The sequence below is a fragment of the Verrucomicrobiota bacterium genome, assembly GCA_019247695.1.
Taxonomy (GTDB): Bacteria; Verrucomicrobiota; Verrucomicrobiia; order Chthoniobacterales; family JAFAMB01; genus JAFBAP01.
In genome coordinates this window covers 1-50,005 of the sequence record JAFBAP010000134.1, presented here as the reverse complement: position 1 = coordinate 50,005, position 50,005 = coordinate 1, and the positions used below count along the sequence as shown (strand labels likewise).

Below are 50,005 nucleotides of genomic sequence, written 5' to 3'. Positions count from 1 at the left end.
TTTCCGCCGGGTGAGCGCGACCTTCGGGGAAGATCGGACCCGGTTCTACGACGCCTCCGAACTCCGAGCCCCGAACGCCGAACTCTTTCCCCCTCTTCCCGCCGTGGTCGCCGTGGCTCGCCGTGTTCGCCGTGTGAACTCTGTCGTTGTGCCGTCCGTGTGACAGAAATAGCTCCCCCAAACGCCGAAGGTTTGCTAGACGAATCGAATCCGATTATACTCGAGGAGCGGAGTGACTAAGAAGTACGACATGAATGACGACAGCGCGCTAGGCTTTGGTGGGTTTGGTTCCGATCCCGCATCACCGCTTAACATGATCGAAAGGCTCATTGCGAGCCTTCCTCCGGGTAACCCCATCCGAAGTGAACTGATCGACCTCCGGTCCGGCGTGGCTGAGCAGGAAGAGATGATCGCTGAGGCCCGGCAGACGATCGAAAAGCTCGATGAGGTGATCAAAAAGGTGACCTCACCCGCGAATCGTATTGGTACGTACCTCGGCAGCCCTAATAAGGAGACTGCCCAGATTGTCGTGGGCGGCTCCGATTATTATTGCAACGCTGATCCGCGGATCAATCTTGCCAAATTGAAAAAGGGCACCCGGGTACTCGTGAACGAGGCGTACGTGATCGTCGGGGATCTGGGCTATGATCTCAGCGGGCCCGTAACAAAAATTACCGAGATCCTGAGCGGCGACCGCCTTCGGGTGGGCACCGAGCACGGCGTTCAGTCGGTTGTGCTGCAGCGTGCCCAGGACCTGCTCAAGGCCAATCTCAAAGTTGGCGACGAGGTGCGCGTAGACACGAATTACCGCGTGGCCATCGAGGTCTTGAGCCAGTCGCAAACGCAGGATTATTACCTCGAATCGGTACCCGAGATCCCCTGGACGAAAGTGGGCGGCCAGGAACCGGCGCTCACGGCCATCAAGGATGCGATCGAACTTCCCCTGTTGCATGCTGACCTGTTTGCCCGGTTCCACCATCAGACCCCGAAAGGCTTCCTGCTTTATGGGCCGCCGGGGTGCGGCAAGACCCTGATTGGTAAGGCGACGGCGTACAACCTGACGCGCCAACTCACCGAAAAAACCGGCGAGAACATGCAGCAGTTCTTCATGCACATTAAGGGGCCCGAAATCCTGAACATGTGGGTCGGCGAGTCGGAGCGGATGGTTCGCGAGATCTTTGCGACGGCGCGTGAGAAGCGCAAACAGGGTTATCTGCCCTTTATCTTCATTGATGAGGCCGAGAGCATCCTGGGCACGCGCCGCGCCGGACGCCATTCCAACATTCTTTCCACGCTGGTGCCGATGTTCTGCACCGAGATGGACGGCATCGAGTCGCTCAATGAAATCGTGATTATCCTGGCCTCGAACCGGGCCGACCTGATCGACCCGGCTATCCTGCGACCGGGACGCATCGACCGTAAGATCAAGGTGAACCGGCCGGATCGGGAATCGGCCCGCGAAATCTACAAGATCTACCTCACGGAAGATCTTCCGTACGACCCTGCGCTCGTCGCCAAGAGCGGCGATGTGTCGGCGGCGATTCAGCAGTTGGTCGATAAAACCGTTGACACGCAATTCAACCGCCGTGAGGACAACAAATTCCTCGAAGTAACGCTTCGGAGCGGTAAAAAGGACGTTCTCTACCGGGGCGACCTGGTCAGCGGTGCCATCATCGCCTCGATCGTCGAACGAGCGAAAGAACTAACCATCAAACGCGCCATCGGCTCCTCGCAAGAGGAAGGCATCAGTGAGTCCGACATGCTCGTGGCGCTCGCGACCGAGTACGCAAACAATGATATTTTTCCGCCAACCGACATCGTCGAAGACTGGCTGAAGTTAATCGACTATGATTCCGAGAACGTTGTGCGCGTCCTGCCAGTTCGTGCCGGCGCCAAATCCGCGTCCATTTCAGACGTTATCTGAGACCTGCTAAGTTATCCAGCCAGCTACGCCCCCTGCATGAAGCGCGTTTTTGGGATCGAGACGGAATACGGCATTACGGTTAACGGGGTTGAAACCGTCGACGTGGTAGCTGAATCGATTGAGTTGGTGCGCTGCTACACGGAACACGGTGCATTGATGAAATGGGACTACAACCTTGAGGATCCCCATCAGGATGCACGGGGGTTTCGGGCCGAAACCCTCATGCAGGATACGGACGAGTCGGCCTATTACGAACTGGATAAAAACCGGCCGCTCAGCTTCGAGGAGATCAAGAGTGACCTGGTGTTGAGCAACGGGGCGCGCTTCTACAACGATCACGCCCATCCGGAGTACTCGACCCCCGAATGCACCACCTTGCGAGAGATCATCGCCCAGGATAAGGCCGGCGAGCGAATCCTCGCCGAGTGCGTCCGGCGTCGGAACAAAAAGATCGCCCCCGAGCGCGAAGTTCGTCTTTACAAAAACAATACCGATTTTATCGGGCACAGCTACGGCTGCCACGATAACTACCTCATGAGCCGCGCCGTACCCTGGGACCGGCTCGTTTCTGAGGTGGTGCCTTTTCTTATCACCCGCCAGATCTACGCCGGTGCCGGCAAGCTCGGCATTGAAGGCGAAGGCGCGACCGGCCAGCCCGGAATTTATCAGATTTCGCAGCGGGCCGACTTCTTCAGCGTCCTGGTGAGCATCGACACGATGAACCGCCGGCCCATCGTCAATACGCGCGATGAACCGCACGCTGATCCGGGCAAATACCGGCGTTTTCACGTGATCATCGGTGACTCGAACATGAGTGAATTCGCGATTGCCCTCAAGATCGGTATCATGTCGCTCGTGCTCGACTTGATTGAAAAACGGGAAGCGCCTCAGCTGGAAGTAGCCCAGCCGATTGATGCCACCAAGTCGATCAGCCGTGATCAGAGCCATTCCTGGATCATCGAGCTTAAAGACGGGCGCAAGATTTCGGCCATCGAGATCCAACGCATGTACCTGGAAAAGGCCCTGCGGTACTGCGACCGGACTGACCGTGAGGTCGATTGGCTGTTGACCGAATGGGAAAAAATTCTGAACGACCTCGAGGTCGATGTCATGCGCTGCGCCGATCGCATCGATTGGGCGGCCAAGTTGTACTTGCTCACCACGTTTCAGGAAGAAGAAAAACTGGATTGGACGGATCCCTGGTTGCAGTCCATTGACCTCGAGTACCACAACATCGCCTGGGAACAGGGGCTCCACTACGAGCTGGTGCGAGAGGAACGGATGCGCCGGGTTCTCCGGGAGGAAGAAATCAAGACCGCAATTTTCAACCCGCCGGAATCAACCCGGGCCTTCTTCCGTGGACGCGCGGTCGCACGTTTCAATCCCCACATTCAAACCATTCATTGGGATGAAGTCGTGTTTGCCCAGGACGGCCAGCAGCACCGGGTCTCGTTCAATCACGCTTCAGACGATCCACGGCTTACGCGCTTGAATGCGACGATCCGCGATGCGGCTAACTATAGCGACCTGATCCGGCGGCTCCAGAAGATCGAGCAGCCGTAACGGCGTAACACGCCGGTTGTCCCAACGCAGACCTTGACCTTATGAAATCAGCTTACGAACTCGCCATGGAGCGCCTGCAAAAGCAATCTCCTTCGGTTCCCCTGACCGAGGAGCAAAAAGCGCAGCTTGCAGAGATCGATTCGCTTTACCGGTCAAAGATGGCTGAAAAAGAACTGTTGCTGAAAGAGCAGATCCGGCGCGAGGAACAGGCCGGGTCCGCTGATGACGTCGCACAGCTGAAGCACCAGCTGGCCTCGGAGCTTCGCCGCCTGCAGGAAGAGTGCGATCAAAAGAAAGAAAAAGTTCGCACTCGCAAGCCCTAGGGCAGGGTGCACGCCGTTGAGTACCCCGAGGTTTCCGGCGGCCATTCCTGACGGGGCGACGCGGCTCCGCCCTCCATGGAGCCGCGGCAAAGTTCAGCCCGCGGTCGACGGCCGCAGTTGATCGCCGTTGCCGGCGGAAAGCGTTCCTCCCATTCGGGGGACGCCGTGTCCCGTTTTCGGCACATCGGCGTTCGCTGCAGTGCCTCGCCGGCAGGACCGGCGTGATCGCGCTGAGGTAAACGTCTCCAGCTGCGGACCGGTCCCGGCGCGGCGCATTTTCCGTGCTGCGAGGGTTGGCATCGGTGATGCTCACAGCTCAACTGAGAGGCAGCCGCCTGCCTTCAACCCGACACCATCGACGTAGCACCAGATATGGAGAAAGTTTTGACCGTTCTCGCCGCCGCCGCCGCACTCGGCTGCGCTGTTCCGCAAGGCGCCTGGGCCGATTCTCCCCTGCATTCACCGCCAGGTAACCCGGCCGTCGCCGGCGGCCTGCCGCATCCCGCCGAGTCATCCCGCCCCATCAGTTCCGAGGGGGTTCACCGTGACCGGAACGACTCGAGGCAGTACCGGCTCTTCCGTCGTGAGCGCATTTTCTGGTATGCGGGCGGGTCCCAATCCGGTCCCGCTGCTGCTTCTTACCCGCTGGCCGTTGGCCCGCGTACGGTGTGCGCCTGAACGGTGCCCCCAGCAGGTAAAGTTCGAGGCTCGGGATTCGTTCACCGCTTTTTCGCTTCTTTCGCCCACGAATCCTTCAAGGTGATCGTCCGGTTGAAGACCAGGCGTTCCGTCGTGCTGTCCTTATCGAGGGTAAAATACGCGAGGCGCTCGAACTGATAGCGCGTTTCTCTCCGGGCATCGCGCAGGCTCCGCTCGCACCTGGCCATGACAACCTCCAACGAATTCGGGTTTAAATGAAGTTTGAAATCGCTGGTGGCCTCCGGCTCGGGCTCAAGAAAAAGCCGGTCGTACAGGCGCACCTCAGCCTCGACCGAGTGCCGCACGCTGACCCAGTGAACGGTGCCTTTAACTTTGCGATTTGCCGTCGCACCGCCGCTCTTGCTGTCGAGGTCAGCGGTGCAGCGCAGTTCCAGAATGTTGCCGCTCGCATCCCTGATGACGTCATCGCATCGGATGATGTAGGCGTATTTCAGGCGAACTTCACCCCCGGGACGCAGGCGAAAATACTTGGGCGGCGGATTTTCCATGAAATCGTCGCGCTCAATGTAAAGGTCGCGGCTGAACGCAATCTTTCGCGTGCCCGCGTTCGGATCTTCCGGGTTATTGAGGGCATCGAGTTCCTCGATCCGGCCTTCCGGATAGTTGGTCACAACCACCTTGAGCGGACGCAGGACGGCAAGGCGTCGAGCGGCCGTCTTGTTCAACTCGTCGCGGACGGCGTGTTCGAGAACGGCAACGTCGGTGAGGCCGTCATACTTCGTAATCCCGATGTGGTAGGCGAAGGCGCGCAAGGCGACCGCCGTGACCCCGCGGCGCCGCATGCCGCTGAGGGTGGGCATCCGTGGATCGTCCCAGCCGGAGACATGCCCTTCGTCGACCAGTTGCATGAGCCTGCGCTTGCTCAGGATCGTGTAGCTCAGGTTCAGCCGTGCGAACTCGTACTGGTGAGGCAGTTGCCGCGGCAGGTCCAGGCTCCCCAGAATCCAGTCATAAAGCGGCCGGTGCACTTCGAATTCGAGGGTGCACAGAGAGTGAGTTACCCCTTCAATGTAGTCGCTCAGGCAGTGCGCAAAATCGTACATCGGGTAAATGCTCCAGCGGTCACCGGTACGATGGTGCGCGGCGTGCCGGATCCGATAAAGGACCGGGTCCCGCATCCAGACGTTCGGCGACTGCATATCGATCTTCGCGCGCAGCGTGCGAAGCCCGTCCGGGAACTCGCCCCGGCGCATCCGCTGGAAAAGGCTGAGATTTTCCTCCACGCCACGCTCCCGGAAGGTGCTCTCTTGGCCCGCAATGCGGTAACGGTCCGTTTCTTCCGGTGAAAGGTCGTCGACGTAGGCCTTCCCCTTCCGGATGAGCTGAACCGCGTACTCGAAAAGCTGCTCGAAGTAGTCGGACGCGTGAAACGGTTCCCGGTCCGCCGCGGTGGCAGTTCCCACCACCGGCGGCTGGTGAAAGTCCGCCTTTCCGTTGAACTCCCGGATCTCGCAGGCTTTACCCTTGGGCTTCAGGCCCAGAACGTGGTCGGCCCAGCCGTCAACCAGCCAGGTTACGTCCTCGATGATCGATTCAACGTACTCGCGATCCTCTTTCGTCGGGTTGGTGTCGTCCATGCGCAGGTTGCACACCCCGCCGAATTCGCGGGCAATGCCGAAATTCAGGCAAATGGATTTCGCGTGGCCAAGGTGAAGGTAACCGTTCGGCTCCGGCGGAAATCGGGTCTGGATGACGGAATACGTCCCCGCCTGCAAGTCATTTGCGACGATCTCACGGATGAAATCTGCGGGTGCGGTTTGCGTCTCGGTCTGGGTACTCATGGAAAGTCCGGCAATGTAACCGGCAGAGGCGTCAGGGTTCAACTTCCGGCGCCGGAGAATTTTTTTGGACCCGGCGGCGCCTCTCTTCCCTGCCGCCCCAGGCAACGTTCCCGGGCCGGTGCGCGCCTCGCACCGGTTTCAGGCCTTCCGGCCGGGGTAACGAGACCCCTTTACGCGAGATTGGTTGGAAGTAAGCTGATTTATGAGGCACACAAAAATTTCTCGTTGCTGATAAATGAACTCGCGTCAAAAATGCGACGCCACAGCTGAAATCCGCGAATGAATGGGCGGTTGACTCTGAGGCGCTTTCCAGGAGGGTCGTTCTCCTTGCACGCCTGTGCGTTACCGATCTTGCTGACACTGTGGCTGCTCGGCGCCTGCACCGATTACCCCACACTCCCGGTAAGGGGGATTGTCGCATGCAGGCCCGTGGCAACGACCGTCGATTCCACCCTTGCCCAGGCCTATTTCGAATCCTCCTTTTCAGGCGCGGCGGAGCCGGCGGTTGCAGATGAAAAGATCGCCGGCATCGAGCAACGATTTGAGGCGCTCCCCCTCAACAGCCTGACTTTAAGAGAATTGTCTGCCGAGACGTCACCGGACTTCGCAACCCTGTTTTTCATAAAACGCAGTCTTTCGAATCGGACAAACCGGAGTTTTCAGGATCGCTACTGCAACGAGGTAAGAAGAATCAAGCAGGATATTCAGCGGAATCAGTGGACGGGGCTCGTCCGAGACCGCCTTCGCGGGTACAGAATTTTGTTTGTACCCGGGTTTCATTATGTGGGTAACCCGACCACCGGAGCCGATTTTGCTAACCAGAGAAAACTTATGGGCAAGTTGGGTCTGAAGGTAGATTTAGTTGCTACCGAAGAGGATGGGACCATTGAGGAAAACGCCTTGATCATCGCTAACTTCGTTCGCGCCCGCAGCGGCCGCGGCGCCAGGTTAATCCTGGTAAGTACAAGCAAAGGCGGGCCCGAAACGGCGCTCGCGTTAGGGAAAATACTACGGCCGGATGAGACTCGGGCCATCACCGCATGGGTGAGCGTGGGAGGGTTGCTTCGAGGAACCTTCCTGGCCGATCGTGTGACCGGGTGGCCCAAGTCGTGGCTCGCCGGCATCATGTTTTCTATGCAAGGCCTCAGCTTCCGGAGCGTGCCCGGGCTTACTACCGCGTCGAGCCGCGAAAGGTTAGATGGAATCGGGCTTCCGCCGCATGTTCTGACTGTTCAATTCGTCGGCGTTCCTTTATCCGGCGATATCGCCGGCGACGTCAGGTGGCGGTACCGGCAGCTTCGAAAATACGGCCCTAACGATGGGTTAACGCTTCTGGCAGATGAACTCCTGCCTAAGGGTGTCACCATCATCGAACCGGGCCTGGACCACTATTATGAAGATCCCGACATTAATCTTAAATCCCTGGCCCTGCCTAACGTCATTGCAGATGCACAGAAACGCCGGCAACGCGCGCGGAACGCCGGGCTTCAATCGTTTCGGCCGGAACCTTGACCCCGGCGCAATCCGGTTCTCCTGAGGGCGGGCACGCAACCTGCGCGTGTGTCGGATTAAAGGCAGGAATGGATGTGATCGTAAGCCCCTCCCTTTAAAATCGGGTATGCCGGCGCCTGGAAAAGCTTCAGGACCGCCTTCCGGCCTCCCTTCATGGTGGAGGTAAGGGGATTCGAACCCCTGACCTTCTCATTGCGAACGAGACGCTCTACCAACTGAGCTATACCCCCCCTCCAGCGAAGCGGGCGAAGATACGCGCAAGGCGACCCGTCCTGCAAGTACTTTTCGGCCGTGAACAGCAACAGCCGGCGGATCCATAAAAAATGCCGCGTTGCGATCCGGGAATACCAGCCCTCGAGACGGGACTGGCGGCCGGCGCGGAGACCGCGTGACTGGCGCCGGCATCGGAAAGGAGGAGTTTCCTATTGTTCGGCAGCCGCGCGGGCAAGCCGGTGGGACAAGGCAAAAAGGCTCGGCACCCAAAGCCCGATGAAAATACCGAACCGTTCAGCATGCGCTCGATCTTCGCTCCGCCTCGAAAACCAGCTGATGATGGAAGCCGCGATGGAAAGAAAACCGGCGGCAAGCGAGAGGTCGGAAGCCAGCTTCAACGTTTCTTTGTTAAGAGGGATGTTATTGTTGTCCATAGGTTATATTTTTCAACGTTTCGACCGCAGTGGCGGAACGGATGCGTTCAAATGGCGGAAACGGTGCGCGGCGGGTGCCGTGTAACGCCGGGATATGCCGTTGGATGATAACCGCGGCGGTTGTCCGGCTGCGAAGCTCCGGTAAAATTGCGTATGGCTAACCAAAAGGTTGCGCTGGTTACCGGCGCCAATAAAGGCATAGGATTTGAGGTCGCGCGGCAGTTGGCCGCCAGGGATTTTCATGTGGTGCTGGCGGCGCGCAATCCCCACGCCGGCAAGGCAGCGCTCGCGAAGTTGCCGGACAACGCCGAATTTTTACCGCTCGATGTAGCCGATGATGCGAGCATGCATGAAGCGGCCGCCGCGTTTGGCAAGGGTCACGATCGTCTTGACGTCCTCGTCAATAACGCGGGCATTTACCCGGATGAAGGCGTGAACATTTTATCCGTGACCCGGCAACAATTGGCAACGACTTTCCAGACGAACGCGTTCGGCGCCCTGCGCGTCGCCCAGGAGTTCCTTCCTTACCTGCAGAAATCCGGCGAAGCCCGGGTTATCAACGTTTCCAGCGGCTACGGTGCGCTCGACGGCCTTTCGCCGGACGTTCCATCTTACTGCCTCTCGAAGCTGACCCTGAACGGAATCACGTTGATGCTTGACCAGACTCTGCGGCAGCACCGTATTGCCGTGAATGCGGTCTGCCCTGGCTGGGTTCGCACGGACATGGGGGGACCGAGCGCCACACGCTCGGTCGCACAGGGTGCGGACACCATCGTCTGGCTCGCCGTAGAAGCGCCTTCAAGTCTGACCGGGAGCTTTTTCCGGGACCGGAACAAGATCGGTTGGTAGGAGGTCGCCCGGCTCAAGGCAGGACTCACCCGTTCACACCTGCTCCAGCGCGTACGCGAGGTCAGCTTCAAGGTCGTTGTAATCCTCGATCCCCACCGAAAGCCGGACCAGGCTGTCGTCGATTCCCAAGGCTGCCCGCTGGGGCGCCGGGATGGATCCGTGAGTCATCAGGCCCGGATGTTCGATGAGACTTTCAACGCCTCCCAGGCTTTCGGCCAGGGCGAAAAGGCGGGTGCTCTCCAAAAAGCGGCGGACCCCATCGAGATCGCTATCCAGATACGCGGCGATCATGCCGCCGAAGCCTCGCATCTGTTTTTTTGCAAGCGCGTGCTGGGGGTGGGATTCCAGGCCGGGATAATTCACCTGGCGGACTTTAGGGTGGCCCTCAAGCCACGCCGCCAACCCGGCGGCGTTCGCGCAGTGGCGTTCCATCCGTACCGCGAGCGTTTTGAGCCCGCGCAGCGCCAGGTAGCTGTCAAACGGACCCGCCACGGCCCCGACGGCGTTCTGGAGAAAGGCCAGGCGGTCAGCGGTTGCTTCCAGATCATCGCCGCGCCCGACCACGGCCGCCCCGCCGACCATGTCGGAGTGCCCGTTGAGGTACTTGGTGGCCGAGTGGATTACGATCGAAAAACCAAGGTCGAGCGGCCGCTGAATCCAGGGACTCGCAAAGGTGTTGTCGGCGACGGCTAATAACCCGTTCGCCAGCGCGAAGTCTGCGGCCGCCTCCAGGTCAACGAGCTTAAGCAGGGGATTGCTCGGGCTTTCGACCCAGATCATCTTCGTCTCCGGCCGGTAAGCTCGCTTGAGTGCGCCCGGGTCAGTCAGGTCGACAAAGGTAAAGCTAAGGTTGGCCGAGTGCCGGCGGACGCGTTCGAACAGGCGAAACGTTCCGCCGTACAGGTCGTCACTCGCAACGACGTGGGCGCCGGAGTTCAGCAGTTCCAGGACGGTTGCCATGGCCGCCAGGCCGGACGCGAACGCAAACGCCCTGGTCCCATTTTCCAGGTCCGCAACGCACCGTTCATAGGCAAGCCGGGTAGGGTTGATGCTGCGGGCATAATCGTACCCTTTGTGAACTCCCGGACTTTGCTGGACGTACGTGGAGGTCTGGTAAATCGGGGTCATGATGGCGCCGGTGGCCGGGTCAGGTTCCTGACCGGCATGGATGGCGCGCGTTGCAAAACCAAAAGCGTCGGGTTTACGCATCATCAAACGTGTCTGCGCAGGAAGTTCAGCAGGTCAATGCGGGTGATGAGGCCGACGAATTCCCGGCCGGCCATCACGATGGCCACCTTGCCTTCGTCAAGGATCTTTCGGACGGCCGCGATCGGTTCGTCCGCCTGCAGCGTTTCCACCCGGCTGGCCATCGCAATGCCGACCGGGTCCTGGAACGAGCCTCCGCCGTCCTGGACCCGGACGAGGAGATCCGATTCATCAATGATGCCGACCAATCCATTCTGGTCGAGTACGGGCAGCTGTGAGACGTCCGCAATTCGCATTCGGTTGAACGCGGTGAGCAGCGTATCGGAGGGCCCGACGGCGACCACGGTCCCGTCCTGGTAGCGGCGCGAGATCAGGTCACGCAAATCCCCGAAGCGAGTCCGCGGCAGGAAGCCCTGGTCTGCCATCCAGATATCGCTGTACATCTTGGAGAGATATTTGTTGCCGCTGTCGCACGCAAAGGTGACCACGCGCCTGGCGGTGGGTTGTTCCCGGCAGTACCGGAGGGCGGCGGCAAACAGGGTTCCCGAGGACGAACCGGCAAAGATGCCTTCAAGTCTAAGCATGTCGCGTGCGGCCTGGAAGCTTTCCGCATCCGGGATGCTGTAGGCCTTGATTACTCGCGAAAGATCAGCGATCTCCGGCACGAAATCCTCGCCGATACCTTCAACCATCCAGGAACCGGCCCGCCCGACGTGATGCTCGTGGACGTAGCCCGCCAGCACTGAACCTTCCGGGTCCGCCAGAATGATCTCGCACTTCGGAGCGACCCTCGCAAAGAAACGGCTCAGGCCCGTCAGAGTGCCGCTTGAACCGACGCCGACCACCACCGCATCGAGTCGCTGGCCCATCTGACGCCAGATCTCCGGACCGGTTGTCTGCTCGTGGGCGAGGGGATTAGCCGGGTTGGCGAACTGGTTGACAAAGAATGCTCCGGGCGTTTCGCGCGCGATCCGGGCGGCCAGGTCCTGGTAATATTCCGGATGCCCTTTAATTACGTCCGAGCGGGTGATGACCGTCCTGGCGCCCAGCGCACGCAGGTGCAGCACTTTTTCCTGTGACATCTTGTCGGGGATCACCAGCACCAGGCGGTAACCTTTGGCGGCAGCCACCAACGCCAGGGCCAAGCCCGTGTTGCCCGCCGTAGCCTCCACCAGGGTGCCGCCCGGTCGAATCTTCCCGTCCCGCTCCGCGGCCTCGACCATGGCGAGCGCCATGCGGTCTTTGATTGAGCCGGTCGGATTTTGGTTCTCGAGTTTGACAAAGAGTTCGCAGGACCCGGTGTCCAGCCGCGAGACCCGGACCATCGGCGTGTTGCCGATGAGATTAAGAATGTCTGGCTTCGGTTCCACGGCAGACGTCATTCCTGCACTCTCAATCTCTCCGGAGTTGACCGTCAAACCCTTTCCGACCCGGGTCCGTGCGCGACCTCCGGGTTTACCGGCCTCCCGGCTCCTCCTCCAGAGCATTGCCGCCCTTGATCTCCTCTGCACTGCCGGCCAAGAACAATGCGTCAAAATCACTTCGGACGAAATCCTGCATTTTCTGCAGGATGGTCACCATCTTCTGGATTTCGCTCCGTTGGCGGCTCGCCGCGGGTGCGGACTCCAGTAAGTGCGTCAGCATCGGGGTAAGCTTTCGCAGGTTACCTTGGATGGCCGCGTCCAGCCGCTGCTTCAATTGCTGGCTCGTCTCGTGCTCCCCTTTCTGTTTACCCGCTTCAAACGCGGCGCCCCTCAACCAAAGGTCGTGCGCCAGCAGGAGCGACGTCCGGCCTTGGACCGCCGGGTGCTCCATACCGACGATCGTCCGCGGCTTCCGGGCCGAGGAGGGATTTCGAATCACGGCTGCGACGATGCGCATTCCCGATGCCGGCTCATTCCAGGCCGGGAAGAACGAGAAGATCGAGTCGACCTGCGCCGTCATGATTTCGTCGTGCGCAAGCTCGACCAGGTCCAAAAAGCTTTGGTTCCAGCTCTGAAAGTGCCGCCGGTCCTGGTTTAAAACGGCCGCAGGAACGGAGAATTGGTTAAGGTGGGCGCACAAGGCGGCAGCTTTACCGGCCGTATCTTGAACCTTCCGCATCCTAATGTTGCCTCCGGCTGGGATCAGTTTTGAGTCGCGACAAAATGTTAAACGTCCGGCATAGAGCGCGTTCGTGTCTTGAATAGGCTGCTATGGCTCACACGTGAGTAATTTCGCACCACTCTCGCCAACTGCGGGTAAGGCCGTAACCCGAAAGAGCTAAAAAAAACCGGGGCGAACCCAGGGTTCAGGCCGCTGGGGGCAGCCGGCCGGATTCGGCGGCACTACAGACCTTTCGCCTCGAGTTCTCCGAGGCAGATCTCCAAGGCCTGCAACGCTTTTTCGGCATCCGGGCCCGCCGCCGTCACCACGATGTCCGTTCCGGACCGGATATCAGCGGTCATGATGTCCATGATGCTTACCGCAGAGCAACGCCGGCCGTTCGCTTCAATCGTAATCTCACTCCTGAAGCGCATCGCACACCGCACGATCGCGCTCGTGGGTCTGGCATGCAGACCGCTGGGGTTGGTCACCTTCAAGGTGCGCGTCAGTACGGTAATGGCGGGTGGATCTTTCCTGAGGTTCATGACAGAAACGGCCGGGCTAAATGTCGTGCGATGGGGCGTACGTAAATTCGTCTTCGCTGATTTCCTCGATTTTAAGCACGTGCGGGTTTTCGCAGCACATTTCCAGGAAACGATCGCGGTCACCTTCCTCGGCTAATTCCACCAGGACCAGCTGCGTGTTCGTGTCGCGTTTCCGGGCCCATCCGCTTACCCACGGCAGGTGCACCACCGGTGGAAACACATGGAACTGGTAATATGCCGCTTGTTCGTTCTGAAAAGTAATCCGGAAACAATGACGGAACATCCGGGCACGTAACCAGATGCCACGAAGGCCACAAGCGAAAAAGGGCTCGGTCACACGGCGGGCACCACGTAAGAGTTCACACGGTCACACGGCGATCTGGCGGGCACAACGACTGAGTTCACACGGCGAACACGGCGGGCCACGGCGACCACGGCGGGAAGAGGAAAGAGTTCGGAGTTTGGAGTTCGGGGTTCGGAGCTCGGAGACGTCCTATGACTGGATCCAATCTTTCGGCGGAACGCGGCGGGAAGACGGAATCATCCGCAGAACACGCAGACGAACGCAGAAACGGATCCAGAAATCCCGAACTTGACACGGATGGCCGGCACCCATGCTGCCGCTCCGAACCCCGAACCCCGAACTCCGAACTCCGAACCCTTTCCCCTTCTCCCTCTTCCCGCCGTGTTCGCCGTGGCCCGCCGTGTTCGCCGTGTGAACTCTTACGTGGTGCCCGCCAGATCGCCGTGGCCGCCGTGTGACCGCACCCTCAGTTCTCCACATCCACGTAACGGAGAAAGGCCCCGAGGCTCGGCCAGCCGTCATGGTGCCAGAGCCAATCCGGGTTTTGCATGGCGCCCGCCCGGCAAACCCGCTGTGCGCCGAGGCGCACCGCAAGCGTGAGCCCTTCCTCGGTGTACGGATGAACGGCGATGGTACTCAGGAAAGGGGCGATCCGCCGCAACCGCTCCAGCACGCCTTCCGTTTCCGCTTTAACGACGACCGTTCGCAGGAGCGGCGTCCACGCAAACTCAGGGCGTGGATCGAAAATCACCGTCCAGGCCAGCCCTTCGGCGCTGCCCCAGACGGCCGTGCCGTCTCTGCAGGCGGCCCTCAGTTGGTGCATATCCCGGAACTCGCGCAGCCGGGCGGCCTCCTGAGTAGTAAGCCGGAGCGGGGGCCAATCAGGTTCCTCCCGGCTGAAAATCGCAGCCAGATCCCGCGCGAAATTTCGGGCGTCACCGGACACGAGGTAGAACTGCGGGGACAGGCAGCCCAATTGATCAAACGCAACGACGTCCCGGGTGAGCGCCGCCAACAACTCTTCATCGTACCGGCCGCGAATCCATCCAAAACTCACCTTGTTCCCATGCGGAAGAAAGCGCTGCCAGGGTTGAATCCGCCTGGCGAACTCACGAATGGTCTCGTCAGCACCGAAGACAGCCACCGCTGCAGCCCGCTCTAACCAGGCAGCGGGAAGCTCCTGCGCCAACGCCGGTCGCATGCATTCCGGCAAAGCCGTCACGAAGTTTTCCAGTTCGGCCAGGCGAACGGCTTGCGGGACTTTGATCCACTGCACGGCTGCGCCGGTCACCAAGCCTCGAACCAGGCTCTGGACCGCGGCGTGCGGGGTATTGCCCGAGACGACATGAAGGATGGGGGACAAGGGCTGCAGCCGCCGGCGCCGGCCGCCGTACGGAATGGTGTCCTCGCTGAGCGCCCCGGGACCGAGTTCGGCGTCAACCCACTGCGCCAGCTGTGCGACCGACGCCGGCTGCACGATCGGGCAGCCGAGCAGGGCGTCCGAGATCCGCTCCAGGCGTTCCCGAAAGGGCAGGGTCACGCCCGCACCGTCCGGAGTAACTCGTCCACCGCTCGCGAACAGCCCCGGGGCAAGGCAGCCGGATCGCGTCCCAGCAGCAGGAAACCGCCGTCCGGTTGTGCCACCGCGAGGTCCTGGGTCTGGATGCCTAGGACCGACCACAGATTGGCCAGATCGAAAATCCTAAGCACGCCGGATTGACCCGCCGGCGCCGGCCGGTTCGTTTCCGGATCGATCACCAGAAAGCGGAGCCAGGGCGGGCCGAAGTGCGGGCCGCCGGTACCCCGGCTGTAAAACTGAGACGTGAGTTCCGTCATGCCGTATTCGTTCCAGATATCCTCGACCCGGACCTGAAAATGGTTCGCCAGCCGCTCATAGAGCTCGGTCTTGTCGATCACGCGGTTGCTCCCTTTGAACCCGCCGGTTTCCATCAGCAAACTGCCCGCCGGCAGCGGCATGGCGCTAGATTGCTCGAGAAGGTTCACGAAAGCCAGGGCGGTCCCGAAAAGCATGACCGGTCGCTGCGTTTCCGCGGCAACCTTCGCCAGGCGGTCGCGTTCGATCCCTCCACGGGCATCAACCAGAAAGGCTTCGGCGTGATTGCCGGTCAGGATCGCGCCCATGCGGGCCAGGGACGAGTACGGCGCATACTCCGGCGCCTGCATGAGCAACCGTATTCCTTTCTCCGGCAGGCCGAAATACCGCCAGCCGGCAAGGACTGAATGCCGGTAAAGTGCCAGTGAAGGCAAAAGGTGGCGTCCATAGCCCTCACCCGTGGTCCCGCTGGTACGAAATTCAAAACGAATGTCGATTTCCGGGAAGGCCAGAATCCGCTGCCGCTTGAACGCTTGTTGGGGCAAAGCGGGAATCTGCTTCCAGGATTCCAGCGAACTTCCTATGCCAAGTTGCTCGCAATAACGTGCGTAGACCAGGTTGTGACAGCGCTGGAATCCGTGGATTTCAAACGCCAGCGACTCAAATCCGGCCCCGTCTGCCGGCGCGGTGATGAAGCGGAGAACCTTTTCCTCAAGGTTTTCATCGTGCACCGACACTTCCTTGATTCGCCGTTCCACCTGAAGCTGAAGATCTGCTTTCACGGCCCGAAATCAAGGGGAGGGCCGCTTGGCTGCCGCGAACGCACCGGCCATCGATCCGGTCACGCCAAATCCGTGGCCGGCGCCGGTCGCTCCAGGCTGATGCGGCCCGTTCCCAACGCCAGCCGGCTGTCATTTGCCAGGATCTGGTCGAGGCCGCTCCAGGCATGGTCGTCCATCGCCTGAAAAGCGTTCAGGTAAACAGCGACTACCTCAGGGGGATGTTTTTCCAGCAAGGCGTTCACCGCCCGCTCAAGGTGGTCCCGGCTGGGCTCCGGCGGCAGATTGTCGACCACGCCTTTGCCGTCATGCGGGATCCCGAGTCGGTCCAGAAACTCACAAATGAGATCGCGTTGCGCGCCCAAGAGCCAAATCTGCAGGACCTGGATCGCGAACTCGTCCGCTGCTTTTCGGGAGAGGGCCCGCTTGAGCCAGAGGTGGCGCTCAGCTTTCGGCTTCCGCTCAACGAACACCGGCCGAAGTTTCCATTGCGCGGCGAGATTCTGAATTGCCGCTTTGTAGACCGCCTTCTCCTTATCATGGAGGTGGGCAAAAACCTCGTTAATCAGCTCAGGTGAAGAACGCTCAAAAATTTCGTAACACTTCAGCATGATCGGCCCGAAGCATTAGCGTGTTGGGCACGGCCGTCCAGCCGAAAATAGGCTTCGACCTTTCCCTTTCGTGCCAGGCAAAGGCGTACCCGTTGAATCTGCGTCCCGATGTGGGAAATTAGCTGTCACGGAGAACGAATGGAAGAACGGATCGGGATTTGCGCGCTCAACCTTACCGAACTGGAGCAGTGGTTCGCCTCCCGGCAGGAGCCCGCCTACCGAGCCCGGCAGGTGCTTGACTGGGTTTACCGCCGGCGCGCTACCACGGTGGACGCAATGACGAATCTGCCGGCGGCCACTCGGCGCAAGATGGCGGAAGAATTTGCCCTGCGCACGCTTGAACCGGCGCGCGTGACCGGCTCCGGGGACACCACGCGAAAGTTCCTTTTTCGCCTGGGTGACGGTGCCCTGATTGAAACCGTGCTGATTCCGGCCAACCCGGCGCTTTATGGCTCCAGGTCTGACCGGCGGACCCTTTGTGTGTCGACGCAGGTCGGTTGCGCTTACGGCTGCCGATTCTGCGCAAGCGGCCTCGCGGGCTGGACGCGGAACCTGCGTGCCGGGGAAATCGTTGAGCAGATCCTGCGGGTTGAAGAGCTTTCCGGTGAAAAGGTAAACAACCTGGTGTTCATGGGCATGGGCGAACCGCTCGCCAACTTCGCTGAGGTCATGCGAGCGGTATCGATCATTAACGCCGAATGGGGGGTCGGGATCGGCGCGCGGCACATCACCATCTCCACCAGCGGCCTTGCGCCGAAGATCCGTGAGCTCGCCGATCAGCCGTTGCAGGTCCGCTTGGCCATTTCCTTGCATGGGGCGACCGATGAGGTCCGCGAGCAAATAATGCCGATTAACCGGAAATACAACGTGGCTTCGCTCGTCGAAGCTTGCGAGTATTACGTTTCAAAAAAGAAGCAGCGCATCACCCTTGAATACATCTTGATTGAGAATCTTAACGAGCGACCGGAACACGCGGCGGCCCTTGCCCGTGTGGCGAACCGTCTCAACGCCAAGGTCAACCTGATCCCTTACAACCAGGTGGCAGGCCTGCCCTGGAGCCGGCCGTCCGAAACGCGGCAACAGCACTTTTATAATGCCCTCCTGGCGCGAGGCGTCACGGCTACGATCCGGCGAGAAAAGGGGCACGATATCGATGCTGCCTGCGGCCAGTTGCGGCTGCAGACCCTGCGCGAGCAAACGCCCGCCGCGGCGCTTGCGTGACCTGCCGGCCGGGTCATTGAACCCGTCAGGGTTGATTAAAACTTTTGCAGCAGTTTCCAAACTGCGATAGAAGACCAAATGGCTGATTACTTCGATGAGCCAGAGCGCGTTTGGGATGAATACGATTGGGAGCGCTTTCTCCAGCAACAGGACAGCAAGACGGACCGCTACATGGAGCTGTTCGAAAAGTACATCGACGATCCCAACCGCGACCAGATCATCGCTCGGGAGATGGGCTGGACTCATTTGCTCGAGCAATCCGGCGAAAACGTCGAAGAAATTGAATTTGAGGTCGATGATGTGGACAGCGAAGAGGCCGAACCTCGCGAGTCTTTCGAGGCCCATCCGCTTTACCAGAGCGCCTTTGCCCTGACGGTTTGGATCGATCAGTTGCTTGACAGCGTCCCGAACAGCCAGTCGAGCCCGCTCGGGGTCAAATTGGCTTCAAATGTCGCCGTGGCGAGCGCTAAGCTTGCGGCGGCGTTGAGTGACCAGGAAAACGAAGAGATCGGCATGACGATCGCCTACCTCAAACGCGCTCTGCGGGCGATCTGCACCGCCGTCGAGGCCGCGACCGAGATGAATCGGAACGGCACCCTGAAGAGCGCGCAGTTCAGCGACCTCTTTCAACGGCTGTTTCACGTGCGTGATCATATCATCGTGCTCATGGGCGAGCTGCGGGCAGAGTGGCGTCGGCGGTACGGCGCCTAGCGCTTAAAAAGGCAAAAGCTCTTGAATGAACTTGGCGTGTCTGCGTCTAAATCTGTAACGGGGCACCGGTTGCAGGACGCAGTTGAGGTAGATGATGGTGAGTTGGTGAAACGGTGTCAGGCCGGCGACGCTTCTGCTTTTAACGATTTAGTGACCAAATACCGTGGAAAGGCGTTCAGCATGATCTACGGAATGGTCCAGAATGAGCAGGATGCGTGGGATTTAGCTCAGGAGGGTTTTGTTAAAGCGTGGCGGTCGATCCACCGATTTAAAGGAGAGTCCTCGTTTTATACTTGGCTGTACCGGATCATGACGAATGTCACGATTGATTCCCTTCGCCGGAAAGGAGTTCATGGTGACGCTGAGTTTGATGACCGGGTTATGCCGGTCAATGTGGAGCCGGGGTCGCGGACAACACCGTCCGCAACGCCGCTCCCGTCCCGGAAACTGGAGCAGAATGAAATCCGGAAGCAAATTGATGAAGCTATTGCCAAGCTCACCCCGGAGCATCGGGCGGTCATCGTTATGAAAGAATTGGAAGACTTGCAATACAGTGAGATCGCCGAAATCCTGGGATGTTCGATCGGCACGGTGATGTCGCGCTTGTTTTATGCCCGAAAAAAACTTCAAGCGCTCTTGAAAGACGTGTATGAAAACCTTTGAAGAACGGTACACCGCTTGGTTGGACGGCGCGCTTCCGGACGCAGAAAAAGAGGCGTTCGAGCAGGAACACCCGGATCTCGCCGGCGAACGCGAACAAGGGGCTGTGCTTCGAAGGTTGCTTCGTGAACACCTGAGTGCCCCCCAACTTCCAAACCCGGATTTCTTTAATTCGCAGTTGCTTGCCCAGATCGAGCACGAACAGGCTGGCGCCGAAAAGCGCAAAGTGCGCCGAACATGGTTCAGCCTGCCTCGCCTGGCCTGGGCCGGTATCGGCTCTGCCCTGGCGGCGATCGGCCTGATGGTGGCGTTGGTTCCTCATGAGCAGGGTAAGGACGACCGAAACGGCTACGTAGCCGAAGTCCTTAAAACTCAGACAAGCCAACCGGGCGTAAAAGCCACGGTTGACGCCAAGAAGGACGTAACCATTATTAAACTCGACGGCTTGGAAACGGTGCCGCCAGACAAAGACCTGAAATAACCAGATGCGGTCACGCCGGCCACCAACTCAGTTACTGCCATGAGGAAAACTCTTGGCAGCGGGGCCTTCCTGACTCTTCTGAGTCTCTGTTTCATGCTGCATCTCTCCGCTCGCGCTGATCCCGCCGCCCCGGATGTATGGGGCTGCCTCATTTACGCGTCGAACTCTACTGCCCCGGTGCAAACCCCGGGCCGGCTCAACCGGTACGATAAGAAGCTCGAACAGGAAACCGGGTTCAGCTCGCTCCAGACGCTGGGCGAAAACCAAGCTCAGTTTACCGGCGGCCACAGCGGAGTGCTGACCTTTCCGGGCGACCTGCGGATAGCCGTCACCAGCATTTCCCGTAGTCCTGACGGTAAGATACTGGTCGGCCTTGAACTGTTTCGCGGGGAAAAACAACTCCTTTTAACGCAGGCAAGACTCAACCAGGGCAGCCCCCTTTTTATCCGGGGCCCCGCTTGGCGCCAGGGCGAACTCATCATTGCCGTGGTCGTGGGTTCCTGATTTAACCTTGACGAACGAATCAGGTAAGGAACCCGGAAAGTGGATATAAAAAGAAGCGGCTCACAACCCTCCAACAAAGGACCGGCTGACTGGTTTACCGGCACGGTCCGTATTGACCCGCTATTCCAGGCCACCGCGCCGGCGCGCGTGGCCGGCGCCAGCGTGACCTTCGAACCAGGTGCTCGCACCGCCTGGCACGCCCATCCGCTGGGTCAGACCCTGATTGTCACCGCTGGATGCGGCTGGGCGCAGCGTGAGGGCGGTTCGATTCAGGAAATTCACCCTGGCGACGTCGTCTGGATTCCGCCCGGCGAGAAGCATTGGCATGGCGCAACTCCGACTACCGCCGTGACGCACATCGCCATTCACGAGGTGCTCGAGGGTAAAGCCGTGGACTGGATGGAAAAGGTCAGCGACGATCAATATCGCAAATAATCTCGGCATCCGAATGCCTCCGCCGGTCTGGCGGAGTCGGCCGGAAGCCCCCGGCATTAGCCGCACGGAGCGTCAACGACGGAATAGACGTCCGCCCGCAAACTTTTCCACACTTCCTTGCTCCCCCTGAAAGCGCGGACATAGTAGATCCCGGCGTGCGTGTTCTTTAACGGGAACCGGGTCTCGGTTTTTTCCGATTCTGAAGCGGTTTGGAGCGCCGGTATGCCGCGCGGCCGGAACCGCCGGCAGAAAAGAAAATCCGGGACAGAAGCGGCTCGGAACGCGAATCTTTCGTTGTACAGGGGCCTATAGCTCAGCGGTTAGAGCAGGGGACTCATAATCCCTTGGTCGCAGGTTCGAATCCTGCTGGGCCCAGTCCGCATTCGCTTTTGCACCGGTCACAGGCGGAGCCGACCGAGTCGGAAAGGGCGGCCGGGGATCAGTCCGGCGCTTCGACCGCCGCGCGAGCAGAGCCGCCGAGCCGCAACCCATCCCGAGGTGGAAGGCGCCGGGCCCGGGCTCAACCGGGCGGCCCGGCTCCCTTCAGGCGGCGACAGTGATGACGCAACTCACGTGGCAAATCCAGGTCAGGAGCCCGGGTTACCCTTGTTGCCGTACTGCTGTGCGTACTCAAATGCCTTGATGCCACCCAGGACGAGCAAGGTGGGTTTAACGGCGAACAGCACGAGCTTGAGCAGGAGGCCAATCAGCCGGTGAATGGGAACAAGGCTAAAGAGCAATCCGGCGCTGAATGCGACCAGGCCGGCCTTCAGCGGGTCGTCCTGCAACAGGCGCTGATATTCGTTCCACTGTGATTGTAGGTTATTCTGCATGTTCTCCTTTGCGGTTTCCTTTGACACTTTCGTGTGAATTTACTTCCCCGGTTTCGCGAACTATGAGCGAAGATGGCGGCAAAGCCCGGATTGCCCTGTGGGCATCGGTCTTAAACTTTCGGTTTTAAGTGATCGCTTCCGGATGAAACTTGCGCCAGTAACGGGCGAGTCCCGCAACGCTCATGGCCGCCGGGTCCGCCTGTTCGTAGATGGCCAGCAACTCAGGCTTGACGCCTGCCGATCGCAGGTCATCGGTTACAAGCTGTTCGAACCCCGGCACGAGCTGTTCCTCCGTGAATCCGTTTCGCAAGCCTTCGCGTATCCAGAGTGCCCATGCTTCCAGCCGCCGTTCAGCCTCCTCAAGCCGGATAGCCGGGTCCCGTACCTCGCCAAAGTGCGTTACAAACATTCGCGCAGGAAGCAAGGCCCGCAAACGCTCCAGAGACTTTTTCCACCGCTCCAGATTGATGTCCGGAGGCGGACAGGGCGGGATGGCCGGACCGCCTGCGATCGCCACACCGCCGACGTCCCCTGTAAAAACCAGCCGTTCTTCAGGGATCCAGTAGGCCAGATGATGCTGGGCGTGGCCCGGTGTATCGAGCGCCTGAACCGTAAAATCTCCGATCGCAACCTCGCTGCCGTCCCCCAAGGGCGTGACCTGCCGGGAGTCGATCGGTTTTACCGGTCCCCACAGCCGATTCATGTCATCGCCGTAAATCCGGGTTGCACTCACGACCAGCCGTTCGGGATCAAGCAGATGCGCCACGCCGCGTTCATGCGCAAAGATGTGGGCGCGTACGGCTTCCGCCCAGCACCAGGCGCCGCCGCTGTGATCCAGGTGGACGTGCGTGGCGAGTACCCGGTTCACTCGGCCCGGATCGAGCCCGGCGTGCTCAAGCCCGCGCCGTACCTCCTCGAAGACCACGGCCGGTCCGGGATCAATCAACGCGATGGATCCATCCTCACCCTCGAGCGCTGCCACGCCGATGACATTGGTGCGACCGAGATGGTTGGAGTCGATGACGTGAACCCTCATCCGGTCCCAGTAACGCAGAAGGCGGCGCGCGTCCACCCGCGGTCCACCGCGCCGCTTACATTGATACGCGGGTTTTTGCATTGTTCCGGGAGGAAAGATCTATTATCGGTAATGCCTTTTACGAACCTTCAATGAACTTTTTTGTACGGCGCCTGCTTATTGTCGGACTGGTTGTACCCTGGCTCACCTTATGCCACACCGCAAAGGCCCGAACAGTGCCGGTGGCAAGGCCACAGGATCTGCTTCAGCGACAACTTCCACCGTTCTTCAACCGTGCCATCTTCCCCCGCCTCGGGCCTGAAAATGCCTCCATCGTGGTCTCACTGGGGCGGCAGCGTGCCTACGTCATGGCCGGACCTGAGGTTGCGATCGATTCCCCGATTTCATCGGGCAAACGAGCCGGCATGACTCCCACCGGAAGTTTTACCGTTGTTCAGAAAGACAAAGACCATCGCTCGACGGTCTATGGAAACTTTGTAGATTCCGCGGGCCGGGTGGTGCGCGCCGGCGTCAGTGCACGGATCGACTCTGCGCCGAGCGGAACGCATTTCGAAGGCGCGCCCATGACCTACTTTATGCGTATCACCTGGGAGGGGGTCGGCTTGCACGTCGGTATCCTGCCGGGCTACCCCGCATCCCACGGGTGTATTCGTCTGCCCTTTGAGGTTGCCCAGGCTGCCTTCTACCGGGTCCGGGTCGGTACGCCGGTGAGAGTCGTCAATTAGGGCGGTCCGGGTACCTGCCGGAATCGGATGACGGCGGCAGGGGAATACCGGCAGCTGCGCCGACGTTTTTGTGCCCTGCGGCTTGACAGGCAAACTGTTTACGTGTCACAAGGTAGATTGCAATGCCCCCCCCGAAATTCAGCTTCAGTCTGTCGAAGTTTCCCGAAGGTGGTCTGATTTTGGTCATTATCGCCCTGGGTATTCTGCTCTGGGCATTCGGCGGTTCGGTTCAGCGGCCGAAGCTGGAGAAGGGCCCCGACGGGGCGCCCCGGCGCGTGATGACGACCAACGCAGCGGGCGACCAAGTGCCGGCTTTCATTCAGGTCAACAAGTTTCTTAATGCCGAGACGCTGACTCAGATAGCCAAAGACACCAGCTTCTTTGCCATCATGGCCATCAGCATGACGCTGGTGATCATCATCCTGGGCATCGATCTCTCGGTAGGGTCCATCTACGCGCTCTCGGCGGTCGCCGGCGCCATGTTGATGAATCATTACGGCTCGAATGCCGGCGCCGGCGCGGCGTGGCAGGGCGTTGCCCTGACGCTTTTAGTGGGTGCGCTCTGCGGGCTGCTCAACGGAGCGATGATCGTCGGTTTCAACGTGCACCCGTTCATCATCACGTTGGGCACGATGGCCATTTACCGCGGCATTGCGTTCGTCCTGACCAAGGGCCAATCGATCGGGGATTTTCCGCAGGAGTTCCGTACGTTTATGCGCAGCGGCGTGGGCGACCTGAGCTTGGTGCCGCTGATTGTGATGGTCATCGTGTGCGTCATCGGCAGCATTTTCCTGAGCCGGATGACGCTCGGGCGCAAGATCTATGCTATCGGGGGCAATGAGACCGCCAGCCGGTATAGCGGCATCCGGGTGCGCCCGATCAAACTGATGGTGTACGTCTTGTCCGGGCTGACGGCGGCCATCTCGGCAACGCTGGCCCTCGGCTATTATGGGGCCGCTTCGTCGGGTGACGGGCAAGGTTATGAATTGAACGTGATTGCCGCGGCCGTGGTCGGTGGTGCGTCCCTGGCCGGCGGCAAAGGCACGGCGTTGGGCGCCCTGCTGGGTGCGATCATCCTGCAAATGATCTCGGCCGGCATGGTCATTCTCGGCATCCCGCAAGAGTACAGCCAGATCGTAACTGGTGCCGTGGTCATCGCCGCTGTCCTCCTTGACCAGCTCAATCGCTGGCTCGGCAATCGCCGGCTTCTAGCCAAAACGGCCCGCGTCAAGAAAGAGGTGGTTGCCGCGGCCGAAACCACTGTCCAGGCGAAACCGTGACCGGAGTCGCCTGGCTCACTTCACCCCCCAAATCATGATCAAAAAATTAGCTCTAGTGTTAACCAGCCTTCTCGGGCTGGCGGTTGCGACTGGTTTCGCGGCCGGGAAGACCTATGTATTTGGCGTCGTCGCCAAATCGAACAACAACCCCGTATTTCAGGCTGCCAAAACCGGCGCGGAGGATGAAGCGAAGGCGCTCAGCGAGAAAAACGGGGTGACCATCAGGATCGATTGGCGCACGCCGAACGAGGAGGACGCCCAGAAGCAGGTTGAAGCCATCGAACAGCTGACCAACGCCGGCGCTTCCGGGATCGCGGTGAGTTGCTCGGATGCGAACAAGCTGACCGACGCCATCGACAAAGCCGTCAACAACGGTGTGCCGGTCGTGACGTTCGACTCCGATGCGCCCAAGAGCAAGCGGTTGACGTGCTTCGGCACCGACGACCTGGAATGCGGCCAGCAGGTCATGAGTGAGCTGGCCAAGACCATGGGAGGCAAGGGCGTCGTGGCGATCCTGGGAGGCAACCAGAACGCGCCCAACCTGCAGAAGCGTGTGCAAGGCGTAAAGGATGAAGCCAAGAAGTACCCCGACGTCAAGGTCCTGGACACTTATTACCACAAGGAAACGCCTCAGGACGCGGCCGCCAAAGTTGAGCAGGTTCAGCAGGCTAACCCCCAGATTACCGGGTGGGCAATGATCGGCGGCTGGCCCCTGTTTACGGATAACGCGCTGAAATGGCCGGCCGGGACGGTGAAATGCGTGGCGGTGGATGCCCTTCCGGCCGAACTCGGTTACCTGCGAGACGGTCATGTGGAGGTTTTGCTTGCGCAGCAGGTTTATGAGTGGGGCACCAAATCGGTTGACGAACTCTACAATTACGTCGCCAACGGCACCAAGCCGCCCAACTTTGTAAAGGCCGATCTGATTCCCGTGACCAAGGAGAACGTCGACGAATTCGCCAAAAATTGGGATAAATGGCTGGGCAAGACCCGGAACAAGTCAGCAAGCAGGTGATCAGCTCGACGCACTGGTCGGCGCAACTTACTTGATTTAACTTAGCTAACTAACTAACAACCGACTCAGACCGCGGAACGGGGCTCTCAGGATGGCTGGTGAGCCCCGTTTTGCTGGATGGAGGAGGGAGGGAGGCGTCTGACGCCATCGACGATCCATGGCTTTTTTGAGCACTGAACACATCTCGAAGCGCTACCCCGGCGTCCGTGCGCTGGACGACGTCAGCGTCGACTTTGAGCGCGGCTCCGTCCACGCCCTAATGGGTGAGAACGGCGCTGGAAAATCGACCCTCGGCAAGATCATCGCCGGCGTGACCACGCCCGATGAAGGCGTAATCAAGATCGAAGGGCAGGAAGTCAGACCCACCGACCCAAGAATCGCGCAGGAGCTCGGGATCGCCATCGTCCACCAGGAGCTGGCCTTTTGCCCTAACTTGTCCGTGGCGGAGAACCTGCAGTTGGGAATGCTGCCCTCCGTCTCCGGCTTCGTCAACCGGGCTAAACTGCGCGAGCGGGCGCGTGCGCTGATGGGTGAAATCGGCGCTGACATCGACGTTGATACGCCGGTGGCCCAGCTTACCACTGGTCAGGAACAAATGATTCAGATCGCGACCGCCGTCGGCACCAACGCCCGCGTGATCATTTTTGACGAGCCCACCAGTTCCTTGTCGGTGAACGAAAGCGAACAGCTCTTCAGCCTTATCCAGCGGCTGAAACAGCGGAACGTGGCAATGATCTATGTGTCGCACCGCATGGACGAGATTTTCCGGTTGTGCGACACGATATCGGTCTTGCGCGATGGTAGACACGTCGCGACCCAGCCGGCTGCGAGCATCACCCGCGAGGGTTTGATCCGCCAGATGGTCGGCCGCGAGGTCCTCACGAAACGGCCCAAGCACCTCGACCTCGAACCGGGGGAAGAAGTTCTGCGCGTGGAAAATCTAAGTTCCATCGGTAAGTTCGAGAACGTCTCCTTCAACGTGCGACGCGGCGAGGTCGTCGGCATGGCCGGCCTGGTCGGCGCAGGGCGTTCTGAAACGGCGAAGGCGATTTTCGGCCTGGACCCGCGCGCGGCCGGCCGCGTTTACATCAAGGGTCAGGAGATGCACCTGGGCAACGTGAACGAGGCCATGCGCCGGCAAATCGGCTTTTTGCCGGAAGATCGCAAACGTGAAGGGCTTGTCCTCGGGATGAACATCGCGGACAACATCTCATTGCCGCACATCGACTTTTTCAGCAAAGGCGGCTTCATCGATTCGCGCCGCGAGTTCGTTGAAGTCGAGCGGCTCTCAAAGCGCTTGCGGGTCAAAGCGCCTTCGGTTGAATCCATTACCGCCGGGCTGAGTGGTGGAAACCAGCAGAAGGTGGCTCTCGCCAAGTGGCTGACGCGCAGCTGCGACCTGTTGATCGTGGACGAACCGACCCGGGGCGTCGACGTCGGGGCCAAGGCCGAAATTTATCAGTTGCTGGATGAGATAGCCTGCCAGGGGGTCGCGATCCTGATGATTTCTTCCGAGCTGCCGGAATTACTTAACCTGAGCCGGCGCATTATCGTGCTGCGCGAAGGGTTCAAGACCGGTGAACTCAATTACGACGACTTTTCACAGGAAAAACTGCTTCACCTTATGGCATAGAGTTCGGTCACACGGCGGGGGGAATGCCACAAATGCCACAAGCGGAAAATGCCGCAAATGAAGAGTCACAATTTGCGGTACCCGGGCAGGAAGCGACGCGAATGCCGTAAGCAGACAAGTCCGATCAATGAAGAGACACTTTTCGCAGCAACCCGGGAAGGTGGCGCTTCAAACAAGGAACGTAAGCGGTAATGCGCTTCCTCCGTTTCCCGGTATTGTCCGGTTCCGGAAGCGCCCCAATAGGCAGCTTTCCGTCTCCCGCCGCGATTAGAGGTTTCTTCATTTGTGGCATTTTTCCGCTTGTGGCGTTTACCCCGCCGCGCCTGCCAGTCGCCGCCGTAACAGGTTCAGAGCGTACTGGCTCACCATTTGTTTGAAGGTTTGGCGGTCTGAAGGAAAAAAGAATTTTTCGACGCGCGTATTCTTCCCTTTCTCCGCGAGCCCGATAAAAACGGTTCCCACCGGTTTTGCCGGCGTACCACCATCCGGCCCGGCAATGCCGGTGGTCGACAAGCCGAAGTCGGCGTTTGCCCGGCTTCGCACCCCTTCGGCCATCGCAGTCGCCACCTCTTCACTGACTGCGCCGACCGTCTCGAGCAACTCCCGCGGTACGCTCAAGGTGCTCTCCTTGGCGGCGTTGGAATAGGTTACGTGTCCCTCCAGAAGTACTGCGCTGGCCCCTGGGACATCAGTCAAGCGATCCGCAAGGTGCCCGCCGGTGCAGGATTCCGCGGTGGCGAGCGACGCCCGGCGTTCCGTCAGTTGCCGCACAACCACCTCCTCGAGTTCCTTCGCCTCGGTCGTCACGATGTAATCACCGAGCTTTTCCTTCACCAGGCGGTCGGCCTCCGCCAGAACCTTCGCACCGCCGATAAGGCGCAGATCGACTTCGCCGACGCGGGCGCAATAACCGACTTCGATGCCGGGAAAATTTTCCAGGTCTTTCCCGACCATTTCCTCAAGGTACGATTCGCCGAGCCCGCTCGTCCGGTAAATGATCGCCTGCAAGTCCGTTTCAGCCGTCAACCCCCGCAGGAAGGGCTCAACCTTCACCTCGAACATCGGCCTTAGCTCCCGGGGCGGACCCGGTAAAAGGAACATGTGCGGCAACTGCCCGGTCGCCGGCACGTATAAACCGGGGGCGGTGCCAAAATCATTGTCCAACACCGTCGCGCCGCGCGGTACGTAGGCCTGACGCGCAATCCGCTCGGACATCCGGAGGCCGCGCTGGTCGAAACGGGCCCGAATCTTCGCGAAGATCCCGTCGACATACTCGAGGGGACGGCCCGTGAGTTCAGCGACGATATCGCGCGTCACGTCGTCGGAGGTCGGGCCGAGGCCGCCGGTGATGAGCAGTGCGTCCGCCCGCAGCGCTGCTTCCAAAATGGCGTCCCGGATGGCGTAGCCGTCGGGTACTGCCGTCTGCCGCTGGATCCGCAGGCCGAGAGAAAACAATCGTTGGCCGAGGTAGGTCAGGTGCGTGTTCACGACGCTGCCGAACAGCAGTTCGGTGCCCGTGTTAAGCAGTTCGAGCGTCGCGATTCGTCTCATTACCTGGGGTCAAGCAGCCGGATCCATGCGGCCATCTGCTGGTGCAATTCGTTGTCGTCTTCGCCTTCGAAGATGTAGAGCAGGTTAGCCAGCATCCGCATGAGCACCAGGCGAGGCGACGCAGTCTGCAGATGCGCCGATTCAAGTGTGAGGCTCTGGCGGGCCAGGATCTCTGCACAATCCCGCGGCGTCAACATGCGTCCCTCGTGGAACGGATCGAACAACACACTGCCCAGCCGCACGACAAAATGTCCCGGCAGATTGATCCCCTCGATGGTAACCGCCGCCCGCCGGGCGACGGCAATGTACAGAACCGAAAGCGAGATCGGAATCCCGACGCGTGAATCAATCACGCAAGGCAGCAAAGAGTTTTTTACGTTATAGTAGTCATCCGAGTTCCCGTGAAAACCCAGTTCACGGCTCATCAGATGGGTCAGCACCTGCGTTTGCTGCAGGTCCGAAGCCCCGCCCGGCAAACGTTCACGCAGCGTCCGTGCCCAGCTGTTGAGGAGGGCGTTGTAATGGCTGATCTCAACTCCCGGCAGGAAAATCTGGGCCAGCAACCAGCACGCTTCTTCGAGTTCTTCCTGCGTCCTGATCTCGCGGCAAATCACCTCGAGCCGCTGCTTCGCCTCGCGACTCTCGATTTCGCCCAGCACGTCGCGGATATGAAATGTGACTCCCTCATCGTCAAGATTGAGCAGGTCACGAAGGTCCGCGATGGTATCCGCCCCGCCCTGGGCAAGCTGATTCTTGGTGAGCAGCACCGTTTCCGGATCGTCATCCTTCAGCAGGCGAATGATGGCCTCGCGATGTTTAAGCATGGTGCCGGGGGAGAATGGAATCGTTTAAGCATTCAGGTTCATTCGAGGTGCATCGCTCCAGAGGCTTTCAAGGGCGTAGAAGCGTCGCTTCTCTGAATGAAATATATGCACCAGAACATCGCTATAATCGATCACAATCCACTGACTCAGCGGTGAACCTTCCGAGGATAACGGCGAGATATTCGCTTCCGTGTGCAGCCCCTCTCGAATCCCGGAACTGATTGCCTTGAGGTGCGGTTCGGAGGTGCCGGAGCAGATCACAAAGTAATCAGTAAAGGTGGAAATCTCCCTGAGGTCGAGTACGACGATCTCCTCCGCCTTTTTGTCTTCGGCCAACCTGACGCAGAGTTGGGCTAGCTCCTTAGCTTCGATGCTGGTCTCCTCCGTATAATTTCACAGCCTGGACGTAGCGAAGCACTCGCTCCGGAACCAGATACGTGATCGGCAAATCGTTGGCAACCCTGTTTCTGATCTCGGTCGCCGAGATATCGATTCGGCGCGGGATGACTGGGTAGGGCCCGGCGCTTTCCCAGTCGCCCCGCGACAGCACGACGAAACGTACCCTCTCCCTGAGTTCGTCGATCCGGTGCCATTTCGGCAGACTTGGAACGTGATCCTCCCCGATCAGCCAGAAAAGACCGGCGCCGGGAAACGCTTGCCGGTAGGTATTCACCGTGTCGATGCTGTAAGACGGGCCGGTGCGCTCGAGTTCCAGGTCGTCCGCCGCAAAGTACGTTTCACCTTCGATCGCCAGTTTCACCATCTCAAACCGGTGTCTGCCGGAAGTGAGTGCCTGGCCGGTTTTGAACGGAGACTGGGCCGCAGGGATAAAGACCAGCCGGTCGAGCCCGAGTTGCTCAAGCGCTGCGCGGGCTAGAATCAGGTGGCCGTGGTGGATCGGGTCGAAGGTTCCGCCGTAGAGTCCGATTTTCATTGCAAACCGGCGCCCAGAATGTATTTGCCTGCTGGCGGCTGCGCGCCGCTATGGCTGCCCGCCTGCAATTCCAGGCCGGCCCGCCCCCGTAATTCCCTTTTTTCAGATCCGGACCCTTTTCTCGTCGTCAACGGTCCGGAGCGTCGTATCATGCGCCCGAACGTATGAAACCCGCAAGCGTCGGTCAACTGCTGTTGGTGGGCGTTCCCGGCCCCGAATTGGATGCCGCCACCGCCCGGTCGTTCCGGACCATTCAGCCGGGCGGCTACATCCTTTTCGGACGGAATATCCGTAATCCGGGACAGCTTCGTAAATTGACCGACGACCTGCGCGACCTCTCCCGCGTGGAGCCTATCATCACCATTGACCAGGAAGGGGGACGCGTTTCACGGCTCCGGTTGATCGGCAACGAGCCGCCTAACGCCCAACAGTTACGCGACAAAGGCGACGTCGACCTCGTCCGCCGGCACGGGACCCTGACCGGTCAGTTACTCCGGCTTTTCGGATTCAATCTCGATCTGTGTCCGGTTCTGGACCTCTCCTTTGACGACGAAGCCGATAACTCGTTGCGCGGGCGCTGCTACGGCCGAACCGTCGACCAGGCCGTCGAGCTGGCGGGTGCGTTCGACGATGCCTTGCGGGCAACGGGCGTGCTCTCCTGCGGTAAACATTTCCCGGGCTACGCCGCGGCCGGACTGGACCCCCACCATGAATTGCCGAAAATCGACCGGACACGACCTGAACTCGACCGGGCGGAGCTCGCCGTATTTCGCGCGTTCAGCAAGCGGGTGTCGAGCATGATGGTTTGTCACGCTTGGTATTCCGCTTTTGACCCCTGCCGGCTGCCGGCCTCGCTGTCCCGGAATGTGGTTACGGGCTTGCTGCGCGATGAACTGGGCTTTGAAGGTCTCGTCATGACTGACGACCTGGACATGGGTGCCATCCTGAATGAAGTGCAGTTCGACGATGCAATCCGGAACGCTGTCCATGCCGGCAACGATCTGGCCATGATCTGCCATCGGGTGACGTTGGCAGCCGACGCCGCGGCGGTCTTGGATAAACTCGAGCCGAGACGGCTCGAACGTGCCCTGAATGCCGTTGAACGTTTCCGGGCGCGACTGGCACCCCCAACGGCCTTTTCAGAAGAAGCCTTTCGAGACTTGAATGCGCAGGTTTGGACGCTGCGATTGGCCGTCCTGGGTCCCGAGCGCGCCGCGGAACGCAGTGCGGAAGATGGGAAACGCTCACCCGTTGAGCTTTACTAGAACTCATCTTCGGTCACACGGCGGGCACAGCGGGGTTGGCGGGCACAACGTAAGAGTTCACACGGCGAACACGGCGGGCCACGGCGACCACGGCGGAAGAGGAAGAGTTCGGAGTTCGGAGTTCGGTGACACGGCGGGGTTGGCGGGCACCACGTAAGAGTTCACACGGCGAACACGGCGGGCCACGGCGAACACGGCGAAAAGACAGAATCATCCGCAGAACACGCAGAAGAACGCAGAAAAGAGAAAACATCCACAGATTACGCAGATTGACACAGATCAAGAGGACCCGGCCGCAACTCTAAGTTTGACACTCGCACCCAACCCCCATGCTGCCGCTCCGAACCCCAAACTCCGAACTCCGAACTCCTCCTCTTTCCGCCGTGGTCGCCGTGGCCCGCCGTGTTCGCCGTGTGAACTCTTACGCCGTGCCCGCCGTGTGACCGACCCCCGGCGCAATTTTGGTATCTGCAATTTGCAGTTGTTTATTCTAGATTTCCGACTTGATGCTTCCATCGATTGAACAGCTTCTCGTCCTCCAGGACCGGGACCAAAAGCTCAAAGCGTTCCGGGCCGAACTGAGTACCTTGCCGCTCCAGAACCAGCGCGTCGAACATGCACTCGCCTCGAATGCGTCTGCGCTGGAGCAAGCGAGACAGCGCGCCCGCGACGTTGAACTCCAGCGTAAAAGGCTCGAACTCACGGTACAGAGCCGCCGGGAACAGGTCGCCCGGTACAAGTCGCAACAAATGCAGACCCGCAAAAATGAGGAATTTCAGGCGCTGAGCAACGAGATCGCACGGGTCGAAGCTGAGATCGTCGGGCTGGAGGACCAAGAAATTGAGCTCATGGAAGAGGCCGAGCTGCTCCAGGGCAAAATCCGGGAAACGGAGAAAGCGTTTCAGGCGGCCAAAACGCAAAGTGAACAACAATTGGCGTCTCTCAAGGCCAAGGACGATACCCTCAGGTCGCGTATTGCCGAAATCGAAGCGGAACGGGCCGAGTTGATCAAGCCGATCGACCCGAATTTACTCTTTCAGTACAATCGCCTCTTCGCCAGCAAAGGGGGCGATGCCGTCGTCCCGATTGAGCACCAGGTCTGCACCGGGTGCCACATGAAGAATACCCCAACGACGGCGCATCGTGCCAAGAGCGGGCACAACGTGGTTGCCTGCGAGCAATGCGGCCGTATCCTTTACTGGCAAGGCGACTAGAAGATGCCACAAAGGCGTGACCTCGATTGGTGGAACCGCTTTCCGGTCCTTGGGGGGTTGAACCCGCCCCGCGAAGAGCGAGCCACTTCAGCGCCGGAGAGGGACCGGCGCTGTTCATCAGCGGGCCACTCGAAAAGCCTGAAGCACGAGATCATAGCTGAAATCGATCAGCGGATCTCGGCGTTTGACCTCGGCTAACGCCGTGCGATACACGGATTCGCGCAGATCACGAAGGTACCGGCTCACGCGGCACTCGGTCCAGCCCCACACCTTGGCGATCTCGCGCTGAGAAACCCCTTCGCAGTAAATCAGACGCAACATCACCGTCTGCTCAGGTGAACAGGACGCCAGGGCGTGCGCGACTGCTTCCCGAACCAGGGCCAACTGGGCCGCGTCCACGCCCGCGGCCGCGTCGTCACCGGCGATTTGGGTTTCCAGGTCCGCCAGCTGTTCTTCGATCACCCGGGAACGCATCCGTTCCCGCCGTTTGGTGTCGATAAAGCGGTTATGGGCAACCCGTGCCAGCCATGTTGAAAGGGTCGCCTCTGCCCCGTATCGCAGCAGCAACGAGCGTTGCTCGCCCTTACCTGCGACGCATTCGCAAAAAATTTCTGAGGAAATCTCTTCAGCCTCTTCGTCCGAAGCCCCGCTCTTGCGGAGAAACGCCCGCAGAAATCCCGTGCAGAGCTGCGAAAGCTGCGCCAGCGCATCCTGATTTCCGGCAAGGCAGTCCTGGACGAAGCCAAAATTTAATCCGGATGAAACCGATGAAGTGGCCGCCGCGTACATGGAAAGGGCTTTAATCATCTGCGAGGTGGATGTCGAGGCTCGGCCCAACGCCAATTTCTGGCGGGATAAGAGAGTTATAGTATCTAGACAAGGGGGCGCCGCCGGTACTCGTTCTCCCTCAGAAGCGCCGCCAAATAACTCAAGGCGATCGGGTTATTCGCGACTGACTGGAGGAGGCGGGTTCGTTGCCCGCTGCCCAGCGTCCCTGTTGCCAACTGCTCGATTTCTGTCCGCTCTGTACGCGTCAGATCTCCCGACGCATGTACATCCTCCCGGCGGGCGTCAATGGACAGGAAGGCATACCGCAAGAGTTTCTCGGTGTCGGTCTGGTGCATTGCAGGAACTTGAGGGACTCGACCAAAGGCAGCCCGCACATGATGCTAGATCATTTCCAGATAGACGCCGGCGCCTCAAAATCTTGCGGCCTTTAGGAAGCGCGGGTCTGGGAAGCGCGGGTCTGATTGCCGGGGATGCAAAACACACCGAGGACGCCTCGTGCGCCTGCCAACCTCTGAAAAACCGGTTGCGGGATTTTATCCCATTGCTCCGTTCGGGTAGTTGCCTGTTAAAGATTAGGTACGAATCAGTTTGACAACGAAAAGCATATTTTGTAGGCGTTGTCGCGCGCGCTGGCGGGCTTGGCGCCGATTGTGCCGGGTCGTTTCCGGGTTGTTTAAGTCGCAGCGGTTCGTTTAAGACGATTCGGGTGTAGCCTTAGGTAGAACTTGGACGGCTTTGGTCGGCGGGACGTTACACGTTTAACCGTGGCCGAACCGTCAGGGACCCGCGTCGTCTATGCTGTCAGATGCACAAACCCGGTCCTCGATCGTCATATCGTAAGCGAGATGTAAGCGAGATTCGATGCCTTACCATCGATGGCCTTTTTATCAGTGCAAAAACTTTGGTAACTGTAACAAAGCGGATAGTCGTGAAGTTATTGAGCTGCCACTCGGGGCCGAACCGCTCTGCCCTGGACCAGATTGCCGGCAAACGTTGACTCCCCTGAATGGACATCACGAGGTTCCGGTCCCGCCTCAACCGGCAGAACCTGCGGAGCCTGCAGAGCCCGTGGTGGCGCCTCCCCGCCGGGGGGGCGGCCTGGGTTTGCTCGCAGTGGTGGTTTTGCTGCTTCTTGGGCTGGTCGGCAGCATCGTCTGGCTGGTATTCCCCAATCGGAAACACCTCGCGGTGGAGATCTCCTATCCCGTCATTGGCCATGTTGGAGACATCCTCGACATTCCCATCAACGTTGACCCCTTAACCGTCGAGGACCTGACCCTGACGGTGGAGGGAAACCTGCCGGGGGGCGTGGTCCTGGACAATGTTGGTCGAAGGCTTTACGGCAATGCTCAAACGCCGGGCTCATTTCCGATCGTTATCCACGCGGCTGCGCGGGGTTACAACGAGGCGTCAGCCTCGACCACGATCCTGATCGGAAGTAACCGGACGCTGTTGGCGGCCCTGACCCTGAAGGTTCCTCCCCAAATTCAGGGTCGGGTGGGGGAGTTCCTGGATGTGCATCTCTCGGTGGAACCGGCCAGCGTGACCAACCTGGTCCTGGGCGTCACCGGTGACCTGCCGGCCGGGGTAACCCTGGATGCGCGCGCCATGCGGTTGCAGGGGGTTCCGCAAACCCCTGGTTTTTCCGAGGTCGTCATCAAGGGGAGCGCGCCCGGTTACATCACCGGCTTGGCGGCAACCAACCTGACCATTAGCCCGGCCGGGCCGCCCGGAGTCCCCGATTCCTCGCTCAGCCTCGTACTGCCTCCCGAGGTCCCGGGGCGCGTCGGGGAATTGCTCGATGTGCCCCTGGCAGTGGAACCAGGGGGCGTGGCTAACCTGGCGCTGGCCGTCCAGGGTGACCTGCCGCCCGGGGTGACCTTGGATGCGCACGCGCGACGGCTCCACGGTGTCCCCCGGACGGTTGCCACCTCTGAGGTGACCATCCAAGCGAGCGCACCCGGATACACGGCCGCGCTCGCACCTGTTAAGCTCACCGTTGTGGGCGCACCCTCCCCATCGGGGATGGTCGAGACCTATGACCTGGTGCTTGCGGGTTCGAACACGATCGGCGGGATCGATGCGGCTTCGCAGAAAGGGCTGGCCCGAGATCTGGTCAATGAATTTTGCAGAAAACGATGGCCGAACGGCGTACCGGTTCAACAGCAGCTTGAGGACGCCGGTCGAGATGAGAAAGATCGCCTGATTACCTACACGCTGCCTGCCGGGGAATCGCACCGGATCTTGATCCGGCCCCACGGCTCCCATTTGGCGACGGATGGCCTGCTGACAAGCGATCCGGGCGCGCGCGCCGACGTAGGGATGTCTTCTACTCCCTTGCCGGAGCTGCAGCAGGAGTTTTACGAGTTCGTTATCGGCCTGGACGCGGTCGCCGTAATCGTCCATCCCGATAACCCGGTCGTGGAGATGACGCTGGACGAACTGAAGGATATCTTCGGGCCGAACCCGAGTGTAACGCGGTGGGATGATGGCAATCCTATCCGGACCTACGGACGCGATACCAATTCGGGTACGACTGACTTTTTTCGTGCGTTCACCGGTATCGACAAGGTGTTGGAAGCTCAAAGGCGAGGCAAAGACAGCCCGATTCCGTACAGCGGCGTGCCGGCGGGGCAACCTGGGCATAACGGGTACGAGGATACGTCCAAAGTTATCCAGAAGGTTGCAGCTGACCCTTGCGCAATCGCCTACGTAGGTCACGCCACGAACCTGCCGGCCAACGTCAAGGTTATCGCGATCCGGCCGTCGCCGCGCTATTCCGCGTTTATACCGAGCGCCCTGACGGTTCGTACGATGGACTATTGCCTGGCGAGGGAACTCTACTTTTATCTACCGCACGGTGCGCGCCCGCTGGCGGCGGACTTTGTGCGCTTCTGTCTGGCTGAGGATGGCCAGACGGTCGTCGACGACGACGGCTTCGTCGGTTTCAGGTCTGCAAATCTCCTCGCCCGGCCCCTTTTCGGCGATCGCGCCCCCCCGGCCTTGCGGAGTGCGGTTGCCAATTGCGACCGGATCGTTCTGAGTTTCCGGTTCCGGACCGGCTCGTCCGAGGTGCTCGATGGCACCGGCAGCGCGAACTGGAGAATCCTGATCGACTTCTTGCGCCTGCCCGACCTGGCCAACCGGCACCTGGTGATCGCCGGCTTCGCGGATGGCAGCGACACCGTTGCCGCAAGTTACCAAAATTCCCGGGCGCGCGCAGCGGCTTTCGCGGCGCAGTTGGCGCGAGCCGGGGTCGGGAACCCGGTTGATAAAACCCTCGGTTTCGGCAGGGATTACCCTCTCTGCGACGACAAAGGTAATCAGAACTCGCGCGAGGCTCAGAAGAACCGGCGCGTGGAGGTTTATCTCGCACGCTAAAGGTCGCGCAGGTGCGATTTGCGATCGGCGTTTTGATGCCGATCTTCCCGTATGCCTTCCAAAAAGTCGCTCAAACCCGCCGCCGACCAACGAATTTTCGCCGTGGTGGGCTCGGACGACGGTCAAATGAAGGGGCGAGCGAGAGCCTTGGCGGAGGAATTGACGCCGCCGGGAGCGGGGGAGTTCGGAGTCGAGGTGATCGATGGTTGCGTTGACAACGCAGACCAGGCGGTGCGCCGCGTCGGCGAGGTGATACAAGCAATCCGCACGCTTCCGTTTTTCGGGTCGGAAAAGCTGGTGTGGCTGAAGGACGTCAATTTCCTGGCCGATACCGTTACCGGACGGGCGGCGGGCACGCTGAAAGCGCTGGACGACTTAAAGGAATTCCTGGAAGGCGGCGGCGTGCCGTCCGGCGTCAAGTTGCTGGTGAACGCGGCCGACGTGGACAAGCGACGCTCGTTCTATAAAGCGCTCGGAAGACTGACGCGCTTGGAGGTGTACGACAAGGTCGACACCTCAAAGCCCGGGTGGGAAGAGGATGCCCAGGCATTGGCGATGCAATTGGCCGGCCGGCTCGGTCTCCGTTTCCAGCCCGAAGCGCTCGAATCGTTTATCCTGCAGGCCGGGGCGGACTCCCGCCAGATTCAGAATGAGTTGGCTAAGCTGGACCTCTATTTGGGGCCGGACCAACGCGAGATCACCGCAGGTACCGTTCGCGACCTGGTGTCGAAGTCGACGACAGGGGTGATCTGGGAGTTATCGAATGCGATCCTGAAACGGGACCTGGCTGGCAGCCTTCAACTGCTTGACCAATTGCTGTTTCAAGGCGAAACGGCCGTTACCATCCTCCTGGCCGCCATCGTGCCCACCGTTCGCAACCTGGTGGCGGTAAAGGCGTTATTCGAGCAGCACAAGGTGAGCCCGCCGCAGGCTGCGTACCAGTTTAACGCCCTGCTCGGGCGCTTGCCGCCCGAAGCGACCGAGCATTTGCCGCGCAAGAAAGACGGCGGCATTAACGCTTACGGTCTGGGTTTGGCGGCCTGTGAGGCCCGCCGCTTCAGTCTGGTTGAGGCGGTCAGCGCCCTGGAAGCATGTTTACAGGCCAACCTCCAGCTTGTATCGAGCCAGTTAGAACCGAGGCTGGTGCTCAGCCAGTTACTCGTGAAGGTGCTCGAGAAAAATGCCGCAAATGCCACAAGCCGAAAAATGCCACAAATAACGGGGCCTTGATTCGCGGCGCCGATGAACTGCGACAATTGAAAAACGCCACATACAGGGTTCAGTCATTTGTGGCATTTGCGGAACTTTTCCGCTTGCGGCATTTTATTGCCGCTTCCGCGCGGCGCGCTTGCCTTTGGCACCCGTGTTGCCGCGGTATTTTACCGTTCTCCGTTTCGGCTCAATCCTGGCGATGCCCGTGCCGTTTTTGAGTTCGAGGATTTGATCACGCAGCAAGGCGGCACGCTCGTACTCCAGGTTGGCCGCGGCGACCTGCATTTCCTCTTCGAGTTCGCGCAAGACATCGGACACGCTTAGATCGCCGCCGGCTTCCCGGACGATCGATTCCTCCATGGCCCGGCCTTTCAGGAGCGTGTGCAGGCTTTCCTGTACCGCCCGTTTAACGCTGCTCGGTGTGATTCCGTTTTCCTGGTTGTACTGAATCTGGCGTTGCCGGCGGTATTCACTGATCGTGATCAATCTCTGGATGCTCTCGGTCATGACGTCCGCAAACAGCACCACCTCGCCATTCACGTGGCGGGCTGCCCGCCCCGCCGTCTGGATAAGGGAAGTCTCACTCCGCAGAAACCCCTCTTTGTCTGCATCAAGGATACAGACGAGGCTGACCTCGGGAAGGTCCAGACCCTCGCGAAGGAGATTGATGCCGACAAGCGTGTCGAACTCCCCGGCTCGGAGCGCGCGCAGGATTTCCACCCGTTCAATGGCGTCGATCTCGCTGTGCAGGTATCGAACCCTCAGGCCGACGTCCCGCAGGTAATCGGTCAAATCTTCCGCCGTGCGCTTGGTAAGCGTGGTGATCAAAACGCGTTCCCCGACCTCGGCGCGTTTGCGGCAGAGTTCAATCGTCTCGTCGATCTGGGCCTTGAGTGGCCGGACGGTAATCCGGGGATCAAGCAGGCCCGTCGGCCGGATAATTTGCTGGACGATGAGGCGCGCGCCCGGCGTATGCACGTCGAGTTCAGGACGGGTCCGGCCGGTAAGTACGGGCAGCAACGCCGGTTCGGTTTCGTCCTGGCCGATCCGGTCACGGGAATGGGGGATGTACGTCTGGTTGCCCGCGACGGAATTGGTGATCTCGAAATCCGCGGGCGTGGCGCTGATGTAAAGGATCTGACCGCTCATCTCCATGAACTCTTTGAAGTTCAACGGGCGGTTATCCAACGCGCTCGGGAGACGAAATCCATAATCAACCAGGGTCAGCTTGCGGGAGCGGTCACCTTCGTACATGCCGCCGATCTGCGGGATGGTGGCGTGCGATTCATCAACGACCAGCAGAAAGTCACGCGGGAAGAAGTCGAGCAGGGTATACGGGCGTGAACCCGCCTCGCGGCCGCTGAGATGCCGCGAGTAGTTTTCGATCCCGTTGCAGAATCCCATTTCCTGCATCATCTCAAGGTCAAACTCGGTGCGCATCTTGATCCGTTGCGCTTCCAGGAATTTTGCCTGCGCTTCGAACCACCGGATCCGCTCGTCCAGTTCGACCCGGATTGCCCTTACCGCCCGCTGCATTTTGTCGTGCGGGGTCACGAACTGTTTAGCCGGAAAGAACACAAACCGGTCCAGGGCTTCACTGGCCGTGCCGGTGAGCGGGTCGAAACGTGTGATCAGGTCGATCTCGTCCCCAAAAAACTCCACCCGGACGGCCTCCTCGTCGAACGTCGCGGGGTAAACCTCGACGACATCGCCGCGAACACGAAAACGGCCTCGGGTCAGGGCGATGTCGTTGCGCTCATAGAGCATGTCTACCAGCCGGGCCAGAAACGTTTCGCGCGAAAGTTGCTGCCCGCGCACGACGGTGCACACCATGTTGGCGTAGTCCTCAGGGGATCCCAAGCCATAGATGCAGGACACGCTCGCAACCACGATGACGTCTTTTCGCGAAAGAAGCGAACTCGTGGCCGACAGGCGCAGCCGTTCAATCTCCTCGTTGATCGACGAGTCCTTCTCGATGTAAGTATCGGTGCGCGGGATGTAAGCTTCGGGTTGGTAGTAATCGAAGTAACTTACAAAGTATTCGACCGCGTTGTTGGGAAAAAACTGCTTGAACTCGCTGTAAAGCTGGGCCGCCAGTGTTTTGTTATGCGAGATCACCAGTGCCGGCCGGTCCAAAGCAGCAATCACGTTGGCTGCCGTGAAGGTTTTGCCGGAGCCAGTCACGCCGAGAAGCGTCTGATGACGGTTGCCCGCCGTGAGCGAACGCACAAGCTGCCCGATCGCCTGCGCCTGATCGCCACGCGGCTGGAATTCAGAGGCTAGTTGGAAAGGCGACATCAAAAGTCCGGTGCTGCCATTCCGGCGGGACCACGTGCAGGCCCGGCCGGCAGAGGTAAAAAACGGGTGGCCGCCCGGATTACACCGTTTCGTTTACCACAGGATTGCTGAGAATACCGACCTTTTCAATCTCGATCTCGACGATGTCGCCCTCCTGGAGATAGCGTGGAGGCTTCATGCCCATGCCAACCCCTTCCGGGGTGCCGGTCAGGATCACCGTACCCGCAAACAGCGTCGTACTGCCGCTTAAAAACGACACCAGGGTTGCAACGTTGAAAATCATGTCTCCGGTGGAGGAGTTCTGACGCACTTCACCGTTGACGCGGCTGATGACCCTGAGCGCCTGCGGGTCAGGGATTTCCTCCTTCGTAACCAGCGCCGGGCCGAGTGGAGCGAACGTATCGAAGCTCTTGCCGCGGCAGAATTGGCCGCCGCCGAGGCGCCGCTGCCAGTCGCGTGCGCTCACATCGTTGGCAGCGGTATAGCCCAGGACATAGTCGTACGCTTTTTCCACAGGTACATTCTTGCAGTCACGGCCGATCACCACGGCCAGTTCCGCCTCGTAGTCCACCTCTTCACTCGGCAGATACCGCGGAATTTCGATCGGGTCACCCGGGTTCTGGAGGGCATTCTGCGACTTGATGAAAAGCATCGGCCGCTCGGGCACCTTGCTGCCTGACTCCGCCGCGTGCTTCATGTAATTCAGCCCGATCGCAAGAATTGCTTTCGGCGCTACCGGCGCAAGCAGTTTCACCATCCGAGCCTCACGATTCGACACCTCGAAACGGCCAAACAGATCACCGTCCAATTCCAGGCTTCGGCCATCAGCCTGTTCTGCCGCATAACGGACATCGCCTTCCTGAGAGAGATAACGCATGATGCGCATACCCCTCATCTCTAAAAGCGATTGAGGCCTGGATCAATGATCAAAGATCCGCGCGCCTTCCCCCGCCCGGATCACGAGCCGGCCGTAGCCCACGCGGTTTCGGTGCTCGGTTCGTCCTCCGCCTGGTTGGCCTCGTCTTCTACCGTTTGGCCAGACGCGCCGGGGATCTCCTGGTCCGCTACCCGCGCCGGATCCGCTGTTTCCCGGGCCCCGCCGGCTGCATCCTCCGGTGCGACAGCGGCTGGCTCGATCTCGGTCCCGGATTCCGCAGGCGTCGCGCCGGGCAGGTTCTCGAAGGATTCCGCCAGGGCCGCTCCAGGTTCGGGCGCTTCAGGGTTGGCGACGTCCCCCGCGAGTTGTTCCGTCGCGGCCGGTATTTCCGCTTGATGCGCCGAATCAGGCCTCAGCTCGTCTCCCAAACCCGCCTCCACGGCAGCTTCCGGGTCCGGTTCTCCCGTGGGTTCAGTTCCTTCGCTGGCGGCGTGGGCGCGTCCCGGCTCGACTGCCGTCTTGGCGGGCGCTTTCTCTTCCAGTGCCTTCGGCGGCAGCGGCAGGTCAAGTGTGCCGTCAGCAAATTCGATGATGTGCCCTGCCTTGGCCAACCAGATCAAATCGCCGGCAAGGGCAGTCTTTGCCTGCTGGTACTCCGGTGAGGTTTCGCCCGGGAGCGGTTGCCCCAGCACTTTCACCAGTACCTTCTCGGCGAGCTGCTTGCGCGTGATCTTCGGGTAGGAGCGCAACGCCGCGAGCACGGCCGCCAGGCCGGCGGAAAGCTGCGTCTGATTCGAGCTGAAAAGCTGCGGCCGCACCGTCGAAATGTATAAAATCCGTTTCTTGTGCTTGAACACATGAAGTCCGGCCTGATTCAGGCCGTGACGCAACGCGCCGGCGATCTGCGCCGGAAAGCGATTTTCCCGGTCACGCGCCACACGGATGGCCGCGACAATGCCGCGGTCCGGGAGATGACGGGCAACTTCACCGGAAACTTCCGCAGCAAGGCACGGTTTGACCACCGAATCGAGGTGATGAGCCCGAAAATGTTGTTCCACCGCTGCGAGGCTATCGAAAACAACCGGCGCCTCTTCACCTTGGGGCTTGGTCTTGTAAACCGTCGCCTTGCGAGCGTCTTCCTTCCATTGGTTGACCAGGTCAGGGTCGGAGGTGCTTTCGATCGTCCGGCGGTACTCTTCGAAGCTCATGCGGCGGCTGAACCGCTGTTCATACAAAGAACGAACCGTCGTCTGGAACGTATGGTAATTAGTGGGGCCGAGCACCCGGCCGCTCAGGGTGCAACGCGCCACTGACGTAAAGTTGCCTTTGATGGGCTCCTTTTCGATGACTTCCGTCTCGTAAAATTCGTCTTTATGCTCGCTGAACGCGATTCGTTCCAAGGTGGCTGCCTCCACCGCCACCGGCCCATGATCATCCAACTGGTACAGGACGGTGCTGTTGTCCAGCGAACGAATCCGGACCCGGTGCCGCTCCGGACGCTCCAAAAACATCCGGGCAAGCCCAAATAACGGGTAAGCGATATGCCCCGACTTGATCTGCTGGATGATCTTGTTGAACGCACGTTCTTCAGGCAGAAAATCAATCTGCACCGCCGCAGGTTCCACCGGCGGGGCGACCGGGGCTGAATCCTCCCGCGACGAACCGTGGCGGGCGCGATCCGGGCGGTCGAAAGATGGATGGCCGCCGCCCGCAGGGGCAGGAGCACCGCCGGGGCGGCGTTGGTCGGCCTGAGGGGATCGCGCGCCAAAGGGTCCACGACGGTCCGGCGCCCCACGGCGCTGCCGATCATCCGGGCCGCGGCGGCGCCCTGCATTGTCGTCACGACGGCCGCCGGGACGCTGAAAACCGCCGCGCCTACGCTCGGAGTTGTCCCCCTCGAAGTCAGCGTAGCGGTTCGTCGGCCCGGACTCTTTGAGCCAGTCCGGCGTCAAACGAAGGTCAAGGGAGGAGTTTGGGTCCGCCATGGTCGCAAGATATCAATTTATAAAGACTTAGGAAACACTATAGAGTGGTTCGTTCCTAGCGGGCGTCTAGACTGGCGATTCTGGCTTCCAGGTCAACTAAAAAGGCACACGACCCTAATAAAAGGCACACGACCCTAATATAAATGCATGTCACGCCCAGCCGGCTCTGAAGGATAACGAATCCGGATAACGAATCTCCCAAGGGATTTATTGCGCTCGCCGGGTTCGAAGCCCGAGAAAAGTGTTGCTATTTGCCGCAATTAATTTAGTTCCCATCACCGGGCTTCGTCATCAAGCGTAGCCGCGTCTTAATCACAACCGAGGAGAAACTCCAGTTTATGTCAGAAAAATCCGTTGAAGAGAAGGTGAAGGAGATCATCGTCGAACAACTCGGCGTCAACCCCGAGCAGGTCACTCCTAACGCCTCTTTCATTGAGGACCTCGGCGCTGACTCGCTAGATACGGTAGAACTCGTAATGGCCTTCGAGGAGGAATTTTCAGTCGAAGTACCTGACGAAGATGCCGAGAAACTCCAGACCGTCGGCGACGTGATCCGTTACATCGAGGACCGCGCGAAATAAGGTGGGGTTACCCCGTCCGGGTCCTGGAGACCGGGTGGCGGATTTCCTAAAAAGGCGAGACGTGGTTTCACACGGTGGAAGCTTCCACCGTGTTCTTTTTTGGGCGCATCGGGGCGGGGGGACGCAACCGGAGCCGAATCCCAGCTGCATCGGATTGTAAGAGATAAGGGTTCTGAGCTATCTTAGTTGCCCCGAGTTTTGGTTATGTACCCTGCGCATGATGTTCAATACGCGTTAGAAAACACCCGAGTGGTGGTTTCGCCGGATCGGCGAATTGACACTTTCGGGACAACGAACTTTCGCTTTTACCTCGTCTCCGAGCTCATGGACAGCGTCGGCGAGGTCCGTGTGCGGGATGGCCGCATTTCAGCGGAACGGCCCCGGATCCTTACACCCGAGCATGCGTCGCGTTTACTCCTGGACGGGTTTGGTGAAGACGCCCAGCAGTTCGCCCGGCTGCTGCAGTCGCGGCATGCCGCTCTCTTGAAATACGGATTTGAGATCCGCAAAAGCGATCTTTCGGACGTCCTCGTCCACGACAGCCTCGAATCGGTGCTCGAGAGGGTGGACCGGCAGATTCCCCAGGCCGAGCGCAGCGGGAGCGCCGTCATTCAGGGGGTGGAGGAAGGCTGGGAGATTTGCCTCCTGAAATTCACCTTTGACCTGATCCAGCTCTCCGCCGGCACCAACATTTTCGATCTCAAGCGACGCGGCCTGCTGTAACGAACGCCCTTTTCCGGGCAAGCCCCCTTCCGGTCGCGTCAAGCGCTTCAGCTGGACAGGGTACCTGCGGTTACCGTAATCATGGGTGAAATCTGGTCCTCGGGAGGTTCCGTGCCGCGGTGCGCCGCGGCGCTATGAACGCACTTGTCAAAGCCTTCATCATCGCCGGCTTGGCGGTCACGATTTTCGGAGGAGGCAGTTTCCTGGCGTACGAACTCTTTTTCAAAAAGAAGGATTATCAAGTGGCGAAAAAGGGGCAGCCGGTGGTAACCCCGACGCCGGACCCGGTTCTGCCGATGCTCCAAAACGTCAAGCAGCACTTGACCGCGGGGGAGGACACGGCCGCGGTCCGCGACACCCTTGTTTCAATCATCCAGAGCTTCCCGGCTTCACCCAGCGTGGACGAGGCGCGGCAGATCCTCGGCACGTTGAACCTGCAAGCATTTTTCTCCCTGGAACCGGGTCCGAACAAGACCGAGTATATCGTGACCCGCGGCGATTCGATCGGCAAAATCGCGTCAAAAACGAAAGCCACTCCCGAACTCATCTTCAAAGCCAACGGCCTCTCGAGCCTGACGCTTCAGCCCGGTCGCCGGCTCATCATCCCGTCGGGCCAGTTCAGCTTGACGATCAACCTCAAGAAAGAATCGATAACGCTGCTTAATCGGGGCGCCTTCTTCAAATGGTATAAGCCGTTGGACTTCAAAATGCCTCCCCGGCTCCTGCCCGGCCAATATAAAGTGAGCGAAAAGATTGCGTGGTTTGCCGGGGCTCGCGTAGGTTTCGGCGACAAACATTATTTGGGCAGCAGCCGCTGGATTGTGACAAACCACTCAGGACTGATCATCTGTTCAGAAACGAATCCGCAAACGCCAAACGCGCCGAGACCGGCGACCGGGATCATGCTCGGCCCGGCTGACCTGGAAGAGCTTTTTGCCTTGGTTGGCAAGCAAACCCCTGTCGTCGTCGAATGAAACCTGCCCCCCTCGATTTTGAAAAGCCGATCCTCGAGTTGGAAAAGCAGCTCGAAGAGCTCAAAAAGCATTCCAAACTCCAGGCGATTGATCTCGAACGCGAAGTGAGATCGATGGAGGGAAAAATTGAAGGTACCCGGCGCGAAATTTACCAGAACCTTTCCGCCTGGCAGCGTATTCAGGTTGCCCGCCACAATGCCCGGCCGTTCGCCTTGGATTACCTCCGTGAAGCTTTCAGCGATTTCATCGAACTGCATGGCGACCGTCTCTTCGGGGACGATCAGGCCATGCCGGGCGGCTTTGCAACGTTAGAGCAATACCGGTGCGTCGTGCTGGCCCACCAGAAGGGCCGTGATACCAAGGAAAATATCCGGCGCAACTTCGGCAGCGCCCACCCTGAAGGGTACCGGAAGGCGTTGCGCCTGATGCGCCTGGCCGAGAAATTCCAGCTGCCCGTGGTGGCCCTGATCGATACCCCGGGCGCTTATCCCGGGGTCGGAGCCGAAGAACGGCACATTTCCGAATCAATCGCGGTTAATCTGCGCGAGATGATGCAGCTGCGGACCGCGATCGTGGCGGTGGTGATCGGGGAGGGAGGATCGGGCGGCGCGCTGGGTATCGGGGTGGCGGATCGCGTGATGATGCTGGAGAACGCGTATTACTCCGTCATCAGCCCTGAAGGCTGCGCAGCCATCCTGTGGAAACACCGGAGCCACGCCCCGGAGGCGGCGGAAGCCCTGAAGCTGACCGCGCTCGACCTGAAGGAACTGGGCATCATCGATGCGGTGATCCCGGAACCGATGGGCGGCGCCCACCATGATCCCGTCGAGACCGCCCGGAACCTGAGAGCGGCCGTGCTCGCGCAGTTGGACGTGCTCACCAAGAAAAAGGTCTCGGTGCTGCTGGAAGAACGGTATGAGAAATTCCGGCGGATGGGCCGGGTATTGGAACCGGGGATGGGCTGACGGCGAGCCCGCCTGAGTCTCCCGCCTTCACCATCGGCCTTTACGCCTTGATCCGGTGCAGGTTTTCGACATAACCGGAGGCCGCTTTCCGGATCTCGCCCGCAACGTCGCCGGCCGGCCGGACGTGCTTCGGCGTAAACCACGGGAAGAAGCCGACCAGATCGTGCACCACCAGGATCTGGCCGTCACAATCGGGGCCTGAACCGATTCCGATGGTTGGAATCGCGATGGCCCGGGTGATCCGCTCAGCCGCTGCGGGAGTCACTAATTCGAGAACCACTGCGCAAGCGCCGGCCGCCACCACCGCCTCAGCCTCTCGCACAAGAAACTCGCTTTCGGCTTCGGTCTTTCCTTTGACCCGGTACCCCCCCTCCTCGCGGACGTGTTGCGGGAGCATGCCGATGTGGCCCACCAGGGGGATCCCTGCCCCGGTGATCGCCCGAATCTGCTCGGCCTGGCTCTGGCCGCCCTCCAGCTTTACCGCCTCGGCCCCGGCCGCGACCAAGCGGCGCGCGCTCTCAAGCGCTTGCCGGGGGTCCAGGTACGTGCCGATCGGCAGATCGGCCGCCAAGAGACCCCGGCGGATGCCGCGGGCGACGGCGCGCGTGTGGTGCACCACGTCTTCAAGGTTGACTAAGGTCGTGTCAGGGTACCCCAGAATCACCATCCCGAGGCTGTCGCCGACCAAAAGCAGATCCACGCCGGCCTCGTCCAGCAGCCGCGCCGTCGGGTAATCGTAAGCGGTGAGCGCGGCAATCTTTTCGGGCCGGCCTTTCCAGGTTTTCAATCGGTCCGCCGTGACTTTATCCGTCGTCATCCAATACCTCCCGAAGCTTGAGGAGCTCCTCAGCTGAATCAGCTGAACGTAGCTCGCTTAATAATTGAGCCACCGATTTGGATTGTCCAGGCACCACCAGCGCGGGCGCAATTTCGGCAAGAGGAGTCAACACGAAGGCGCGCTGCGCCAGCCGGGGATGCGGCACCGTCAGCTTCGCGGTGCGCAGCACCAGATCGCCGGCATACAAAATGTCCAGATCAATGGTCCGCGGCGCGTTTCGCGGTCTCATTGACGGGCGGCCCATTTCACTTTCGACCTCGCGCAAGCGGTCCAGCAATTCGTCCGCAGGCAGAGCGGATTCGATCTCGATCGCGGCGTTCAGGTAGAGCCCGGCCCCGGGTTCACTGCCAACCGGGGTCGTCTCGTAAACTGAGGAAACCAAAATGCTGTCCCGGTCGCCCGCGTGCGCCGTCCGCCGCACCGCCTGGAACGCGCGTCGAAGATTGGCCAGTCTATCCCCGAGGTTTGACCCTAACGCGATTCCAACTCGCATAAGGGAAAATGCCACAAATTCCACAAATGACGTCACACGGCGGGCACGGCGGCAGGAACCAGGCAGCCGCAGAACGCTCAGCTCCCTTCATTTGTAGCATTTGTGGCATTTTCCAGCACCATCACCTCGGCAGGTCCAGCGCATCTGCCATTTCGTACCAGCCGGGTGGGCGACCGGCCAGCCAGTGGGCGGCCCGCAGGGCGCCCCGGGCAAAGATGTCCCGGCTGGTTGCCCGATGGGTGAGTTCAAGGCGTTCACCCGGTCCGATCAAATAAACGGTATGTTCACCCGTGATGTCGCCGCCCCGTACGGCGTGCATTCCGAGTTCGTCCGGGCGCCTCTCTCCGGTTAAGCCACGGCGTCCGTGCCGGACCACCTCACCGTAATTCTGCCCACGGGCGCGCGCGACAAGCTCACCCAGTTTTTGGGCCGTGCCGCTGGGGGCATCTTTTTTCAATTCGTGGTGCAGCTCCAGAATTTCGGCCCGAAACTCTTGTCCAAGGCTTTCTGCCGCCCGTTGCGTCAGCCAAAACAAGAGGTTAACCCCAATGCTGAAATTCGGGGCCGCGAGGATAGGTAATCGCCGGGCGGCTTCACGAAACCCCTCTAATTCCTCCGCTGAATGGCCCGTGGTTCCGATTACAACCGGCGTACCCGTCACCACCGCTGCCGCCACCAGGCGGACCGTCCCCCCCGGTTGGCTCACGTCGATGGCTGCATCACAGCCCGGCAGCACCTTCGACAGATCGGTGTTCCGGCCGGCTTCCCGCACCTCCAGCCCGGGAGTCGCCCTAGCCGCGCGAATGATCCGCGACCCGAGACGGCCCGCGGCGCCGTGCACCAGCAAAGAAGTCATAGCAGGCCGAGCGCAACGAGCGTCCGGCGCAGGCGCTCCAGGTTGGCCGAACCCATCTCGCAGAGCGGCAACCGGTACTCCGCCTCAATCCGCCCAAGCAGGTGCAGCGCAGCTTTGACCGGGATAGGATTTGACTCCAGGAAAAGGTCTTTGAAGAGCGGGTACCAATACAGATGATCATTCAACGCCTCGCTGAAGTGGCCTTTGCGAAAAGCCGCTACCAGCCGGACGATCTCCCGCGGGATGACGTTGGACGCCACGCTGACCACGCCCACAGCTCCTACCGCCATGAACGGCAGGGTTTGCGGGTCATCCCCGGACAGGATGGTGAACTCCCGAGGAAGCTGCTTCCGCAGCAAGGATACGCGCTCGGTTGAGCCGCCCGCTTCCTTGATGCTGACAATGCTCGGGCAGTCCTCGGCCAGGCGAACGCACGTGTCTACCCCGATCTCGCCCGCCGTCCGGCCCGGTATGTTGTACAGCATGATCTTTGTCGAAATCGCTTCGGCAATCGCCCGGTAATGGCGATAAACACCCTCCTGCGTCGGTTTATTGTAGTACGGGCTGGCATGCAGCAAGCCGTCCACGCCGAGGCGCTCAGCCCTTTTTGAAAGCTCGATGGCCTCGTTCGTCGAGTTTGAACTGGTCCCGGCGACGATCAGGCAGCGTTTCGCGGCCTGCTCGACGGCGATCTCTACGACACGGAGGTGCTCGTCATAGTCCAGCGTCGCGGCTTCCCCGGTCGTGCCTGCCGGAACGATCCCATCAACGCCGTTTTCGACTTGAAAATCTATCAACCGCCGGAAAGCGGCTTCATCCACTCTCCCATCCTTGAAGGGCGTCACAATGGCCGTGTACGTGCCCGTAAACATATACCTCTTTAGAATAGGATCACCGGCGCGGCAAACGGTATCGAGTTCGGAGTTCGGAGTTCGGAGTTCAGAGTTCGGAGTTCGGAGTTCGGAGTTCGGAGTTCGGAGTTCGGAGTTCGGAGTTCGGAGTTCGGAGTTCGGAGTTCGGAGTTCGGA

Annotated in this window: 49 protein-coding genes and 2 tRNA genes; 25 read left to right on the top strand and 26 right to left on the bottom strand. The window is 60.1% G+C overall.

All coding sequences use genetic code 11. The annotated features are described in order from the left end of the window. The first annotated feature begins 250 nt into the window (after window positions 1–250). The 4 genes from JO015_15840 to JO015_15825 all read left to right on the top strand — a co-directional run bounded on the left by JO015_15840 (window position 251) and on the right by JO015_15825 (window position 4,488). Window positions 251–1,924, top strand: a complete 1,674-nt coding sequence (locus JO015_15840; protein ID MBW0000569.1) for an AAA family ATPase — start codon at window positions 251–253, stop codon at window positions 1,922–1,924. A gap of 36 nt (window positions 1,925–1,960) precedes the next feature. Beyond that, window positions 1,961–3,487: a proteasome accessory factor PafA2 family protein gene (locus JO015_15835; GenBank protein MBW0000568.1), complete on the top strand. Its 1,527-nt coding sequence runs from the start codon at window positions 1,961–1,963 to the stop codon at window positions 3,485–3,487. Window positions 3,488–3,528: 41 nt separating this feature from the next. Further along, a complete protein-coding gene (locus JO015_15830) occupies window positions 3,529–3,810 on the top strand; it encodes a hypothetical protein (GenBank protein MBW0000567.1) in 282 nt (93 codons plus the stop codon). Between the two features lie 372 nt (window positions 3,811–4,182). Further along, window positions 4,183–4,488, top strand: coding sequence for a hypothetical protein (locus tag JO015_15825; protein MBW0000566.1), 306 nt, complete (start codon window positions 4,183–4,185; stop codon window positions 4,486–4,488). A 41-nt stretch (window positions 4,489–4,529) separates the two neighbouring features. Here the strand turns inward: JO015_15825 and glnS are convergent, their stop codons facing one another. Continuing rightward, window positions 4,530–6,311: a glutamine--tRNA ligase gene (gene glnS, locus JO015_15820; protein ID MBW0000565.1), complete on the bottom strand. Its 1,782-nt coding sequence runs from the start codon at window positions 6,309–6,311 to the stop codon at window positions 4,530–4,532. 429 nt (window positions 6,312–6,740) lie between these two features. Between glnS and JO015_15815 the strand changes: the two genes are divergently transcribed. Beyond that, window positions 6,741–7,823 (top strand): hypothetical protein, encoded by a 1,083-nt coding sequence (locus JO015_15815; GenBank protein MBW0000564.1) that lies wholly within the window; start codon window positions 6,741–6,743, stop codon window positions 7,821–7,823. Between the two features lie 154 nt (window positions 7,824–7,977). Here the strand turns inward: JO015_15815 and JO015_15810 are convergent. After that, window positions 7,978–8,053: transfer RNA gene (locus JO015_15810), tRNA-Ala, on the bottom strand. Window positions 8,054–8,245: 192 nt separating this feature from the next. After that, a complete protein-coding gene (locus tag JO015_15805; protein MBW0000563.1) occupies window positions 8,246–8,470 on the bottom strand; it encodes a hypothetical protein in 225 nt (74 codons plus the stop codon). 153 nt (window positions 8,471–8,623) lie between these two features. Here JO015_15805 and JO015_15800 point away from each other — a divergent pair, with 153 nt between their 5' ends. After that, on the top strand, window positions 8,624–9,319 hold the full coding sequence (locus JO015_15800; GenBank protein MBW0000562.1) for an SDR family NAD(P)-dependent oxidoreductase: 696 nt from the start codon (window positions 8,624–8,626) through the stop codon (window positions 9,317–9,319). A 33-nt stretch (window positions 9,320–9,352) separates the two neighbouring features. Here JO015_15800 and JO015_15795 read toward each other — a convergent pair whose 3' ends face one another. The 8 genes from JO015_15795 to JO015_15760 form a co-directional block, all read right to left on the bottom strand. Further along, complete coding sequence (locus JO015_15795) at window positions 9,353–10,528, bottom strand: PLP-dependent transferase (GenBank protein MBW0000561.1); 1,176 nt, start codon at window positions 10,526–10,528, stop codon at window positions 9,353–9,355. 2 nt (window positions 10,529–10,530) lie between these two features. Further along, on the bottom strand, window positions 10,531–11,907 hold the full coding sequence (locus tag JO015_15790) for a pyridoxal-phosphate dependent enzyme (protein MBW0000560.1): 1,377 nt from the start codon (window positions 11,905–11,907) through the stop codon (window positions 10,531–10,533). A gap of 73 nt (window positions 11,908–11,980) precedes the next feature. After that, window positions 11,981–12,628 carry a hypothetical protein gene (locus tag JO015_15785; GenBank protein ID MBW0000559.1) on the bottom strand — a complete coding sequence of 216 codons (648 nt, stop codon included), beginning with the start codon at window positions 12,626–12,628 and terminating at the stop codon, window positions 11,981–11,983. Between the two features lie 224 nt (window positions 12,629–12,852). Next, window positions 12,853–13,119, bottom strand: a complete 267-nt coding sequence (locus tag JO015_15780) for an HPr family phosphocarrier protein (GenBank protein MBW0000558.1) — start codon at window positions 13,117–13,119, stop codon at window positions 12,853–12,855. A gap of 52 nt (window positions 13,120–13,171) precedes the next feature. Next, window positions 13,172–13,438: a hypothetical protein gene (locus JO015_15775; protein MBW0000557.1), complete on the bottom strand. Its 267-nt coding sequence runs from the start codon at window positions 13,436–13,438 to the stop codon at window positions 13,172–13,174. 487 nt (window positions 13,439–13,925) lie between these two features. Further along, window positions 13,926–14,999: a hypothetical protein gene (locus JO015_15770; protein MBW0000556.1), complete on the bottom strand. Its 1,074-nt coding sequence runs from the start codon at window positions 14,997–14,999 to the stop codon at window positions 13,926–13,928. After that, window positions 14,996–16,075, bottom strand: a complete 1,080-nt coding sequence (locus JO015_15765; protein ID MBW0000555.1) for a hypothetical protein — start codon at window positions 16,073–16,075, stop codon at window positions 14,996–14,998. The genes JO015_15770 and JO015_15765 overlap by 4 nt, the downstream gene beginning before the upstream one ends. 59 nt (window positions 16,076–16,134) lie before the next feature. Beyond that, a complete protein-coding gene (locus JO015_15760; GenBank protein MBW0000554.1) occupies window positions 16,135–16,683 on the bottom strand; it encodes a hypothetical protein in 549 nt (182 codons plus the stop codon). 138 nt (window positions 16,684–16,821) lie between these two features. On the opposite strand from JO015_15760, the gene rlmN reads away from it, so the two are divergent. From rlmN to JO015_15725, 7 genes are all read left to right on the top strand, one after another. After that, on the top strand, window positions 16,822–17,904 hold the full coding sequence (rlmN, locus tag JO015_15755) for a 23S rRNA (adenine(2503)-C(2))-methyltransferase RlmN (protein ID MBW0000553.1): 1,083 nt from the start codon (window positions 16,822–16,824) through the stop codon (window positions 17,902–17,904). A 78-nt stretch (window positions 17,905–17,982) separates the two neighbouring features. Continuing rightward, complete coding sequence (locus JO015_15750) at window positions 17,983–18,615, top strand: hypothetical protein (GenBank protein ID MBW0000552.1); 633 nt, start codon at window positions 17,983–17,985, stop codon at window positions 18,613–18,615. Between the two features lie 21 nt (window positions 18,616–18,636). Then, a complete protein-coding gene (locus JO015_15745; protein ID MBW0000551.1) occupies window positions 18,637–19,278 on the top strand; it encodes a sigma-70 family RNA polymerase sigma factor in 642 nt (213 codons plus the stop codon). Beyond that, window positions 19,265–19,756: a hypothetical protein gene (locus JO015_15740; protein ID MBW0000550.1), complete on the top strand. Its 492-nt coding sequence runs from the start codon at window positions 19,265–19,267 to the stop codon at window positions 19,754–19,756. The genes JO015_15745 and JO015_15740 overlap by 14 nt, the downstream gene beginning before the upstream one ends. Before the next feature lie 39 nt (window positions 19,757–19,795). Then, window positions 19,796–20,260: a hypothetical protein gene (locus JO015_15735; GenBank protein ID MBW0000549.1), complete on the top strand. Its 465-nt coding sequence runs from the start codon at window positions 19,796–19,798 to the stop codon at window positions 20,258–20,260. 39 nt (window positions 20,261–20,299) lie between these two features. Continuing rightward, the gene (locus JO015_15730) at window positions 20,300–20,695 is read left to right on the top strand and encodes a cupin domain-containing protein (GenBank protein ID MBW0000548.1); all 396 of its coding nucleotides are present in this window, start codon (window positions 20,300–20,302) and stop codon (window positions 20,693–20,695) included. Between the two features lie 302 nt (window positions 20,696–20,997). After that, window positions 20,998–21,070 (top strand) — tRNA-Ile (locus JO015_15725). Between the two features lie 212 nt (window positions 21,071–21,282). Here the strand turns inward: JO015_15725 and JO015_15720 are convergent. Continuing rightward, window positions 21,283–21,528 carry a hypothetical protein gene (locus JO015_15720; protein ID MBW0000547.1) on the bottom strand — a complete coding sequence of 82 codons (246 nt, stop codon included), beginning with the start codon at window positions 21,526–21,528 and terminating at the stop codon, window positions 21,283–21,285. A gap of 124 nt (window positions 21,529–21,652) precedes the next feature. Next, complete coding sequence (locus JO015_15715; protein MBW0000546.1) at window positions 21,653–22,564, bottom strand: MBL fold metallo-hydrolase; 912 nt, start codon at window positions 22,562–22,564, stop codon at window positions 21,653–21,655. Between the two features lie 131 nt (window positions 22,565–22,695). On the opposite strand from JO015_15715, the gene JO015_15710 reads away from it, so the two are divergent. From JO015_15710 to JO015_15695, 4 genes are all read left to right on the top strand, one after another. Then, window positions 22,696–23,289 carry a L,D-transpeptidase family protein gene (locus JO015_15710; protein MBW0000545.1) on the top strand — a complete coding sequence of 198 codons (594 nt, stop codon included), beginning with the start codon at window positions 22,696–22,698 and terminating at the stop codon, window positions 23,287–23,289. A 122-nt stretch (window positions 23,290–23,411) separates the two neighbouring features. Next, window positions 23,412–24,569, top strand: a complete 1,158-nt coding sequence (locus JO015_15705; protein ID MBW0000544.1) for an ABC transporter permease — start codon at window positions 23,412–23,414, stop codon at window positions 24,567–24,569. A 34-nt stretch (window positions 24,570–24,603) separates the two neighbouring features. Further along, window positions 24,604–25,584 (top strand): substrate-binding domain-containing protein, encoded by a 981-nt coding sequence (locus JO015_15700; protein MBW0000543.1) that lies wholly within the window; start codon window positions 24,604–24,606, stop codon window positions 25,582–25,584. 157 nt (window positions 25,585–25,741) lie between these two features. Beyond that, window positions 25,742–27,217 carry a sugar ABC transporter ATP-binding protein gene (locus JO015_15695; GenBank protein MBW0000542.1) on the top strand — a complete coding sequence of 492 codons (1,476 nt, stop codon included), beginning with the start codon at window positions 25,742–25,744 and terminating at the stop codon, window positions 27,215–27,217. Between the two features lie 309 nt (window positions 27,218–27,526). Here the strand turns inward: JO015_15695 and JO015_15690 are convergent, their stop codons facing one another. From JO015_15690 to nadD, 4 genes are read right to left on the bottom strand one after another with little or no spacing between them, the layout of a single operon-like run. Further along, window positions 27,527–28,768 (bottom strand): competence/damage-inducible protein A, encoded by a 1,242-nt coding sequence (locus tag JO015_15690; GenBank protein ID MBW0000541.1) that lies wholly within the window; start codon window positions 28,766–28,768, stop codon window positions 27,527–27,529. Further along, a complete protein-coding gene (locus JO015_15685; GenBank protein ID MBW0000540.1) occupies window positions 28,768–29,592 on the bottom strand; it encodes a transglutaminase family protein in 825 nt (274 codons plus the stop codon). Before JO015_15685 ends, JO015_15690 begins: the two co-directional genes overlap by 1 nt. A gap of 24 nt (window positions 29,593–29,616) precedes the next feature. Beyond that, a complete protein-coding gene (rsfS, locus tag JO015_15680) occupies window positions 29,617–29,964 on the bottom strand; it encodes a ribosome silencing factor (GenBank protein ID MBW0000539.1) in 348 nt (115 codons plus the stop codon). Next, window positions 29,954–30,526 (bottom strand): nicotinate (nicotinamide) nucleotide adenylyltransferase, encoded by a 573-nt coding sequence (gene nadD, locus JO015_15675; protein MBW0000538.1) that lies wholly within the window; start codon window positions 30,524–30,526, stop codon window positions 29,954–29,956. Before nadD ends, rsfS begins: the two co-directional genes overlap by 11 nt. A gap of 164 nt (window positions 30,527–30,690) precedes the next feature. Here nadD and JO015_15670 point away from each other — a divergent pair, with 164 nt between their 5' ends. Both JO015_15670 and JO015_15665 read left to right on the top strand, forming a co-directional pair. After that, window positions 30,691–31,791 (top strand): glycoside hydrolase family 3 protein, encoded by a 1,101-nt coding sequence (locus tag JO015_15670; GenBank protein MBW0000537.1) that lies wholly within the window; start codon window positions 30,691–30,693, stop codon window positions 31,789–31,791. Window positions 31,792–32,297: 506 nt separating this feature from the next. Continuing rightward, window positions 32,298–33,005, top strand: coding sequence for a hypothetical protein (locus JO015_15665; protein MBW0000536.1), 708 nt, complete (start codon window positions 32,298–32,300; stop codon window positions 33,003–33,005). A gap of 117 nt (window positions 33,006–33,122) precedes the next feature. Here the strand turns inward: JO015_15665 and JO015_15660 are convergent, their stop codons facing one another. Both JO015_15660 and JO015_15655 read right to left on the bottom strand, forming a co-directional pair. Continuing rightward, the gene (locus tag JO015_15660; protein MBW0000535.1) at window positions 33,123–33,812 is read right to left on the bottom strand and encodes a sigma-70 family RNA polymerase sigma factor; all 690 of its coding nucleotides are present in this window, start codon (window positions 33,810–33,812) and stop codon (window positions 33,123–33,125) included. Window positions 33,813–33,877: 65 nt separating this feature from the next. Continuing rightward, window positions 33,878–34,129 (bottom strand): hypothetical protein, encoded by a 252-nt coding sequence (locus tag JO015_15655; GenBank protein MBW0000534.1) that lies wholly within the window; start codon window positions 34,127–34,129, stop codon window positions 33,878–33,880. A 733-nt stretch (window positions 34,130–34,862) separates the two neighbouring features. On the opposite strand from JO015_15655, the gene JO015_15650 reads away from it, so the two are divergent. Both JO015_15650 and holA read left to right on the top strand, forming a co-directional pair. Continuing rightward, on the top strand, window positions 34,863–37,175 hold the full coding sequence (locus JO015_15650) for a substrate-binding domain-containing protein (protein MBW0000533.1): 2,313 nt from the start codon (window positions 34,863–34,865) through the stop codon (window positions 37,173–37,175). Window positions 37,176–37,226: 51 nt separating this feature from the next. Next, window positions 37,227–38,405, top strand: coding sequence for a DNA polymerase III subunit delta (gene holA / locus JO015_15645; GenBank protein MBW0000532.1), 1,179 nt, complete (start codon window positions 37,227–37,229; stop codon window positions 38,403–38,405). 93 nt (window positions 38,406–38,498) lie between these two features. Here the strand turns inward: holA and uvrB are convergent, their stop codons facing one another. The 3 genes from uvrB to JO015_15630 all read right to left on the bottom strand — a co-directional run bounded on the left by uvrB (window position 38,499) and on the right by JO015_15630 (window position 43,547). Next, the gene (uvrB, locus tag JO015_15640) at window positions 38,499–40,685 is read right to left on the bottom strand and encodes an excinuclease ABC subunit UvrB (protein MBW0000531.1); all 2,187 of its coding nucleotides are present in this window, start codon (window positions 40,683–40,685) and stop codon (window positions 38,499–38,501) included. A 79-nt stretch (window positions 40,686–40,764) separates the two neighbouring features. Then, window positions 40,765–41,571 carry a fumarylacetoacetate hydrolase family protein gene (locus tag JO015_15635; protein ID MBW0000530.1) on the bottom strand — a complete coding sequence of 269 codons (807 nt, stop codon included), beginning with the start codon at window positions 41,569–41,571 and terminating at the stop codon, window positions 40,765–40,767. A 71-nt stretch (window positions 41,572–41,642) separates the two neighbouring features. Then, a complete protein-coding gene (locus JO015_15630; GenBank protein MBW0000529.1) occupies window positions 41,643–43,547 on the bottom strand; it encodes a hypothetical protein in 1,905 nt (634 codons plus the stop codon). Between the two features lie 338 nt (window positions 43,548–43,885). On the opposite strand from JO015_15630, the gene JO015_15625 reads away from it, so the two are divergent. From JO015_15625 to JO015_15610, 4 genes are all read left to right on the top strand, one after another. After that, on the top strand, window positions 43,886–44,128 hold the full coding sequence (locus JO015_15625; protein ID MBW0000528.1) for an acyl carrier protein: 243 nt from the start codon (window positions 43,886–43,888) through the stop codon (window positions 44,126–44,128). 204 nt (window positions 44,129–44,332) lie between these two features. After that, entirely contained in the window at window positions 44,333–44,851 is a 519-nt protein-coding gene (locus JO015_15620; protein MBW0000527.1) for a hypothetical protein, read from the top strand. 134 nt (window positions 44,852–44,985) lie between these two features. Then, window positions 44,986–45,825, top strand: a complete 840-nt coding sequence (locus JO015_15615; protein MBW0000526.1) for a LysM peptidoglycan-binding domain-containing protein — start codon at window positions 44,986–44,988, stop codon at window positions 45,823–45,825. Continuing rightward, window positions 45,822–46,790: an acetyl-CoA carboxylase carboxyltransferase subunit alpha gene (locus JO015_15610; protein ID MBW0000525.1), complete on the top strand. Its 969-nt coding sequence runs from the start codon at window positions 45,822–45,824 to the stop codon at window positions 46,788–46,790. Before JO015_15615 ends, JO015_15610 begins: the two co-directional genes overlap by 4 nt. A gap of 40 nt (window positions 46,791–46,830) precedes the next feature. Here JO015_15610 and panB read toward each other — a convergent pair whose 3' ends face one another. The 4 genes from panB to JO015_15590 form a co-directional block, all read right to left on the bottom strand. Then, window positions 46,831–47,607 carry a 3-methyl-2-oxobutanoate hydroxymethyltransferase gene (gene panB / locus JO015_15605; GenBank protein MBW0000524.1) on the bottom strand — a complete coding sequence of 259 codons (777 nt, stop codon included), beginning with the start codon at window positions 47,605–47,607 and terminating at the stop codon, window positions 46,831–46,833. Next, entirely contained in the window at window positions 47,594–48,121 is a 528-nt protein-coding gene (gene folK / locus JO015_15600; protein ID MBW0000523.1) for a 2-amino-4-hydroxy-6-hydroxymethyldihydropteridine diphosphokinase, read from the bottom strand. Before folK ends, panB begins: the two co-directional genes overlap by 14 nt. Window positions 48,122–48,242: 121 nt before the next feature. Beyond that, the gene (gene dapB, locus JO015_15595) at window positions 48,243–48,977 is read right to left on the bottom strand and encodes a 4-hydroxy-tetrahydrodipicolinate reductase (protein MBW0000522.1); all 735 of its coding nucleotides are present in this window, start codon (window positions 48,975–48,977) and stop codon (window positions 48,243–48,245) included. Further along, entirely contained in the window at window positions 48,974–49,849 is an 876-nt protein-coding gene (locus JO015_15590; GenBank protein ID MBW0000521.1) for a 4-hydroxy-tetrahydrodipicolinate synthase, read from the bottom strand. The genes dapB and JO015_15590 overlap by 4 nt, the downstream gene beginning before the upstream one ends. Between the last annotated feature and the right edge of the window lie 156 nt (window positions 49,850–50,005).

Bases quoted from the DNA above. Each gene is read 5' to 3' on its own strand.
- JO015_15590 (MBW0000521.1), bottom strand. From the start codon at position 49,849: ATGTTTACGGGCACGTACACGGCCATTGTGACGCCCTTCAAGGATGGG.
- JO015_15670 (MBW0000537.1), top strand. From the start codon at position 30,691: ATGAAACCCGCAAGCGTCGGTCAACTGCTGTTGGTGGGCGTTCCCGGC.
- JO015_15795 (MBW0000561.1), bottom strand. From the start codon at position 10,528: ATGCGTAAACCCGACGCTTTTGGTTTTGCAACGCGCGCCATCCATGCC.
- JO015_15835 (MBW0000568.1), top strand. From the start codon at position 1,961: ATGAAGCGCGTTTTTGGGATCGAGACGGAATACGGCATTACGGTTAAC.
- glnS (MBW0000565.1), bottom strand. From the start codon at position 6,311: ATGAGTACCCAGACCGAGACGCAAACCGCACCCGCAGATTTCATCCGT.
- JO015_15665 (MBW0000536.1), top strand. From the start codon at position 32,298: ATGCTTCCATCGATTGAACAGCTTCTCGTCCTCCAGGACCGGGACCAA.
- JO015_15630 (MBW0000529.1), bottom strand. From the start codon at position 43,547: ATGGCGGACCCAAACTCCTCCCTTGACCTTCGTTTGACGCCGGACTGG.
- JO015_15705 (MBW0000544.1), top strand. From the start codon at position 23,412: ATGCCCCCCCCGAAATTCAGCTTCAGTCTGTCGAAGTTTCCCGAAGGT.
- JO015_15840 (MBW0000569.1), top strand. From the start codon at position 251: ATGAATGACGACAGCGCGCTAGGCTTTGGTGGGTTTGGTTCCGATCCC.
- JO015_15625 (MBW0000528.1), top strand. From the start codon at position 43,886: ATGTCAGAAAAATCCGTTGAAGAGAAGGTGAAGGAGATCATCGTCGAA.
- JO015_15635 (MBW0000530.1), bottom strand. From the start codon at position 41,571: ATGCGCATCATGCGTTATCTCTCTCAGGAAGGCGATGTCCGTTATGCG.
- nadD (MBW0000538.1), bottom strand. From the start codon at position 30,526: ATGAAAATCGGACTCTACGGCGGAACCTTCGACCCGATCCACCACGGC.
- JO015_15805 (MBW0000563.1), bottom strand. From the start codon at position 8,470: ATGGACAACAATAACATCCCTCTTAACAAAGAAACGTTGAAGCTGGCT.
- JO015_15620 (MBW0000527.1), top strand. From the start codon at position 44,333: ATGTACCCTGCGCATGATGTTCAATACGCGTTAGAAAACACCCGAGTG.
- JO015_15695 (MBW0000542.1), top strand. From the start codon at position 25,742: ATGGCTTTTTTGAGCACTGAACACATCTCGAAGCGCTACCCCGGCGTC.
- JO015_15690 (MBW0000541.1), bottom strand. From the start codon at position 28,768: ATGAGACGAATCGCGACGCTCGAACTGCTTAACACGGGCACCGAACTG.
- JO015_15710 (MBW0000545.1), top strand. From the start codon at position 22,696: ATGAACTTTTTTGTACGGCGCCTGCTTATTGTCGGACTGGTTGTACCC.
- JO015_15785 (MBW0000559.1), bottom strand. From the start codon at position 12,628: ATGCGGAAGGTTCAAGATACGGCCGGTAAAGCTGCCGCCTTGTGCGCC.
- folK (MBW0000523.1), bottom strand. From the start codon at position 48,121: ATGCGAGTTGGAATCGCGTTAGGGTCAAACCTCGGGGATAGACTGGCC.
- JO015_15685 (MBW0000540.1), bottom strand. From the start codon at position 29,592: ATGCTTAAACATCGCGAGGCCATCATTCGCCTGCTGAAGGATGACGAT.
- JO015_15775 (MBW0000557.1), bottom strand. From the start codon at position 13,438: ATGTTCCGTCATTGTTTCCGGATTACTTTTCAGAACGAACAAGCGGCA.
- JO015_15720 (MBW0000547.1), bottom strand. From the start codon at position 21,528: ATGCAGAATAACCTACAATCACAGTGGAACGAATATCAGCGCCTGTTG.
- dapB (MBW0000522.1), bottom strand. From the start codon at position 48,977: ATGACTTCTTTGCTGGTGCACGGCGCCGCGGGCCGTCTCGGGTCGCGG.
- JO015_15735 (MBW0000549.1), top strand. From the start codon at position 19,796: ATGAGGAAAACTCTTGGCAGCGGGGCCTTCCTGACTCTTCTGAGTCTC.
- panB (MBW0000524.1), bottom strand. From the start codon at position 47,607: ATGACGACGGATAAAGTCACGGCGGACCGATTGAAAACCTGGAAAGGC.
- JO015_15660 (MBW0000535.1), bottom strand. From the start codon at position 33,812: ATGATTAAAGCCCTTTCCATGTACGCGGCGGCCACTTCATCGGTTTCA.
- JO015_15750 (MBW0000552.1), top strand. From the start codon at position 17,983: ATGGCTGATTACTTCGATGAGCCAGAGCGCGTTTGGGATGAATACGAT.
- rlmN (MBW0000553.1), top strand. From the start codon at position 16,822: ATGGAAGAACGGATCGGGATTTGCGCGCTCAACCTTACCGAACTGGAG.
- JO015_15800 (MBW0000562.1), top strand. From the start codon at position 8,624: ATGGCTAACCAAAAGGTTGCGCTGGTTACCGGCGCCAATAAAGGCATA.
- JO015_15610 (MBW0000525.1), top strand. From the start codon at position 45,822: ATGAAACCTGCCCCCCTCGATTTTGAAAAGCCGATCCTCGAGTTGGAA.
- JO015_15790 (MBW0000560.1), bottom strand. From the start codon at position 11,907: ATGACGTCTGCCGTGGAACCGAAGCCAGACATTCTTAATCTCATCGGC.
- JO015_15700 (MBW0000543.1), top strand. From the start codon at position 24,604: ATGATCAAAAAATTAGCTCTAGTGTTAACCAGCCTTCTCGGGCTGGCG.
- holA (MBW0000532.1), top strand. From the start codon at position 37,227: ATGCCTTCCAAAAAGTCGCTCAAACCCGCCGCCGACCAACGAATTTTC.
- JO015_15760 (MBW0000554.1), bottom strand. From the start codon at position 16,683: ATGCTGAAGTGTTACGAAATTTTTGAGCGTTCTTCACCTGAGCTGATT.
- JO015_15655 (MBW0000534.1), bottom strand. From the start codon at position 34,129: ATGCACCAGACCGACACCGAGAAACTCTTGCGGTATGCCTTCCTGTCC.
- JO015_15715 (MBW0000546.1), bottom strand. From the start codon at position 22,564: ATGAGGGTTCACGTCATCGACTCCAACCATCTCGGTCGCACCAATGTC.
- JO015_15825 (MBW0000566.1), top strand. From the start codon at position 4,183: ATGGAGAAAGTTTTGACCGTTCTCGCCGCCGCCGCCGCACTCGGCTGC.
- uvrB (MBW0000531.1), bottom strand. From the start codon at position 40,685: ATGTCGCCTTTCCAACTAGCCTCTGAATTCCAGCCGCGTGGCGATCAG.
- JO015_15615 (MBW0000526.1), top strand. From the start codon at position 44,986: ATGAACGCACTTGTCAAAGCCTTCATCATCGCCGGCTTGGCGGTCACG.
- JO015_15830 (MBW0000567.1), top strand. From the start codon at position 3,529: ATGAAATCAGCTTACGAACTCGCCATGGAGCGCCTGCAAAAGCAATCT.
- JO015_15740 (MBW0000550.1), top strand. From the start codon at position 19,265: ATGAAAACCTTTGAAGAACGGTACACCGCTTGGTTGGACGGCGCGCTT.